Below are 57205 nucleotides of genomic sequence, written 5' to 3'. Positions count from 1 at the left end.
GGCCGCTGCTGGTGCCGCTGTTCATCAGCACCGCCAGCCTGTCCTGCGTGCTGCCCAACGCCACCGCCTGCGCCATGGCGGGGCAGGGCGCCCACGCCGGCAGCGCCTCGGCCCTGATCGGCTCGCTGCAGTTCACCGTGGCGGCGGTGGCCTCGGGGCTGGTGGGCGCGCTGCACGACGGCAGCGCCAGGCCCATGGCTCTGGTCATCGCCGTGTGCGGGGTGATCACGCTGCTCCTGGCGCTGTTCAGCGCGAGCCATGCCAAGCGCCAGTCGCTGGAGTTCTGAAAGAGCGCCTGGTCAGGGTCGTTTAGTCAGGGACGCCTGGTCGAGAGCGGGCAGCTGCCGCTCAACCGGCCGTTCGCACCTCGGGGGCCGTGCGCCAGGGCAGCGGGTGCGGCGCGCGGAGCCGCTTCTGCAGCACGCTGACGAAATCGCGCGCCTCGCTCTCGCTGCGGAAGCTCACGCCCTGCTGGTCCAGACACACCTGCCAGCGGGCACCTTCGGCGGTCATCACCTGACGAATCAGGATGTTCATCGCAGGTCTCCACGAAAAGGGTGAAGCTGCAGTGTAGACCTGCGGTTTCGCTTTTCCCTGACCTGGATCAAGCGCCCGACTGATGGTCGATGCGCGTCCGAGCCGTTCCGGCGCGGGCACAGGCTGCCCTCTTTCCTCTCGGAAAACCGATACCGGCTGGGCATTTTTTCCGCCCGCTGGAGCCTTTCTTCCTCTCCGGCAAAGGAGTTGTCCGTTCAGACAAAATTGCCCGAAGACCGCCCCTGTCAGGATGCGAAGGCTAGGAGTGCCATAAGCACAGCCACGCCCGCACAACTATATAAAGCCAGGGGAAACTGCCAATGATCCGTCCAACCCTAAAACCGCCGTCCCGTTCCTGGGCGGAGTGCTCAAGGGGGAGGGCGCTGCAGCTCTCCCTGGCGGCCTGTCTCGTCGCCGGCCTGCTCGGCGCGGGCCACGCGGGCGCCGTGGGGAGCCGCAGCCTGTATCCGCAGGGCTACCTGTCCGGAGAGTCTGGTTACGATGCGGTGCTCAGTGCCAACGCCGGACGCGCCCTGATGAATTTCTCGGGCAATACGTACGGCGGCGTCATTCGCGCACGCACCTTCATCTACGTCTACGCCCAGGCGGGCGAGCGCATCCTGCTGGGGCGCGACAGTAACGGCACCGCCACCGTCTACACGCCGGATACCGACTTCGGACCCAAGGGCAACGAGGCACCTACCGGCGGCACCGCCACCAACTGCGCGATTTCCTCCGGTACCGGGCGGATCAACACCCGCGCGGCCGAGCTGGCCGGTCCCGGCACGGCGGCGGGCGTGACCACGGGCAGCCAGTACGTACCATGCGTCTATCAGGTCACCCAGAGCGGTATCCACGGTGTACTGATGGAGGCGGGCGGCACCCAGCTCGACCGCTGGGAGGTCACGGTACGCGCCAGCGACACCAGCACGGCCGACCTGCCGGGCCGCGTCTTCACCTATGCCTTCGCGGCCCAGACCCTCGGCAACAACAACGATCCGAGCACCGGCACGCCGCGCCGGCTGTACTCGACCTTCCACTACGTCACCCAGGACGGCTACCGCTACCGGCAGCAGATGAAGGGCCTCGACCCCAACGCCTTCGCCATCTATGCCAATGCCCGCGGCTTCCTCGATGCGGACGAGCCGCTCTACAAGAACGTGCGCGGCAGCAACGACTATCTCGCCAGCATCGATGCCGGTGTGACGCTGGAGGCACCCGCCTACCCGATCTTCTTCGAGGACATTTCCGGCACCCAGGCGGACGACACGCTGACGGAGCTGGGTATCCCGCTGGTGCCGCCGGAGCCGATGATCGACAACGTCGCCTTCAGCTATCCGCCGGGCGGCACCTCGCACAGCTACGTGGGCCGCGGCGGCGTCATCAGCTTCGACGCCACCGACGTGATGAGCTACCAGATCGTGATCAGCGCGGGCGGCGACTACGACGTGGCCAACCCGCTGAACCGCGTGCTCGAAGGCTCGGCCGTGGCGGGGCGCAACGAAGTGCTGTGGGACGGCCTGGCCAACAACGGCTCGCCGGTGCCGGCCAACGCCGGCGGCACCCCGTACAACTTCCAGGTGGTCGGCCGCAACGGCGAGGCGCACTTCCCGCTGCTGGACGCGGAGAAGAACTTCAACGGCGGCCCCGTCATCACCCAGCTCAACGGCCTGGGTAGCGGCAGTACCACCATCTATTACGACGATCGCGCCTACAAGACCCGCGCCGGGGTGGAGGTTGGCACCATCGCCACCGACGGCACGCCCGAGCACCTGTGTGGCGGCACGCTGAGCAGCCGCCATGTCACCACGCCCGTCGAGGCGCTGAACGGTGTCGACAGTGCCTCCACCGCCGGCTTCGGCACCACCTCGAACGGTGCGCCGCGCTATCCCCGCTACTGGGGGGGAAACGGCTCGAACGGCAGCAGCACCTGCAGCCTCACGACCGAATTCGCCGACAAGCTGGGCCTGGACCTCTGGGTATTGCAGAAGTCCGATCCCGAGCAGCCGTCCATGGGCATCCTGATCTACTCCAGCGCCGACGTGACCACTCGCGTGTCCGCGCCGAGCAGCGTCGCGCCGGGGGCGACCGTGGTCGCGCAGATCGAGTTCGGCAACGTCGGCTCCTCCACGGCCACCGGCGTGAGCTACGGCGCCAACCTGCCGACCGGCCTCTCGGGCGTCAGCTGCTCCGGCGCCACCTGCAGCTACAACCCGGCCACCGGCGCAGTGACCATCTCCGGCCTGCCGCCCACCCTGACCTCCGGCCAGTGGGTGCCGCCGGTGACGCTCAGCTACACCGCGCCGGCCTCCGGCAGCACGCTGCTGCAATCCTCCATCGCGACCACCAGCCCGCAGGAGCCCAACCCGGGCCACGCACCCGATAGCGCCAGCGCGCCCACCGCAGCCGGTGGCGGCGCCAGCGTCGCCGACGTGATGGCCAGCGTCTCCGCGCCCGTCCAGGCGGTGGCCGGGCAGACGGTGAGCGTGCCGGTGAGCTTCCGCAACTTCGGTCCGCTGGATGCCGTCGATGTCGCCTACGTGGTGCAGCTGCCCGCCGGGACTGCCGGCGTGAGCTGCGGTGCCCCGGCGACCTGCGGCACGCCCGACGCCTCCGGGCAGATGGTGGTGACCTTCCCGTCCGGCACCACGCTGGTCGCGGGGCAGGAGCAGTCCTTCGTGCTGACCTACACCGCACCTTCCGTGGGCAGCACCGTGCCGGTCTCGGCCCGGGTCACGACCACCACGGACGAGGGCGGCAGCACCGCCAACAACAACGCCAGCGGCATGACCACGGTGATCGATTCCGGCTCCGCCCTGGCGGACGTGACCGTCAGCATCTCGCCGCCGGCCAGCGCCGTCGCCGGGCAGACGGTGAGCGTGCCGGTGGTGTTCGAGAACAAGGGCCCGAACGAGGCCAACGGCGTGAGCTACACGGTGAGCATCCCGCCCGGCCTGACCGACGTCACCTGTGCGCCGGCGGCCTGTTCGGCATCCGGAGGCACCATCACCTGGACCGGCCCGGCGACCCTGGGCAACGGCCAGCGCTTCAACGCCAGCTTCAGCTACACGGCGCCGTCCACCGGCCCGGTGAACCACACCGCGACCATCGGCACCTCCTCCTCGGAGAGCAATGCCGGCAACAACACGGCCGCGGCGTCCACCAGCATCACCGCGCCGGACATGCGCGTCGACCTCGGCGGCCTCACGCCGCCGGCAGAGGGCGTGCCCTACAACGGCAGCTTCACTTGCAGCAACATCGGCTCGTCGCCCGCGGTGGACAACACCCTCTGCTCGGTGACCGGATTGCCGCCCAGCCTCAGCCAGGGTGCCTGCACCCTCGCGCCCGGCGGCGCGCCGTGGAATGCCGGCGACGCGGTACCTGTGGGCGGCGTGGTGACCTGCGCGGTGACCGGCACCCCGGGCGCACCCAGCGGCCCGACCACGGTGACCGGCACCACCGACACCGATGACGATGCCGACACGAGCAACAACCAGGCGACCGTCAGTCTCACCGTGCGCTCGACGGCGGCGGCCCCGACCCTGTCGGGCTGGGCGCTGATCCTGCTGTCGGGCCTGCTCGCCCTCATCGGCCATCGCACCCGTCGTCAGGGTGGCGGCCTGGCCCGCTGAAGCCCTGTGAAAACGCCGCGGGGATTTCCCCGCGGCGCACGATTCGATCCCCGTCCGGTTCGCCGGCGGGGATTTTTTATAGCTACGTGTTGCATGTGGCCACAGGAACCAAGTTCGCGCAGCAGCAGAAAAGAACTATCAGGCAACTCGGAGCTCGAGTCCCCGTCAGGAGGCCGAGTGGAGGTGTTGCGCAGGGGGACGAGCCGCAGGGACGCGGCGAGAGAACTGGGCGTCCCCGCTTGAAGGGCCATGGATGGCCCTTGCAAGCCGGCCCCCGGAGCGGCACCGGAAGGAGGGAACCCCGCCGTAGGCGGGGCCGGATGCCGGGGTGGCCTTCTCTTTGGTTACTTTCTCTTGGCCAAACAAGAGAAAGTGACTCGCCCGGGAGGGCGAAGCCAGAGGTGTCGGAACACTCGGTAAGCGGTTGAACGATAGTCCGCCCCGGATTTCATCCGGGCTACAACCGAATCATCGAAGTTGCCGGTCCAAGGTGCGCACGGCGCACCCTACGAAGCTGCCGACAATCTGCCTCAGAAACCCTCAAGCACGATTTTGCCACGAGCCTTGCCGCTCTCCAGCAGGGCGTGGGCGCGGCGCAGGTTGGCGGCGTTGATGGTGCCGAAATGCTCGCCCAGGGTGGTCTTCAGCACGCCGTCGTCGATCAACTGGCTGACCCGGTTGAGCAGGCGGTGCTGCTCGATCATGTCGGCGGTCTGGAACAGCGAGCGGGTGTACATGAACTCCCAGTGCAGCGACAGGCTCTTGCGCTTGAGCTTGACCACGTCCAGCTGGGCCGGGTCGTCGATCAGCGCCAGGCGGCCCTGGGGCGCCAGGGCCTCGACCAGCTGGTCCAGATGCTGGTCGGTGTGGGTCAGGCTGGCGACCAGGTCGACCTGCTCGATGCCGAGCGCCTTGAGCTGCGGCACCAGCGGCTGGCTGTGGTCGATCACATGGTGGGCGCCGAGCTGCTGCACCCAGTCGCGGGTCTCGTCGCGCGAGGCGGTGCCGATCACGGTAAGGCCGGTCAGTTGGCGGGCCAGCTGCACCAGCACCGAGCCGACGCCGCCGGCGGCGCCCGTCACCAGCAGGGCCTGGCCGTCGTCGCCCTTGCCCTCGCGCACGCCCAGGCGCTCGAACAGCAGCTCCCAGGCGGTGACCGCGGTCAGCGGCAGCGCGGCGGCGCGGGCGAAGTCCAGCGAGCCGGGCATGCGCCCGACTATGCGCTCGTCCACCACGTGCAGCTCGCTGTTGGCGCCGGCGCGGTCGATGGCGCCGGCATAGAACACCTGGTCGCCCGGGCGGAACTGCCTGACTTCGGCGCCCACCTCGACCACCACGCCGGCCACGTCCCAACCCAGCACCTTGGGCTGGCCGGCCTCCGGCGTGACCCGCTGGCGGATCTTGGTATCGACCGGGTTGACCGAGATGGCGCGCACCTCCACTAGCAGGTCGCGCGGGCCGGGCTGCGGCGCCGGCAGGTCGATATCGACCAGAGCCTCGGCGTGGTCGGCGGGCAGGGACTGGTAATAGGCGATGGCTTTCATGCGGCAGTTCCTCGAAAGGGGCGTGGCGAAAGGGAGAAGTTCCAGCTTAGCCGGTGCGGTCGGGCTGGCATTGCCGGCATGTTCGTTTATCGGGCTGGAGAGAAAAACAGGCATGCCATAGAGTCTCTTTCAAATTTTCTTTGAAAATGGAGCCGCCATGCTGCGCTTCGACGACCTCGCTCTGTTCGTCCGCACCGCCGAACTCGGCAGCCTCTCCGCCGCCGCCCGCGAGCGGGACTGCTCGCCGGCGCTGGCCAGCGCCGCCCTCAAGCGCCTGGAAGCGGAGCTGCAGGTGCGCCTGCTGTTGCGCTCCACCCGCAGCCTGCGCCTGACCGCCGAGGGCGAGCAGTACCTGGCCCACGCCCGCGCCGCCCTGGCCAGCCTGGAGAGCGGTCGCCAGCAGCTGGCCGGTGCGCGGGCGGAGATCAGCGGGGTGATGCAGATCACCGCGCCCTCCGACTTCGGCCGCAACGCGCTGCTGCCCTGGCTCGACCGCTTCCAGGCCGAGCGCCCGCACCTGAGCCTGCGGCTGCTGCTCAGCGACCGCAACGCCGACCTGTTCCGCCAGCCGGTGGACATCGCCCTGCGCTACGGCGAGCCGGAGGACTCCAGCCTGGTGGCCCTGCCGGTGGCGGCGGACAACCGCCGGGTGCTGTGCGCCGCGCCGGACTACTTCGCCCGCCACGGCCGGCCGCGCCACCCGGATGAACTGCGACGGCACAACTGCCTGCTGTACATGATCGGCGGCCGGGTCCACGACCGCTGGAGCCTGGGCGACGGCAGGCGCGGCCTGGCCGTGACCGTCTCCGGCGACCGGGTCAGCGACGACGCCGACGTGGTGCGGCGCTGGGCCGTGGCAGGCAGGGGGCTGGTGTACAAGTCCTGGCTGGACGTGGCGAACGACGTGCAGACCGGGCGGCTGGAGGTGGCGCTGGGCGACTGGCCCGGCGAGCCGACGCCGCTCAACCTGATCTGCGCCCACCGCGACCAGCTCAGCGGGCCGGTGCGCCTGCTGCGCGAGTTCCTCCAGGCGCGCTGCGCCGAGCTGCTGGCGCGGGCGCCGTGGCGCTGAACCGGGTCAGGCGCGGGCGGGCGGGGTGAGGCCGCAGCCCTTGAGGATGATCCGTTCCAGGGCGGACGCGGCTTCCTCGAAGTCCGCCTTCTTCAGGCTGTTCTTGCCGGTGAACATGCAGATCTGGCTGGTGAAGTCGGCGTAGTGCTGGGTGCTGGACCAGAGCAGGAAGATCAGGTGCACCGGGTCCACCGGGTCCATCTTGCCCGCATCGATCCAGGCCTGGAACACCGCGGCGCGCTGGCGGAACCACTCGCGGTAGTCCTGGTTGTAGTGGGCCGTCAGGGTCTGCCCGCCGCCGATCACTTCCATCGCGAAGATGCGCGAGGCCAGCGGTTGGGTGCGGGAGAACTCGACCTTGGAGCGGATGTAGCTGCTGAGCGCCTGGGCCGGGTCGTCGTCCACCGTCAGGCCGTTGAAGGCGGCGTCCCACTGGTCGAGGATGTTGTTCAGTACGGCGATGTAGAGCCCCTGCTTGCTGCTGAAGTAATAGTGCAGGTTGGCCTTGGGCAACCCCACCGCCTGGGCGATGCTGTTCATGCTGGTGCCTTTGTAGCCATGGCGGGCGAACTCCACCTCGGCGGCGGCGATGATGGCTTTTTCGTTCTTCTGGCGGATGCGACCGGCGGGTTTGCCGGCGCCGGGAGCAGGAGAGGCTGCTGGCATCGAGAGGGGTCCGTACTGATGATCGGTTTTGTCTGTGAACAGATAACCCACGGCGGGTCACGAAACAACCCTTGCGCGTCAAAAACGTGTGCCATTCAGACGAAGAAGACAGGGTGATCAAAAATGACCCAAGAAAGCGTCAGAAAATCGTCTTGACAAGTCTGTGCCGCTTCGCTGGAAAAATGGCGCAAGCCCTAGTGGCACGGGGCTTTCGCGTCCGGTCGGCCGTATTCGGACCGACTGGTCCGGTGTCGTTCTCAGAGGGTCTTCGCCAGCGCCTCGAGGAAGGTCTCCAGCACCAGTTGCGGGCGGCGCCCCTTGCGCGTCACCGAGGCCAGGGTCAGGTCGTAGAAGCGGCTGGCCGGCTTGAGCACCCGCAGGCGGCCCTGCTGCACCCATTGCTGGGCATAGTGGTCCGGCAGGTAGCCGATGTAACGGCCGGTGAGGATGAGGAAGGCCATGCCCTCGCGATCCGAGGCGCTGGCGGTGCAGCTCAGCACCTGGTACTGGACCTGGATCTCCGGCGGCAGGCGGAAGGTCGGGGCGATGGCGTCCTGGGCGTTGAGGCGGCTGTCGGCGAGCTGGCTGTCGTCCGCGTAGAACAGCGGGTGGCCGACGGCGCAGTAGAGCTGCGAGCGCTCGCCGTACAGCGGCTGGTATTCCAGGCCGGAGAGGGCGTGGCTCTGCGGCACCACGCCGACGTGCAGGCTGCCGTCGAGCACGCCCTGTTCCACCTCGGAAGGCGGCGTCATGCGGATCTGGATGCGCACCTCCGGCCCCAGCTCCTTGAGCCGGGCCAGGGCGTGGGTGATGCGCATGTGCGGCACGGTGACGAGGTTGTCGGTGAGGCCGATGTGCAGCTCGCCGCGCAGCTCGCGGTGCAGGCCGTTGACGTTGTTGCGGAAGCTCTCCAGCGCGCCGAACAGTTGCAGCGACGACTGGTACACCTCGCGTCCTTCCTCGGTCAGGGCAAAGCCGGCGCGGCCGCGTTGGCACAGGCGCAGGCCCAGGCGTTGCTCCAGGTCGCTCATCTGCTGGCTGATCGCCGAACGACCGATGCCCAGCACGCTCTCGGCGGCGGAGAAGCCGCCGCATTCCACCACGCTGCGGAACAGGCGCAACAGGCGGATCTCAAAATCGCTGACCTGGGCCAGGGGATCGGAACGGCGGCTGCTCATTGTTTAGTAGTCGCTTAACTTAAAGTACGAAGATTTGGATTTTCGTGACTTTATGCCCGTGGCACCTTGCCTGGCAACAAAGACCACAGTGCCTCTCTGGAGAGCCACCATGAACATGCCGCAGACCGCCACCCCGTCCCTGGCCAGCCAGCTCAAGCTGGATGCCCACTGGATGCCGTTTTCCGCCAACCGCCAGTTCAAGCGCGACCCGCGCATCATCGTCGGGGCCGAAGGCAACATCCTGATCGACGACCAGGGCCGCCGCGTGTTCGACAGCCTCTCCGGCCTTTGGACCTGCGGTGCCGGCCACTCGCGCCGGGAAATCCAGGAGGCGGTGTCCCGGCAGCTCGGCACCCTCGACTACTCACCGGGCTTCCAGTACGGCCACCCGCTGTCGTTCCAGCTGGCCGAGAAGATCGCCGACCTGATGCCGGGCGAACTGAACCACGTGTTCTTCACCGGTTCCGGCTCCGAATGCGCCGACACCGCGGTGAAGATGGCCAAGGCCTATTGGCGCCTCAAGGGCCAGCCGACCAAGACCCGCTTCATCGGCCGCGCCCGTGGCTATCACGGCGTCAACATCGCCGGCACCGCCCTCGGCGGCATCGGCGGCAACCGCAAGATGTACGGCCAGCTGATGGACGCCGACCACCTGCCGCATACCCTGCAGCCGGGCATGGCGTTCACCCGTGGCATGGCCGAGACCGGCGGCGTCGAGCTGGCCAACGAACTGCTCAAGCTGATCGAGCTGCACGACGCCTCCAACATCGCCGCCGTGATCGTCGAGCCGCTGTCCGGCTCGGCCGGCGCGCTGATCCCGCCGAAGGGCTACCTGGAGCGCCTGCGCGAAATCTGCACCCAGCACAACATCCTGCTGATCTTCGACGAAGTGATCACCGGCTTCGGCCGCCTGGGCAAGTGGAGCGGCGCGGAATACTTCGGCGTCACCCCGGACATCATCAACGCCGCCAAGCAGATCACCAACGGTGCCATCCCGCTGGGCGCGGTGATCGCCTCGAAGGAAATCTACGACACCTTCATGAACCAGCCGGCGGCCGAACACATGATCGAGTTCACCCACGGCTACACCTACTCCGCCCACCCGGTCGCCTGCGCCGCCGGCCTGGCCACCCTGGAACTGCTGGAGAAGGACAACCTGATCCAGCAGGCCGCCGAGCTGGCGCCGCACTTCGAGAACGCGCTGCACGGCCTGAAGGGCACCAAGCATGTGGTCGACATCCGCAACTGCGGCCTGGTCGGCGCCCTGCAGATCGCCCCGCGCGACGGTGACGCGGTGATCCGCCCGTTCGAGGCCGGCCTGGCCCTGTGGAAAGCCGGCTTCTACGTGCGCTTCGGCGGCGACACCCTGCAGTTCGGGCCGACCTTCAACACCCGCCCGGAAGAGCTGGACCGCCTGTTCAACGCCGTGGGCGACACCCTGAACACGATCAGCTGACCGACGCCCCCCTCTCCCTCTGGGAGAGGGCCGGGGGTGAGGGACCGCCAGGCCACACCGAGCCGTGCATGGCACCCTCACCCTAGCCCTCTCCCAGAGGGAGAGGGGACCCGACCGCATTCACATCGAGAGAGCACTTCATGAGCACCATCGCCCACCTGATCAACGGCGACATCGTCCTGAGCGGCCAGCGCACCGTGCCGGTCTACAACCCCTCCATCGGCGAGGCCGTGCGCCAGGTCGAACTGGCCGACCGCGGCACCATCCAGGCCGCCATCGACGCCGCCAAGGCCGCCTTCCCCGCCTGGCGCAACACTCCGCCGGCCAAGCGCGCCCAGGTGATGTTCCGCTTCAAGCAACTGCTGGAAGCCAACAAGGACAGGATCGCCGCGCTGATCAGCGAAGAGCACGGCAAGACCCTGGAAGACGCCGTGGGCGAACTGCAGCGCGGCATCGAGAACGTCGAGTACGCCTGCGGCGCGCCGGAACTGCTCAAGGGCGAGTTCAACCGCAACGCCGGCCCGAACATCGACAGCTGGAGCGACTTCCAGCCGCTGGGCGTGGTCGCCGGCATCACCCCGTTCAACTTCCCGGCCATGGTGCCGCTGTGGATGTACCCGCTGGCCATCGCCTGCGGCAACTGCTTCATCCTCAAGCCCTCCGAGCGTGACCCCAGCTCCACCCTGCTGATCGCCCAGCTGCTGCACGAAGCCGGTCTGCCCAGGGGCGTGCTGAACGTGATCAACGGCGACAAGGAAGCGGTGGATGCCCTGATCGAGGCGCCTGAAGTGAAGGCCATCAGCTTCGTCGGCTCCACCCCGATCGCCGAATACATCTATACCGAGGCCAACAAGCGCGGCAAGCGCGTTCAGGCCCTGGGCGGCGCCAAGAACCACGCTGTGGTGCTGCCGGACGCCGACCTCGACAACACCGTCAACGCCCTGATGGGCGCTGCCTACGGCTCCTGCGGCGAGCGCTGCATGGCCATCTCCGTGGTAGTGGCGGTGGGTGACCAGGTGGCCGACAAGCTGGTCGAGAAACTGGTGCCGAAGATCGCCGCCCTGAAGATCGGCGCCGGCACCTCCTGCGGCCTGGACATGGGCCCGCTGGTCACCGGCGCGGCGCGCGACAAGGTCAAGGGCTACATCGACAGCGGCGTCGAGCAGGGCGCCAGGCTGGTGGTGGACGGCCGTGGCCTGGTGGTGCCGGGCAACGAGGCCGGCTTCTTCGTCGGCGGCACCCTGTTCGACGCCGTCACCCCGGAGATGACCATCTACAAGGAAGAGATCTTCGGCCCGGTGCTGTGCATCGTCCGCGTCGGCAGCCTGGAAGAGGCCATGCAGCTGATCAACGACCACGAATACGGCAACGGCACCTGCATCTTCACCCGCGACGGCGAAGCCGCGCGCCTGTTCTGCGACGAGATCGAAGTCGGCATGGTCGGCGTCAACGTGCCCCTGCCGGTGCCGGTGGCCTACCACAGCTTCGGCGGCTGGAAGCGCTCCCTGTTCGGCGACCTCCACGCCTATGGCCCGGACGGCGTGCGCTTCTACACCAAGCGCAAGACCATCACCCAGCGCTGGCCCCAGCGCGCCAGCCACGAGGCGGCGCAGTTCGCCTTCCCCAGCAACGGCTGATACGCAGCAGAAAGGCCGGTCGAGAGACCGGCCTTTTTGGGCTATGTCCCCGTTAGTTGTTGCATGTCCTGTGGGAGCGGATTTATCCGCGAATTTCGCGGCCAATCGGAATGCCGCCCAGCCGCGCCCACAAGAGCAGCACCAACATGTAACGAGTACATAGCTTTTTGTCTGGCGCGGCGAGTAGGGCGGGTGAAACCCGCGTCGTCGGCTGCGCGGGTTGCACCCGCCCTACCCATATCTCCTCAACCTCACGTCACATCCCCGCCCTCGACGCATTTCGCTCCGTCCTGACTTGCAACGAAAGTACGTCGACCCCCGGCTGAATTTCCCGGAGCGCTTTCCCTATACTCAGGCTTTATGGCCCATGGCCACTGCCAGAGCCTCGCGCGGCTCGCCGGAGGGATGACGAGCAATGTCCTGGATTCGCTGTCTGCTGTGCCTGTCGCTGTGGCTGGTCTGCGGCTCGTCGTCGTTCGCCGCGCCTGTCCTGTTGCAGGAGGACAGCAGCGGGCTCGGCCTGAACGAGCGGGTCGAGCTGCTGGAGGATGTCGGCGGGCAGCTGGGCATCGACGATCTGCAACGGCCCGAGGTGCAGGCGCGTTTCCAGCCGGCCGACGGGCGGGCCAGTGCCGGGCGCAGCCCCAACCCGTGGTGGCTGCGCATCACCCTGCAGCGTGGCGCGGAGGCGCCCGCGCGCTGGTGGCTGGAGCTGGGCGGCATGCTGGTGCTCGATGCGCGTCTGTACCTGCCGGACGGCGAGGGCGGGTGGACAGAGCGCGCCAGCGGCGAGCGGGTGCCGTTCAGCGAGGGGCGCGACTACCCCTACCGGCGCGGCCTGTTCCAGTTGCCGGCGCTGGGCGAGCAGCCGCTGACCCTGTACGTGCGCAGCTACGACCCCGCGGGCAACCTGTTTCCGCTGCGCATCTGGCAGCTCGGCGACCTGCAGCAGGTCAGCAGCGAGGAGAACTTCGCCTACGGCCTGATCTACGGCGTGGTGCTGGCGCTGCTGCTGTACAACCTGTTCATCCTCTTCAGCCTGCGCGACCGCGCCTACCTCTGGTACGTGCTGACCACGGGCTGCTCCCTGCTGATGATGCTGGCCATGTCCGGCCACGCCCAGCAGTACCTCTGGCCGGGCATCGCCACACCGGTGTGGCTGGACCGGATGACGATGCCGTCGCTGTGGAGCGTGCTGCTGATGCGCTTCACCATCGCCCTGTTGTCCCGCCCCGGCGGCTCGCCCTGGCCGGCGCGGGTGCTCAACGGGGTGTGCGTGCTGTACGGCGTCGCCATCCTGATCAACGCCTTGGGCATGCGCCGCGAGGCGTCGCTGATGATCGCCCTGCTGCCGGTGCTGACCATGCCGATCGCGCTGGGTTGGGCGGCCCTGCGCAGCTGGCAGGGTTTCGTGCCGGCGCGCCTCTACCTGATCGGCTACGGCTTCGTGCTGGTCAGTGCAGTGATTCTGCTGCTGCGCGCCGGCGGGGTGATCCCGCCGCTGCCGCTGATCGGCTACTTCTTTCCCCTGTCGGTCTCGCTGGAGGCCATCTTGTTTTCCTTCGCTCTGGCCTACCGCATCCAGATGCTGCGCCAGGAGAAGGCGGCCGCACTGCGCCTGGTCGACCGCGAGAAGAGCGCGCGCCTGGCGCAGATACAGCGCAGCGCCGACGAACTGCAGAGCGCGGTGGCGCTGCGCACCGCCGAACTGGCCGAGGCCAACCAGCAGCTGCAGCACGCGGCTTTCCACGACTCGCTGACCGAGCTGCCGAACCGCCGCTACCTGTTGGAGCGGCTGGACGCGGCGATGGCCGACAGCCTGCGCCGGGGCGAGTCGCTGGCGCTGCTGCTGCTCGACCTCGACCTGTTCAAGCCGATCAACGACCAGTACGGCCACGACGCCGGCGACTTCGTCCTGCGTACCCTGGCCCAGCGCCTGCAGGCGCAGCTGCGGCGGGGCGACTTCGCCGCGCGCCTGGGCGGCGACGAGTTCGCCGTGCTGGTGACCGGGCCCGGCGTGAGGACGGAGCTGGCGCAAGTGGTGGCGCGGCTGCTGCAGGCGCTGAACCAGCCGGTGGAGTACGACGGGGTGGCGTTGAACATCGGCGTGAGCATCGGCTCGGCGCGCTTCCCCGACGACGCCGACCAACTGACCGAGCTGTACAAGGCGGCGGACACGGCGCTGTACCAGGCCAAGCAGCGCGGGCGCGGCACCTTCGTGATGGCGCGGGAGGAAGCCTCCGGCCCGGCATAGCGCCGTAGGGTGCGCCGTGCGCACCGGTGGCCATGCACGGGCTTGCCGGTGCGCACGGCGCACCCTACGAGAGCGGCCATTGCACCGAGCCATCGCTGGTGATGAAAAAGCCCCGCATGAGCGGGGCTTTTTCGTTACCAGCGATGGCCGTGGTGATGGCGACGGGGTTCGCGCCAGTGCCTGTAGCGTGGTGGCGGGGGAGCGGGCACGTAGTACACCGGGCCGGGGCTGTAGTAGACCGGGCGTGGCTCGTAATAGACGGGGCGGGGTTCGTAGTAGACCACCCGGGGCGGTGGCGGCGCCCGGTAGACCGGGGCGGGCGCGTAGCCGCGGTCCGATCTCTGGCTGGCCAGCACGCCGCCGATGATGGCTCCGACCGCGACGCCCGCGGCCACGTCGCCGCGATCCGCCGCATGGGCCTGTTGCTCGCCGGCGAAGGCCAGGCTGGCGATCAGGCCGGTGATGATTGGGATACGCGAAAGCATGGTCGAGACTCCTATGGGGAACCGGTTCTCCGGTCAATGTCTTCGACTGTGCCCCGTGCGGGCCATTGCGCGGGGCAGTGTAAATCCTGTGTAAAACGAGACGGCGACAATGTCGGTCACGATGGATTGGCCCGCCGGAGGCATGGCTCACGGTGTGCCGGTGGGTTTTGCGCTTTACTGCTTGCCGAGAGGCGTGCGAAGGCGCGGGAGCGAGGCCGACGGATGAACGCGATGGTTGTCAGGTGGGGCGGGCTTGCCGTGGTGCTGATGGCGCTGGGGCTGGCCGGCTGTGCCGGGCGCCTGTCCCACGAGAGCATCGTCAGCAAGCGCAGCGAGCCGCGGGCCGGCGAGTTCCTGCAGAGCGACGTGGACCGCATGGCCACGCTGGCGATGCGCGACAACCTCAACAGCCTGTACCAGCTGATGAGCAAGCTGTACCAGCGCAACCCGCAGGAGTGGCGCAAGACCGGCCTGGCCAGCCGCGCCGAGGCGGAGCGGGCGATCCACCAGGCCATCGAGCAAAACCAGCCGCTGCCCCAGCTCGGCGGGCGGCGCGATATCGCGGCGCTGAGTTATTCGCTGGGGGCCGATTTCCAGGGCGACCGGGTCGGCGCCTTCATCTACGCCCTCGGCAGCATGCTGGTGACGGCCCACGGCGGGCGCACCGAGTTCTACCTGACCGACTCGTTCGACGCCCGTTTCATCCACAACGCCGCGCGCAACATCGAGAAGGCGGCGTGGATGCTGGCCCAGCGCCGGGACGCCAGCGGCCGCCCGCTGCTGCTGTCCAACGAGGGCAGCAACCTCAGCTACGCGGTGGAGTTCGGCAAGATGACGGCGCGCCTGGACCTGCTCACCCACGTGCTGGAGGAGCGCTATCGCCGGCTCGGGGTGAATTACGCGCAGAGCCTGCTGTTCCTCAACTTCCTGCCGGTGCAGTGACGCCTCAGCGCTCCCAGCGGCGCAGAACCTTCTCCAGCTCGCCGCTGGCCCGCGCTTTGTCCAGTGCCGCGGCGAAGCGCCGGGCGCGTTCGTCGCCCTTGGTGAAGGCCACGTAGCGCGGCATCTCCACCAGTGGCCTGGGCAGCAGGCGCACGTGTTTCTGGGCGCGCTGTTCCTGGACGAAGTAGAGCAGCTGGGTGCGATCGCCGACGATGATGTCGATGCGCCCGGCCAGCAGCATGGAGACCAGCTGGCGCGGGTTCTGCGCGCTGGTGTCGCGGGCCAGGTCGGCCCTGTCGAAGGCCGACTCGTAGGCGTAGCCGCGCACCTGGCCGATGACGAAGGGGGAGAAGTCGTCCAGGGTCTGCCAGTCTTGGATGCTGGTCTTGGCGGTGGTCATGAACACGGTCGAGCCGGTGCGGATCGGGCCGACCAGTTCGTACTGGGCCATGCGCTCCGGCGTGCCGGCGAACTGGAAGGCCATCTCGGTCTCGCCCCGTTCGAGCATGCGCTTGACCCGTTCCCAGGGGTACAGGCGCAGGCTGTAGGCGATGCCGGCCTGCTGCAGCACCGCCCCGATCAGGTCCACGTCGATGCCACGCGGGGTGTCGTCGTCCTGGGTGACGAAGCTGTAGGGAGCGAACTGTTCGTCGCCGATCACCCGCCAGGTCTCGGCGTGGAGCAGGGGGCTGAGGAGGAGCAGAAGAACGAGCGACAGGCTGCGCATGGTGTCCTCCCGGGCAGGGACGGGCGCCTGGCGCGCCCGTTCATTTCAGCCTAGTGCCTGCGGGAGGATTGCGCGTGGCGATCCGGCGTTGCACCGGATCGGGCATCAGACCTTGCGCACGAACTCCGACTTCAGCTTCATCGCGCCGATGCCGTCGATCTTGCAGTCGATGTCGTGGTCGCCGTCGCACAGGCGGATGTTCTTGACCTTGGTGCCGACCTTCACGACCAGGGACGAGCCCTTGACCTTGAGGTCCTTGATCACGGTGATGGTGTCGCCGTCCTGCAGCAGGTTGCCGACCGAGTCCTTGATCACGCGCTCGTCGCCCGCCTCCGGCGCGGCGTCGGCCGACCACTCGTGGGCGCACTCCGGGCAGACCAGCTGGCTGCCGTCCTCGTAGGTGTATTCGGAGTTGCACTGGGGGCAGGGCGGCAGGGTGCTCATGGCGGTACCTCGGTCGGAGCGGAAAAGCCGCATATTGTATAGGGTTTTGCCCGCCCTGTGGCGATTGGTCGAACCGATGCAGCCGCCGCGCCGTCCCACCTTGCAGGAAGAATGCTCGAACACGGGAGAAAGGGGCATGGCATTCATCGATCTGCGTGGCGTTTCCTGGTGGACCCTGGTGCGCGGCACCGTGACCGACTTCATCGACGACGAACTGCCCGTCTATGCGTCGGCGCTGGCCTTCCAGCTGTTCTTCTCGCTGTTTCCCTTCCTGCTGTTCCTCATCGCCCTGATCGGCGTGCTGGATGCCCAGCCGATCTTCGACTGGCTGCACCAGCAGGCCGAACTGGTGCTGCCGCAGGATGCCCTGGGGCTGGTCGACCCGGTCATCACCCAGTTGCAGACCCAGCAGCCGGGGCTGTTCTCCATTGGTATCCTGCTGGCGCTGTGGACCGCCTCGGCGGCGGTGCGCTCGACCATGGCGGCGATGAACCGCGCCTATGGCGTGGAGGACGGCCGCCCGGCCTGGAAGCTGGTGCCGCTGTCGCTGCTCTACACCGTGGGCGTCGCCATCGCGCTGCTGACGGCGGCGGCGCTGATGGTGGTCGGGCCGCAGGCGATGAACTGGCTGGCCACCCAGATCGGCCTGGAGGAGACCGTGGTGGTGCTCTGGGCCTGGCTGCGCTGGCCGCTGGCGGTGCTCATGCTGATCCTGGTGGTGGCCGCCGTGTACTACCTGGCGCCGGACGTGAAGCAGGAGTTCCGCTTCATCACCCCCGGCTCGATCCTGGCGGTGGTGGTGTGGATCGCCGCCTCGCTGGGCTTCGGCTACTACGCGCAGAACTTCGCCAACTACAACGCCACCTACGGCAGCATCGGCGCGATCATCGTGTTCCTGCTGTACCTGTACATCTCCTCGGCGGTGCTGCTGTTCGGCGCCGAGATGAACGCGGTGATCGAGCACCACGCCAACGAGGGCAAGGACCCGGGCGAGAAGGAGGCCGGCTGAGGCCGGCTACCACAGCGCGCCCAGCTGGCGCTCCAGCCGCTCGCGGTGGTCGGGGTGGGCGATGTCGAGCATGCAGCGCATGCGCTGGCGCAGGCTCTTGCCGCGCAGGTCGGCGACGCCGTACTCGGTGACGATCAGCCCCGCGTCGCCGCGCGGCACGGTGGCCGGCCCGCTCAGGCTGGCGACGATGCGGCTGGCGCCGCCCGCCGTGGACGGCAGGGCGACGATGGGCAGGCCGCCCTTCGAGCGGTGCGCGCCGCGCAGGAAGTCCAGCGCCCCGCCCAGCGCGCCGACGTAGTTGCCGGCCGCCACTTCCGAGTTGATCTGCCCGCCGAGGTCCACTTCGATGGCCGAGTTGATGGCCACCAGGCGTTCCTGGCGGGCGAGCACGTCCGGGTCGTGGGTGTAGGCGGTGGAGCGCAGCATGATCGCCGGGTTGTCGTGGGCGAAGTCGTGCAGCAGGCGGCTGCCGAGCAGCACGCCACCGACGCTCAGGCCACGGTCCAGGCTCTTGCGTGCATTGGTGATGGCGCCGCTGCGCATCAGCTGGGCGACGCCGTCGCCGATGCTGCCGGAGTGCACGCCCAGGTCGCGGTGGTCGGCCAGCGCGCCGAGCACCGCGTCGGGAATTGCGCCGATGCCCACCTGCAGGGTGGCGCCGTCCTCGACCAGCCCGGCGATGTGCCAGGCGATCTGCGCGTCGACCTCGCGGATGCGGCTGGGCGGGTTCTCCAGCGGCGGCCGGTCGGTGTGCAGGATGGCGTCGATATCGTCCGCGCCCAGGGTGCGCTCGCCCTGGACGCGCGGCGCCTGCCGGTTGACCTCGGCGATCACCACCCGCGCGGTGTCCAGCGCCGGCAGCAGGTACTCGTGGGCCAGGCTCAGGCTGTAGCGGCCGTCGGCGTCGGCGGGGGCGAGCTGGAGCAGCAGCACGTCGATGCGCAGGGCGCCGCTGCCGATCAGCGCCGGCAGCTGCGAGTAGTGGCAGGGCAGGATGTCGAGCGCGCCGGCCCTGGCCAGCTCGCGATTGGCGCCGGCACCGCAGTAGGCGAGGAAGTCCACGCAGTCGGCGTGCTCGGGCCGGCAGGTGTCGCTGTTGGCGATGCCCAGCATCACCCGGAAGCGACCGATGCGTTGCCGCTGGGCCATCAGCGCCTGGGTCAGCGGCAGCGGCTCGGCGTTGGCCTGGCCCCACAGCACCGTGTCTCCCGGGCGGATCAGGGTGGACAGGTCGAGGTTGTCGGTCTGCAGCGGCGTGGCCATGGCGAACTCGCGGCGAAGGCGCGGCCGGCGGATAACCGGCCACGGCGGGGGAATGGGGGAGGTGGCGGCGACCGGCTGGCCGCCGCCCGGGGTCAGACGATGGACGACGGGTGCTTGGCCAGCGGCGTGACCTGGATGGTCATGAAGGGGAACAGCGGCAGGCTGGACAGCAGGGCGTGCAGCTCGTCGTTGCTCTCGACATCGAACACGCTGATGTTCGAGTACTGGCCCACCACGCGCCACAGGTGCGGCCACTTGCCGGCCTGTTGCAGCTCGATGGCGCGGGCCTTCTCCGCGGCCTTGATGGCCTCGATCTCGTCCTGCGGAATGTCGCGCGGAATGTTCACATCCATCTTTACGCAATACAGCATGGGGTTCTCCCGTTCAGGTCAGATCTTGCTCTGGCTCAGTTCGCCGGTGAAGGGTTCGTCGCTGTCGCCGAGGACCTTGGCGTCCACGTCTTCCAGGCGCACGCCACGGGTCTCCGGCAGCAGCAGGACGGCGGTGATCGACAGGGCGTAGGCCACCAGGCAGAAGGTGCCGATGGAGTTGGCCAGGCCGATGCGCTCGGACAGCACGCCGACGCCGGCGATGGACAGCGCGCCGAGGGACTTGCCCAGGTTGTAGGAGAAGCCCATGCAGGTGGTGCGCACGTGGGTCGGGAACAGTTCGCTGAGGAACGGGCCGAGCACCGCGAAGATGCCGGTGGCGAAGGCGCCGACCGGGAAGGCCATGAGCAGCAGCAGGGTGGTGCTCATCGGCACCAGCATGTAGATCACGGTGAAGATCCAGGCGCCGACGCTGAACAGCAGCAGCGCCGGGCGGCGGCCGTAGCGGTCGGCCAGCCAGGAGGTGATGACGAAGCCGGCGAAGGCTCCCGCGCACATCACCAGCATGGTGAAGATCACCGGGCCGGGCTTGAGGCCGCGCTCGCTGACCATCAGGGTCGGCAGCCAGGCCATGATGGTGTAGGCGGCGGCCTGCAGGCCGGTCACCAGCATCGCGCCGAGCAGGGTCAGTCGCACCACGCCGGGGCGGAAGGCAGAGAGGATCGAGGCCTTCTCCTGCACCTTGGCGGTGGCCTGCTTGTAGATTTCCGGGTCCTTGACGTGACGGCGGATGAACAGCACGAAGCCGGCCGGGATCACGCCGACCCAGAACGCCACGCGCCAGGCGATTTCCTGCGGCAGCCAGGCCAGCAGGGCGGTCATCACCACGGCCGCCAGGGCCCAGCCGAAGGCGAAGCCGCTCTGCACGAAGCCGAGCGCCTTGCCGCGGTGCTGCGGACGGATCACCTCGGCCATCAGCGCAGCGCCAACCGCCCACTCGCCGCCGAAGCCGAGGCCCTGCAGGGTGCGCACGACCAGCATCTGCTCGTAGGAGGTGGTGAAGCCTGCCAGCGCGCCGAAGAAGGTGAACCAGCAGATGGTGAAGATCAGGATGCGCACGCGGCCGTAGCGGTCGGCGAGGATGCCGGCGATCCAGCCGCCGAGGGAGGCGGAGAGCAGCGCCGCGGTGCCGAGCACGCCGGCCTCGCCCTTGGAGATCTGCCAGATCGCCATCAGCGCCGGCAGCAGGAAGCTGAACATCTGCGCGTCGTAGGTATCCAGCGCCCAGCCGGAGAAGCAGGCCCAGAAAGTCTTGCGCTCCCGGGAGGAGCCGGTTTTGTACCATTCGAACATGTTGACCGTCCTTCTTGTTATTGGATGTCGGCTCATGGCGCAGGGCAACCATGACGTCGGTGTCGGGCCCGGCCGGGGCCGGGCGTTCTGGCTGAAACAGCCGTTGCGGCGAGCGCCTCCTGGCACGGGTCCGCGGTGTTCTTCGCACGTTCCGGAGCATGCGGCAGATCGCGCCGGCCGCCCATTTGCGATTACGAAAGCCTGTCTTTCGGCTGCCCTAAGTGGCGGCGCGGGTCAGGCGTCGCGCGGCGCGACCAGGATGTCCTGGGCCATGCTGGCGACCAGCAGGCCGTCGCGCCGGTAGATGTGGGTCATCGCCAGGCCGCGCCCCGAGAGGCTGCGCACGGCGTCGTTGACGAACAGCAACCAGTCGTTGGCGTTCAGTTCCAGGCTGTGGAACCAGAGCGTGTGGTTGAGGTTGCTGATGTAGTAGTGCTGCCACAGTTCGAGCATGCCCAGCGGCGGCGCCAGGCTGCCGTTGAGCCAGCAGTCGGACATGTAGGCCAGGGCGGCGTGATGCAGGCAGCCCTCGCCGACCAGCGGCTGGCTGAGGCGCACCCAGTAGGCGATCCGGCGCTGCTCGGCCGGGCGCTCGAAGTAGCCCTCCGGGTGGATCGGCCGTACGTCCAGCACCGGCCGCGCGGAGAAGCGCAGCTGCACCGCCTCGCTGTGCTGCGGGTAGCGCGCCGCCAGTTCGCGCAGGGTCGGCAGGCTCTCCGGGTCGGGCGCCGGGTGCTCCAGCCGGTGCGGCTGGCCGGGGTGGGCCTGGGCCAGCTGGAACGAAGCGTTGGCGCTGAACACCAGGCCGGTGCCCTGCACCCCGTACAGGTGGCGGGTGGAGAAGCGCCGGCCCTCCTGCAGGGTTTCCACGCTGTACTCGATGCCGTCCTGCGGGCGGGCGCCCTGCAGGAAGGTCATCTGCAGCATGCTCGGGCTGCGCTGCGGCGCGGTCTGCGCCGCCGCCCACAGGGCCTGGCCGAGCAGCTGGCCGGCGTACACCCGGCCGTTGGCGTTGGTGTCGCAGACTTCGCTGCGGTAGCCGTTCTGGCCGTTGTGTTCGAGCGACAGCAGCTCGGCGAGGTCGCGCTGGTCCCAGGCGCGGGCGTTGGCGCCGCTGGCCATGTCAGCGCCTCATTCCGCGGGGCTCAGCGCCGTCAGCGCGCTGCGGCCGGGTTCCCGCGAGGGCTGCTCCAGGGCGGAGAAGTCCAGCGCCACCGAGGTGACATCCTGCAGCGCGGAGGCGTCGATGTCGCCGACCAGCTCGATGACCTTCACCCCGTCGGCGGTGATCTCCAGCGTCGCCAGGTCGGTGTACACCCGGCTGACGCAGCCGAGCCCGGTCAGAGGGTAGCTGCAGCGCGGCATCACCTTGCTGCGGCCCTGCTTGTCGAGGTGCTCCATCATCACATAGATGCGCTTGGCGCCGATGGCCAGGTCCATCGCCCCGCCGACCGCGGGAATCGCGTCCGGCGCGCCGGTGTGCCAGTTGGCCAGGTCGCCCGCGGCGGAGACCTGGAAGGCGCCGAGCACGCAGATGTCCAGGTGGCCGCCGCGCATCATGCCGAACGAGTCGGCGTGGTGGAAGAAGGCGGCGCCGGGGGCCAGTTTGATCGGCTCCTTGCCGGCGTTGATCATGTCCCAGTCCTCCTCGCCGGCCGGCGCGCCGGTCCAGCGGCCGAGCACGCCGTTCTCGCTGTGCAGGAAGATGTCCTTGTCCGCCGGCAGGTGGTTGGCCACCATGGTCGGCAGGCCGATGCCCAGGTTGACGTAGGCGCCCTCGGGAATGTCGCGGGCCACCCGGGCGGCCATGGCGTTGCGTGTCTGTTTGTCCATCTCGGCCTACCCCGCCTGCTGCTGAAGGAATGCCGGCGCGGCGCGCCGGACGATGCGCTGGACGAAGATGCCCGGCGTGACCACCTGCTCCGGGTCCAGCTCGCCCAGCTCGCAGATGCGCCCGACCGAGGCGATGGTGGTGCGCGCGGCCATGGCCATCACCGGGCTGAAGTTGCGCGCGGTCTTGCGGTACACCAGGTTGCCCCAGCGATCGCCGGCCTCGGCGTTGATCAGCGCGTAGTCGACGTGGATCGGCGATTCGAGCACGTAGTGGCGGCCGTCGATCTCGCGGGTCTCCTTGCCCTCGGCCAGCAGCGTGCCGTAGCCGGTGGGGGTGAAGAAGCCGCCGATGCCGCAGCCGGCGGCGCGCAGGCGCTCGGCCAGGTTGCCCTGGGGGATGATCTCCAGCTCCAGCTTGCCGGCGCGGTACAGCTCCTCGAACACGTACGAGCCGCTCATCCGCGGGTAGGAGCAGAGGATGCGCCGCACCTGGCCGGCCTTGAGCAGCGCGGCCAGGCCGGTGTCGCCCTGGCCGGCGTTGTTGCTGACCAGGGTCAGGTCGCGGGCGCCCTGGGCGATCAGCGCCTCGATCAGGTCTTCGGGCATGCCGGCGCCGCCGAAGCCGCCGACGGCGATGGTGGCGCCGTCGGGGATGTCGGCCAGCGCGTCGGCGGCGCTGGGGGAAAGCTTGTCGATCATGCGGTTGTCCTTTCTCTTCTTGTGGCGTCGGGGACCGCGCCGACGGGCATCGGCCCGCGTCGCAGGGCCGCTGGAAGCGGCTTCCCCCGCATGAAAATCAGCTTGCCAGCGCGCCCCGGGGTCGACAATTTCAGTCTGCGGAAGGGCCGCTTAACCGCCGGTTAAGGTGCCGCGCGCAGGGCGGCGCGGGGGCTCAGACGCCGGCCACGCCGACGGTCATGCCGCCGCAGACGTACAGCGCCTGGCCGGTGACGAAGCCGCTGCGCGCGTCGAGGAAGAACGAGGCGGCCTGGGCGATGTCCTCGGGCACGCCGAGGCGCTTGACCGGCACCGAGTCGATGATCGCCTGCGTGCGCGGGCTGTCCGCCGGGTTGGCGCGCTCGAATAGCTCGGTACGGATCGGCCCCGGGCCGATGGCGTTGGCGGTGATGCCGAAGCGCCCAAGCTCCAGCGCCCACACCCGGGTCATGCCGATCAGCCCGGCCTTGGTCGCGGCGTAGGCGCTGCGCAGCTCCTTGCCCAGGGCGGCGCGCGAGGACATGTTGAGGATGCGCCCGAAGCCGGCCTCCTTCATGCCCGGCAGCAGCGCCTGCATGCACTGCAGCGAGCAGCGCAGGTTGAGCGCCCAGACCCGCTCCAGCTCCTCGAAGCTTTGCTCCTCGGCGCTGGCCGGACAGACCATGCCGACGTTGTTGACCAGGCGGGTGATCGGTCCCTCGGCCAGCGCCGCTTCGAGGGCGGCAGCGGTGGCGGCGGTGTCGCTCAGGTCGGCGATCAGGCCGTCGCCGACGCGGTCGATGATGACCGGCTCGAAGCCGTCCTGGCGGCAGCGTTCGGCGATGGCAGCGCCGATGCCGGAGGCACCGCCGGTGATCAGTACACGTTGTTTGGACACGGGTATTTCCTCGACTTCAGACAGTGGCGACGGGGTTCAGCGGCGCGCCCACGGCGCCCGGCAGGCGCAGCGGCGGCGCGGTGAGCAGGAAGCGGTTGCGGCCGTGGGCGCGCAGCCAGTTGGCCAGTGGCGTGAGGTGCCACAGCTCGCCCAGGTGCACGCCGAGCTTGAACAGGCAGTGGTGGTGCAGCGGCATCACCGAGCAGCAACTGCCCGGCTCGCCGGAGGGGAAGATTTCCACCGAGTAGTTGTCGGCGGCGATGGCCACCAGGTCGCTGTCGGTGATCCAGTTGAGCAGGCGCTGGTCGTTGCCGTCGAGCACCGCGGCGAGGCGTTCCAGCGCCTGCGGGTCGGGGTTCTTGTTCATCCCCAGCAGCGCCTCGGCGTAGCCGGTGTGCAGGCAGACGATGTCGCCCGGCTCGACCTCCACCCGGTCGGCTTCCAGCACGCGCATCAACTGGTCGTAGCCGACGTGGGTGCGGCCCAGGCCGAAGTGGTGGTGCAGGTCGATCATCACCCCGCGCCCCTGCACGCAGGTCTCGGCCATGCGCTCGATGCCCAGGGCGTGGGCGCAGGAGGTGCTGTGCAGCTTGATCGCCCCGGCGATGCCGCAGTCGGCCAGGTCGTCCGGACCCTCGACATCGCCGCCGGCGGTGAAGCCGTTGTAGTACAGCGGCTCGGCGATGCCGTCGCCGTCGGCGTCGAACAGCGCGCCGACGTGGGACAGCGCGTCCCACTGGGTCGAGTACTGCAGGTGGAGGATCGCCAGGTCGTCGCTGAGCACGTCCGGGCGGCCTTGCTCGATGCGCTCGTAGGCGTAGTTCATGTTGACCCCGCCCTTGCGCAGCAGCGGGCGCAGGATCGGCGGCAGGCGGTTGACGTTCATCGCGTTGCCGCCGGGGTAGTCCAGCGGCAGGCTGAGGCAGAAGGCCAGGCCCTCGCGGACCTCGGCGATGCCCTGGCGGACCTTTTCCGGGGTCAGCAGGTTGAGCCGGCCGATCTGGTCGTCGGGGCCGAAGTCGCCCCAGTTGGAGCCGTCGGGACGGCGCTTCCAGCGTTGTGCAGCCATGGGAGATTCCTTGGTTTCGGATGCGGGGACGCGGGGAGCACAAGGCTCCCAGACCTGCCCGGGGCGGACAATTTCGCTCTGCGAAAGTCCCGCTTAAGCGAGGCTTAAGCCTGCAGGGCGGGGGTGTCCGGGGTGCGGTACCAGTCGATCAGGCTGTCGGCGAAGTCGCGGGCGAAGGTCGACAGGCCGTCGAAGTCCTGGGCGCAGAGCTGGAAGGTGCGCACGGCCCAGGGGTCGAGCAGCTTGCAGGAGCCGAGGTTCTGCCGGCCCTTGAGGCGCTCGTAGCCGGCCTGGGGGACGATGGCGATGCCGGCGCCGGCCTCGACCATGCGGAAGATGGCGTCGGAGCTGGCGACCTGCACGCGGATGTTCCACGGGATGTGCAGCGCCGAGGCGGCGCGGTTGAGGAACACGTGCAGGGCGCTGCCTTCCAGCAGGGAGACGAACTCGTAGGCCAGGGCGTCCTTGAAGTACACCTCCTCCTGCCGGAGGATCGGGTGGTCCTGGGGGGCGATGATCATCAGCCGGCTGTAGACGAACGGCACGCTCTGCAGGCCATCGGTGACCACGCTGCCGGAGACGATGCCGAGGTCGGCGCTGCCCTCGCGGATGGCGCGGACGATGTCGTCGCTGAGCCGCTCGCGCATGTCGATGTGCACGTCCGGGTGGCTGCGCAGGTACTCGCCGACCACCGGCGGCAGGTATTCGGTGATGGCCGTGGTGTTGGCCAGCAGGCGCAGCTGGCCCTTGAGGCCCTCGGTGAACTGCTGCAGGTCGCCGGTCAGCAGCTCCAGCTGGGAGAGGATCACCCGCGCGTGCTGCAGGTAGGTCTTGCCGGCGTTGGTCAGCGTCACGCCCTGGGGCGAGCGCTCCAGCAGGCGCATGCCGAGGTTGTCCTCGAGGTTCTTGATGCGGTTGCTGGTGGCGGGCACCGAGAGAAAGGAGCGTTCGGCGCCGCGCGTCAGGCTGCTGGTTTCCGCGATGTTGATGAACAAGCGGAAATCGGTGATATCGAAATGCATCGCCATGGTCGAGTACGTCCTGCCAAGTGATGGTTCACGGTACTGGCTGGTAGCGCCCCTGCCTAGGCGACGTTCGTCGGCGGGGGCGTCGCGCCTGTGCTACCAGGCCGAGGGCTCGAAGCGGAAGCCGTTGCCCTCGCGGCGGATGAAGCCGCAGTGCGGCTCGCCGAAGTGCACCGGCATGATCAGCGCCTCGCTGTCGGCCGCGCGGTTGAGGAACTCCAGGCGCGTCCTGCGGGCGGTGTCTTCCCAGATGCAGTAGCCGGAGTTGATGTCGGGGCGCACGATCTGCACCGGGCTGTGCAGGATGTCGCCGCAGAAGATGCCTTCCTCGCCGTTGGAGCGCACGCGGAAGGTCACCTGGCCCGGGCTGTGCCCCGGCGCGGCCTCCACCACCAGGCAGTCGGCGATCTCCTGGCCGGGCTGCGCCATCCGCGCCAGACCGGCGTCGACGATCGGCATCACGCTGTCGAAGAACGAGTCGCCGAACACGTCGATCACCCCGGCTTCCCTGTTCTTGCCCTGGGCGCAGAAGTCGAAGTCGTCCTTGGGCAGGTAGTAGGTGGCGTTGGGGAAGGTGGGCACCCAGCGGCCGTCCTGCCAGGTGGTGTTCCAGCCGACGTGGTCCGAGTGCAGGTGGGTGATGACCACATGGGTGACCTTCTCCGGCGGCGCGCCGGCGGCGATCATCCACTCGCGCACCAGGGTGTTGAGCATGTTCATCCGCGGGATGCCGGCGCGCGGCTTGAAGTTGCCGACGCCGGTGTCGACCACCACGATGTTGCTGCCGACGTGGACGATCCAGAACTGGATGGTGACGATCAGCTTGTTCATGTGCGGCACCCAGTGGTTGGGCGCCATCAGCCCGCGATGCTCCTCGAGCACGCCGGCGTCCATGGCGGGGAACAGGAAGGCCGGGTCGTGGGTGGGGCCGGCGTATTCGAGGATACGGGTGACCTTGATATCTCCGATCATGCGTGACTGCATCATGGTGGTGTTCCTCATCTTGTTCTTGTGATGGCCGGCGGCCGTGGCTGCCCGGCGTGATTCGTCGTTGCGCGCGGGTCAGGCGGCGTGGCCGCTGGCGGGCACGCGGTGTTCCGAGCGGGCCATGAAGGCCCGGTAGATCTCGGCGCCGCTGCGGTCTTCCAGCACGTAGCCGCACAGCATTGCCAGCACCAGCGCCGGGCTCTGCAGCGGCATGAAGTGACCGGAGGCTACATGCAGCGCCTCGATGTGCGCCGAGAAACCGGCCAGGCGGTCGATCTCCGCCGGCGGGCGCAGGCCGTCGTAGCTGCCGGCGACCAGCAGGGTGCGCGGCGGCAGGCGCGGCAGGTCGCGTTCCAGGTCCAGCCCGGCGAGCATGGCGAAGGTGGCGGCGAAGCCCTCGGGATCGGCCGCCAGCCAGCGCAGGCGGAAGCGCTCGAAGACCGCAGCGTCGCTGCGCAGCGGCTCCGGCCAGGTGCGCTCCAGCAGCGCCGGGACCAGCTCGCGCAGGCCCTCCTGGCGCAGCGCGGCGGCCCGCGCGCGGGTCGCCTCGCGCGCCGCCTCCGCCACGCCGCAGGCCGGCGCCATGCCGATCAGGTGGCTGCTGCGCCCGGGATGGCAGGCGGCGAAGCGGATGGCGATGGCCGCGCCCACCGCGACCCCGGCCAGCGCCACCGGGCCGGCGATGTTTAGCGCGTCGAGCAGGGCGGCAAGGTCGGCGACGTGGGTGTCGATGTGCAGGTCGCCCAGCACCTTCTCCGACAGGCCGGCGCCGCGAGTGTCGTAGCGCAGCGCCTGGACGTCCGCCGGCAGCGCGGCGAACAGGCCGTCCCAGCTTTCCAGGGCGCCGCCCATCTCGTGGATCAGCACCAGGGTGGCGCGCGGCCGCTGCACGCGGCGCAGCTGGTAGCGCAGGACGCAGCCGTTGACCTCGATCCAGTTCATCGTGCCGCCCTCACACCCGCTCGAACAGCGCGGCCATGCCCTGGCCGCCGCCGATGCACATGGTTTCCAGGCCGAAGCGGGCGTCGCGGCGGCGCATCTCGTGGAGCAGGGTGGTCATGATGCGGATGCCGGTGGCGCCGATGGGGTGGCCCAGGGAGATGCCCGAGCCGTTGACGTTGACCCGCTCGATATCGTCCATGTTCCAGGCGCGCAGCACGGCCAAGGCCTGCACGGCGAAGGCCTCGTTGACCTCGATCAGGTCCATCTCGTCCAGGCGCCGGCCGGTGCGTTCGAGCAGGCGGGCCACCGCCGGCACCGGGCCGATGCCCATGCGCGACGGCTCGCAGCCCGCCGCCGCCCAGTCGACCAGGCGCGCCAGCGGCTGCAGGTTGTAGCGCCTGGCGTACTCCGGCGAGACCACCAGGCAGGCGGCCGCGGCGTCGTTCTGCTGGCTGGAATTGCCGGCGGTGCACACGCCCTCGGGCAGCAGCGCGCGCAGGCCTCCCAGGCTCTCCACGCTGGCGTCGGCGCGGATGCCTTCGTCCATCGCCACGCTGGTGCTGGCGCCGCGCTTGCCCGGCACCTCCAGGGCCACCACCTCGTCGGCGAAGCGCCCGTCGCGCCAGGCCGCCGCGGCGTTCTGGTGGCTGCGCACGGCGAAGCGGTCGGCCTCGTCGCGGCCGATGGCGTAGTCGCGGGCCAGGTTCTCGGCGGTTTCCGGCATGCCGGAGATGTGGCCGAAGCGCTCCACCGGCTGCGAGCGCTCGCGGCCGCGCTCCAGGCGGTCGTGGAACCTGACGCTGCCGGCGCGCGCGCCCCAGCGCATGTCGGTGCTGTAGTACTCGATGTTGCTCATGCTCTCCACGCCGACCACCAGCACCGCCTGGGCGTGGCCCGTCTGCACGTGCATGGCGGCGTCGGCCAGGGCCTGCAGGCCGGAGCCGCAGCGGCGGTCCAGGGTGTAGCCCGGCACCTCGATCGGCAGGCCGGCGGCCAGCGCGGCGTAGCGGCCCATGCACGGCGCCTCGCTGGAGGCGTAGGACTGCGCCACGATCACCTCGTCGAGCGAGGCCGGCGGCACGTCCAGGCGCGCCATCAGGGTCTGGATCAGCGTGGCGGCCAGCCGGTCGGCGGTCAGCGGGGCGAGGGCCCCGCCGAACTTGCCGATGGGCGTGCGCAGGGGCGAAACGATCAGCGCGTCTTTCATGCAGCGAAACCTTCTGTGGCGAACGGGGCCCAGCATGGGCAACTCGCCGGGGGCCAGCAATTTCGCATCGCGAAAGCCGGTGTTTCGTGTTGCTTAAGCGCCGCCGCCCGGCGCCGGCCGCCGCGCATGTTTGCCTTCGCCGAACGGCCACTTAAGGAAAACCCAATACCTGCGTCGCGGGTCGCCTGAGCATGCTTGCCCGCACCGGTACTGCCCGGAAGCCAACAAAAACAATCGAGACGGATACCCAACGATGCATAACAGCTCGCTCGCCCAGTTCTGCGCACTGCTCGCGCTGCCGCCGATCCTGGCGCTGCCGACGCAGGCCAGCGCGGACTTCATCGAAGACGCCACGGTCAACCTGGCCATGCGCAACTTCTACTTCAACCGCGACTTCCGCCAGGACGGCGCCGCCCAGTCCAAGCGCGAGGAATGGGCGCAGGGCTTCATGTTCAACGCCAGGTCCGGCTACACCGAGGGCACGGTCGGCTTCGGCCTCGACCTGTACGCCGCGCTGGGCGTGAAGCTGGACTCGTCTGGCGCGCGCGCCGGCACCGGCCTGCTGCCGAACGCCTACGGCGACTCCGGCCCGGACACCTACAGCGACCTCTCCGGCGTGGCCAAGATGAAGATCTCCCGGACCGAGCTGAAGGCCGGCGGCTTCATGCCCAAGTCGCCGGTGCTGCTGTCGAGCGATGCGCGCCTGCTGCCGCCGATCTTCAACGGCGTGACCCTGACCTCCAGCGACATCGACAACCTGGCGCTCGACATGGGGCGCTTCAGCAAGGTCAACTTCCGCAACTCCAGCGGCAACCACGACGACATCCTCGCCGGCAACTACGGCGTGGCCGGCGACCACTTCGACTACTTCGGCGCCATCTACAGCTTCAGCCCCCGGCTCAACGCCTCCTACTGGCGGGCCGAGCTGGAGGACGTCTACCAGCAGAACTACTTCGGCCTGCAGGCCAGCAGCGAGCCCATGGGCGGCTGGGTGCTGGGTGCCAACCTGGGCTACTTCGACTCGTCCGAGCAGGGCGCGGCGCGCGGCGGCGACATCGACAACGGCCTGACCTCGGTGCTGCTCTCGGCCAACCACGGCGCGCACACCTTCCGCCTCGGCTACCAGGACAACCGCGGCGACAGCCCCTTCCCGTACCTGCAGGACGCCGACGCCAACGTCGCCAACGTGGTGCAGATCCTCGACTTCACCCGCGCCGAGGAACGCTCCTGGCAGGTGCGCTACGACATCGACTTCGCCCCGTTCGGCGTGCCCGGCCTGACCTTCTTCGCCCGCTACCTGCGTGGCGACGGCTACGAGATCGCCGGCGAGAGCGGCAAGGAATGGGAGCGCAACCTGGACCTGAGCTACGTGGTGCAGGACGGCCCGCTGAAGAACCTAGGCATCCGCTGGCGCAACGCCATGGTCCGCTCCGACGGAGCCGGCGAACTGGACGAGAACCGTCTGATCCTGTCCTACACCATCCCCCTGAAATGATCGCCCGCCGGCCTCCACGAAAGGCCGGCATGCCTGTGGCCCCATCCGCAGGCCGAACGCCCGACCCTCACGAGGGGCCGGGCGTTTTTTTGCCGTAGGGCGCGCCGTGCGCACCGCGTGCGTTTTTGTAGGAGCGAGCTTGCTTGCGAAGCTCTTTACGGGCCTGGTTCGCGAGCAAGCTCGCTCCTACAGTCGTGGTTCGGATGAAAGCGTTGCTTTCACTCCAACGCCCAAGAAACTTCTAGGCAACTCGGAGCCTGAGTCCCCGTCAGGAGGCCGAGTGGAGGTGTTGCGCAGGGGGGATGAGCCGCAGGGATGCGGCGAAAGGCATAACGGGCCATGGATGGCCCGTGTATGCCGGCCCCCGGAGCGGCACCGGAGGGAGGGAACCCCGCCGCAGGCGGGGCCGGATGCCGGGGTGGCCTTCTCTTTGGTTACTTTCTCTTGGCCACACGAGAGAAAGTGACTCGCCCGGGAGGGCGAAACCTAAAGCGTCAGAACACTCAGCAATCGGCCGGAAACCCAGGCATCGGACCAACACCGCTCCCGGATTTCATCCGGGCTACGAGCTCCCGTCCCCAAGGTGCGCGCGGCGCACCCTACGCAGTCCTGTCAGGGCTCGATCTCGCCCAGGCGAATGGCGATCCGCAGCGCCTCGGCCGTGGTGGACGCCCCTAATTTGCCGCGCACGCGCCGCAGATGATTCTCCACCGTTCGCTCGGAAAGCCCCAGGATCAGCGCGGCATCGGCCTGCCGCTTGCCGGCGGCGATCCAGCGCATCACCTCGCGCTCGCGTGCCGTCAGGCGCAGTGCCGAGGCTTCCTGTGGCATTGCGGCGAACGACAGCGCCCGGTGCAGCGCCGCCTGCCCGACCAGGGTGAGCGCCAGGCGCGCGGCGGTCGTGCTGTCGATGGCGCGGCCGCCGAAACTCATTGCCCCGAGCAGGCCGTGGAGGCCGAAGATGGGCACCTGCAGGCCGTGGATGCCCAGCCCTCGGGGGCTGTTCACCACGCGGTAGGTTTCCTCGCCGGGGGCGCCGCGCTTGGTCCAGAAGAACGGCCGGTCGTTCTCCAGGATGTGATGGTTGACCGGGCAGCGCTGCAGGTAGGACCGGGCGTCCACCGTCGCGCCATCGCCGAACCAGTCCCCTTCGACCCAGTAGAGGCGGTCGATCAGCTCCTCCCCGGAGGTGCTGGCCGAATAGAGCACGAAGCGGTCGTAGCCCAGCGGCGCGGCGAACGCCCGCACCGCGTCGGCCAGCGCGGCTAGGCTGTCGCTGCGCTCGATCGCCGTCACGGCGCGGGCCAGGGCGTCCAGGCTCATCCGCCGCGGGCCGCTTCGTCCAGCAGCGCCCGCGCGGCCAGCTTGCCCAGCGCGTTGGAGGCGAACGGGCTGTCGCCGGTGATCACCTTGCGGTCCTGGTGGGTGGCCCCAGTGACGTCGCTGTTGAGCAGGGTCACGCCCTGGGCCTGCAGCCGCTCGCCGAAGAACCAGGTCAGCCCGCCCGGCATGTAGCCGATCTCCGGCGTCTTGCGGTCCATGGCGTCGGGGAAGGCGCAGATCGAGTAGCCCGCGAACGGCGACGCCTGGCCGAAGGCGCCAGCGGCGAGGAAGGCGGCCGGGCCGTGGCACAGCGAGATGACGTGGCGGTCGTTGGCCATCGCCCAGTTCAGCACCCGGGCCACCGCCTCGCTCTGCGGCAGGCCGATCAGCGCGCCATGCCCGCCCGGGATGAACACGCCGATGTAGTCGGCGCCGGCCTCCAGCGCATCGGCGATCTCGTCCAGCTTCCGGGGCTCGAGGAACTGCGGCAGGTATTTGCGGTGCAGGTCGGTGATCGCCGTCTCCTCGCCGGGCATGGCCCACAGCTCGAACTTGACCGGGTTGCCGGACAGGGTGGCGACGTCGAAGTCGAAGCCGGCCTGGTGCAGGTGGTGCATCGGCACCAGCGTCTCGACCGGGTGGTTGCCGGTGGAGAACAGCTTGCCGGTGTCGGTGGGCAGGTAGCGCTCGTCCGCGGCGATCATCAGGATCTTGCGTGTGCCCTGATAGGCGTCGGGGTAGTGGTCGCCGTCGAGGGGCGTCCTGGGGCTGGTGAATTCGCCGAGGGAATGGGGCGACGGGAAGAAGGCGTTGTGTTCGGCCGGGTCCGGGGTGGGCTGCTTGCTGTTCGCGGTGTCGGTCATGCCATGCACTCCTGTGTGTGGTGCCGTTCATGCTGGCGCATCGGGGTTGGACCTCGAAGAGGGGAAATCCCTCAATCTGGCGCATCGCACCCCTGGGTAGGGTGCGCCGTGCGCACCGAAGGCTTCGCGAGCAAGCTCGCTCCTACGGAAGCTATTCAAGGTAGACCAGGCCGCGCAGCGACAGGAAACAGCCATCGGGCAACTCGGAGTCGAGGTTCCCGCCAGTCGTAGCCCGGATGGAATCCGGGGAAGGTGCCGGCCCATCCCGGATTTCATCCGGGCTACGGAACTGCTCCTGGGTTATTCCCCTTCGGGCCAGCGCAAGCGCTGTTCAGCGATACAGCTGCTGTCCCGCCTGCGCGGGAATGACGGTTCCGGGAGCAACTCTACCCCCACCTCGTCATCCCCGCGCAGGCGGGGACCCAGACGGGGCAAGGCACTACAGTATCTAACGGGGACATAGCCAAAAAAATGCCCGGCCGGGGCCGGGCGGAGCAAAGCGGCAAAGCGTTATCGGTCAGCCGGCGCGTTCCAGCAGCCGGCGGGCTCGGGCGATGACCGGGGCGTCGATCATCTGGCCGTCGAGCTGGTAGGCGCCGCCGGCGCCCGCGCCCGCGAGCACCCGTCGCGCCCAGTCCAGCTCAGCCTCGCTCGGGGCCAAGGCGGCATGCACGACTGCGACCTGGCTCGGATGGATGCAGAGCATGCCGGCGAAGCCCATGTCGCCGGCGTCGCGGGCGAAGCGGGCGAGACCTTCCACATCGTCGATGTCCGGGAACACGGTGTCCAGCGGCGGCGCCAGGTCGGCCAGGCGGGACTGCAGCAGCAGGGCGAAGCGCGCCTGGTCGAGCAGGCGTCCGGCGGCCGGGGTGCCGGCGGCCAGGCCCAAGTCCAGGCCCAGGTCGAGCCCGCCGAAGGTCAGCCGCTCGACTCCCGCGACGGTGGCGATCGCAGGCAGTTCGGCGAGCCCACGCGCGCTTTCCACGATCGGCATCACCGGCTTGCCGAGGGCGGCGACCCGCGCCACCTGCTCGGCGCTCTCGGCCTTGGGCAGCAGCACGCCGAGCACGCCCGGGTGGCGGCAGAGTTCGAGGTCGGCGGCGTGCTGGGCGTGGCCGGCCATGTTCACCCGCACCCACACGCGGGCGCCGGCCTCGGCGTCGAGGTAGGCGCGCAGGTGGTCGCGGGCGTCGGCCTTGAGCGCTTCCTCGACGGCATCCTCGAAGTCGACGATGACCGCGTCGGCGCCGCTGGCCAGGGCCTTGGCGAAGCGCTCGGGGCGGCTGCCGGGGACGAACAGCGCGCTGCGCAGCGGGGCGCCCATCAGAACGACCGCGGCAGGTCGAGCAGGTGCTCGGCCACGTAGGACATGATCAGGTTGGTGGAGATCGGCGCCACCTGGTACAGCCGCGTCTCGCGGAACTTGCGCTCGACGTCGTATTCGCAGGCGAAGCCGAAGCCGCCGTGGGTCTGCATGCAGGCGTTGGCCGCGGCCCAGGAGGCCTCGGCGGCGAGGTACTTGGCCATGTTGGCGGCGGCGCCGGCGTTGAGCCCGGCGTCGTATTCCTCGCAGGCGCGCCAGCGCATCAGATCGGCGGCCTCCACCTCGATGTGAGCCTTGGCGATGGGGAACTGCACGCCCTGGTTCTGGCCGATGGGGCGGCCGAACACGCTGCGGTCGCGGGCGTAGGCGCTGGCCTTCTCGATGAACCAGCGGCCGTCGCCGATGCACTCGGCGGCGATCAGGGTGCGCTCGGCGTTGAGGCCGTCGAGGATGTAGCGGAAGCCCTTGCCTTCCTCGCCGATCAGGCTGTCGGCGGGGATTTCCAGGTTGTCGAAGAACAGTTCGTTGGTCTCGTGGTTGACCATGTTGGCGATGGGCTGCACGGTCAGGCCGTTGCCGATGGCCTCGCGCAGGTCGACCAGGAAGATCGACATGCCGTCGACCTTGCGCTGCACCTCGGCCAGCGGCGTGGTGCGCGCCAGCAGGATCATCAGGTCGGAGTGCTGGACCCGCGAGATCCACACCTTCTGGCCGTTGACCACGTACTTGTCGCCACGGCGCACGGCGGTGGTCTTGATCTTGGTGGTGTCGGTGCCGGTGGTCGGCTCGGTCACGGCCATGGACTGCAGGCGCAGCTCGCCGCTGGCCAGCTTCGGCAGGTAGTAGCGCTTCTGCGCCTCGGTGCCGTTCCGCAGCAGGGTGAACATGTTGTACATCTGCCCGTGCACGGTGCCGGAGTTGCCGCCGCAGCGGTTGACTTCCTCGAGGATCACCGAGGCCTCGGCCAGGCCCAGGCCCGAGCCGCCGTATTCCTCGGGGATCATCGCCGACAGCCAGCCGGCGTCGGTCAGGGCCTTGACGAAGGCCTCGGGGAAGCCGCGTTCCTCGTCGATCCTGCGCCAGTACTCGGCGGGGAACTCGGCGCAGAGGGCGCGCACGCCGTCGCGGATGGCATTCAATTCTTCACTGTTGCGGTCGATCATGGGGCTTCCTCGGAAACGGGCGCCTGCTCCGGGGCAGGCGGTTTTTCATGGGGTCAGTCGAACTGCACGTCGGCCTGTTGGCACAGGCCGCTGGCGTTGCTCGCCCAGAGCCGGGCGTGGCCCGGTTCGGCGTGCTGGCCGCCGACCTGGAAGGCGTCGGGGGCGATCAGCGGGCGCACGCCGCGGAAGGCGAAGCGGCGCAGGCGTGCCAGCGGGTTGGCGCGGACGAACGCGGCCAGGCTCAGGGTGGCGGTCAGCGGGCCGTGCACCACCAGGCCGGGGTAGCCCTCGGTGGCGGTCACGTAGGGCCAGTCGAAGTGGATGCGGTGGGCGTTGAAGGTCACGGCGGAGTAGCGGAACAGCAGCACCGGGTCGGGCACCACGGCTTCCTGCCAGTCCGCCTCGGGCAGCGGTTCGCCGGCGCCCAGCTTGGGCGGGGTCGGCTCGCGGTAGACGATGTCCTGTTCCTCGCGGATGCACGGCACGCCGTCCTGCGCGTATTCGTGGCGCAGGGTGACGAACAGCAGCGAGCCGCTGCGCCCGTGCTTTTCCTCGATGCGCTCGATGGTGGTGGTGCGGCAGGCCTCGCCGCCGACCCGCAGCGGTTCGAGGAACTCCAGCCGGCCGCCGGCCCACATGCGGTTGCGGCCGTGGGCCGGCGGCATGAAGCCGCCCAGCGCGGGGTGGCCGTCCGGGCCCAGGCCGGCGCAGGCGACCGGCTCGTTGAAGAAGCACCAGTGCCACAGCCACGGCAGTTCCTCGCCGTGGGCCGGGGCCTGGGTGTCGAAGGTCGCCGCGATGCGGCTGACCAGGTTGCGGCTCAACTGGTCGTGCACCTGCTGGGTACGTCCCAGCCACTGCGCCGGATCGAAATCTGCCATGCCTTGCATCCCGTTCATGTCGTGGCGGCATGATGCAGGGGTGGCCGGAGGGCGAGGAATTCGCTTTTGCGGAAGCCCGCCTCAAGCCCACGCTAATACGCAGGCGCGCGGGAGCGAGGGGCGTTTCTTAATGATGAACGGTCTTTCATTCTGCAACGCCGCTGGCCGGCGCTGCTCGGGTGCCTGGAAATAGTCCTGCTTTTTCAAGGGGATAGCGGCGCGGAATTTCTGGCACCCATATTGCCTGAGCAGTCGTACCCGAAACGCGCCGTGCCCGTCGAGGCATGGCTGGCAACGAGGAGACAGCATGTCCAGCCGCATAAAAATAATAATCCCCATCCCGATGGACGCCGAGGCAGCGGCCAATCGCTCCAGCCAGCTGCCCGCCCACCTGATCCTGCCGGGCTTCGAGCCGGAGTTCGTGCCGGTGGCCAAGGGCGCGTCCCTGGCCGACAGCGCCTACGACGTGCTGCTGATGGACTTCTCCGTGGTCCAGGCCGGCATCCGCGCCCAGGAGGAGGGCTACAGCGCGGTGTGCATCGACACCGTCAGCGACTCCGGCCTGGCCGCCCTGCGCTCGCGGCTGGACATCCCGGTGGTCGCGCCGGGCATGTCGGCCTTCCACATGGCCTGCATGCTGGGCAAGAAGTTCAGCGTCATCACCATGTGGGACCAGTGGTTCGCCCTGTACGAGAAGACCCTCACCGAATACCGCCTGTGGGACCGGGTCGCCTCGCTGCGCTCGATCAACACCCGGCCGGACCTCAAGGAGCTGCTGGCCGGCAAGGAGGACGTGGTGTTCGCCAAGCTGGAGGCCGAGGCGCGCCGGGCGATGGAGGAGGACGGCGCCGACGTCATCGTGCTCGGCTCGACCACCATGCATCAGTCCCACGCCTACCTGGCCGAGCGCCTGCCGATCCCGGTGATCAACCCGGGGCTGGTGTCCTACAAACTCTGCGAGCTGATGCTCGGCCTGGGCCTCAAGCACAGCCGCAAGGCTTACCCGGCACCGGAAAACCCCAACGACGCCGCCTACCACGGCTTCGCCCTCTGACAACAAGAAAACGGGAGACCACCATGTCGCGACTCAACCGGCAGCAGCTGATCGAGCTGGCCACCCAGAAATACTTCGGCAACGTCGACAGCAAGAACATGGAGCCGGTGCTCGACTGCTGCCACGAAGACGTCGAGTTCACCATCCAGACCGACAACCTCACCCACAGCGGCCATGTCGGCGTGCGCAAGATGTTCGACAACCTGTTCTCCGGCTTCGAGGAAATCTGGCACGGCGACTTCGAGACCGCGGCCGACGAGGAGACGCAGACGGTCTGCGCGCGCTTCAACGTCTACCTCAAGGACCACCAGGGCAACGAGACCCGCCTGCGCAACTGCAACTTCTGGTACGTGGAGGACGGCCGCTTCCGCCGTGTGTTCGTCTTCATGAGCGGCGAGAACGTCCTGCGCTGAGGGCGCCGCCGCAGTGATACGCCTGGCCGCTCCGCACGGAGCGGCCCATCCCACAAGAACAATAAGGATGAGGAACGATGACCCAGCCCAAGCAGCCGGGGGAGCTTCGCTATCCCTCGATTTTCTCCCCGCTCCGGATCGGCAACATCACGGTGCGCAACCGCCTGATGCAGACCGCCCACGCCAAGGGCTTCGCCTCGGCCGACGGCCTGACCAACGACCGTGACATCCACTACCAGGCCGAGCGCGCCAAGGGCGGCATCGGCCTGATCGTCACCGGCGCCCGCCACGTCCACCCGCAGTCCACCGGGCCGAACCGCTCCCTGGCCCGCGGCAACCGCGAGGAGATGATCGAGCGCGACGCCGAGATGGTGAACGCGGTGCACGCCTTCGGCAGCCGCATCGTCGCCCAGCTGATCCACTTCGGCCCCCAGGGCCGCAGCGGCGCGCTGGACGACTACCGCCTGCTGATGGGGCCGTCGACCATGAAGTCGCCGGCCTACAACGAGTGGGCCAGGGAGATGACCAAGGCTGAGATGGACGAGGTCTCCGAGCATTTCGCCCTGGCCGCGCGCAACGCCCAGGCGGCCGGCTTCGACGGCGTCGAGCTGCACTACTCGCACGGCTACCTGCACCAGCAGTTCCTCTCCTTCGTCTACAACAAGCGCACCGACGAGTACGGCGGCAGCCTGGACAACATCGTGCGCTTCCCCATCGAGACCATGCAGCGGGTGCGCGAGGCGGTGGGGCCGGACTTCGTGGTCGGCATCCGCGTCTCGCTGGACGAATGCACGGTCGAGGGCATGCACGCCGACACGGCGATCCTGATGACCCGCAAGATGGTCGAGACCGGCCTGATCGACTACGTCAGCGCCACCGCCGGCACCTACGCCGCCCACGCCGACCAGATCCCGCCGGGCGACTACCCGGAGAACTGGCTGGTGGAGGACGGCGCCCGCCTGCGCGCCGCGCTGCGCGAGGTCAGCGACATCCCGGTGTTCATCGTCGGCCACATCGTCGACCCGGAAAAAGCCGAGTCGCTGGTCGCCAGCGGCGCCACCGACATGGTGGCGATGACCCGCACGCAGATCGCCGACCCCGAGTTCTGCAACAAGCTGCTGCAGGGCCGCGAGGACGAGATCAGCCACTGCATCCGCTGCAACCAGGCGTGCATCGCCCGGCTGATGGCCGGCAACGCCATCTCCTGCGTGGTCAACCCGGCGGCCGGGCGCGAGCAGCGCTTCGGCCTGCACACCCTGCGGGCGGCCGAGCGGCCGGCCGACTGGCTGGTGGTCGGCGGCGGCCCGGCCGGCATGAAGGCCGCGCTGACCCTGCGCCAGCGTGGCCACCGGGTGACCCTGGTGGAGCGCGGCGAGCACCTTGGCGGGCAGACCCTGCTGGCCGCGCAGCTGCCGCGCCGGCACAAGTTCGGCTTCATCGCCCGCGATCTCGAAAGCCAGCTGCGCAAGGCCGGCGTGGACATCCGCCTGAACACCGCGCTGGATGCCGAGGCCATCGTCGCCTGGGGTGCCGACGGGGTGATCCTGGCCACCGGCTCGACGCCGCTGAAGACCGCCTTCACCTCGACCCGCCCGGCCGTGGACCGGGTGCCCGGCACCGAGCAGGACAACGTGCTCAGCGTTGTCGAGGTGCTGCAGGCACCGGAGCGGGTCGGCAAGCGCGTAGTGCTGTTCGACGAGGACGGCGGTCGCTACGCCCTGGGCACCGCGGAATTCCTTCTCGACCGTGGCCACGAGGTGCATCTGGTCAGCCGCTTCACCGCCCTGGCGCCCAACCTGGCGCTGACCCTGGACCTGCCGGTGAACTACCGCCACGTGTTCGCCAAGGGCCTGCGCTACACCATCAACAGCTGGGTGCGGCGCATCGACGGCAGCCGCGCGCAACTGCTCAACCTGTTCACCGACCAGGACAGCGAGGTGCTGGAGGCCGACAGCTTCGTCATCGCCGCCGGCCACCAGCCCAACGACGGGCTGTACCGCCAGCTGGAAGGGCGCATCGCGCGCCTGTACTGCATCGGCGACGCGCGCCTGCAGCGCCCCCTGCAGGACAGCATCTACGAAGGCATGCTGGCTGGTCGCGAGCAGCTCGACGATCCGGCGCGCTTCATCGAGCAGGGCGCGCTGGAAGGCTTCGGCGCCGACTGGCGTACGGCCATGGGCGCGCCTGTGGCTTGAGCGGCGGTGCGCGCGGCGCACCCTACGCACGCCAGCAGAGTTGCAACGGCAGAGCGTCGGCTCTGCGCGACATAACGACATTTCGGGCCGGCACCGCCGGACCCGGGGAGAATCCCGATGACCGTCGAACGCTACCCGCACCTGTTCTCGCCGCTGAAGATCGGCAACGTCACGGTGCGCAACCGCATCATGCAGTCGGCCCACGCCATGGCCTTCAACTCGCCGGAAGGGCTGACCAACAACCGTGACATCCACTACCACGCCGCCCGCGCCAAGGGCGGCATCGGCCTGATGATCACCGGCAACCGGCTGATCCACCCGACCTCCAACACCTTCTGCCGTGGCTACTCCTACGGCTACCGGCCGGAGATGGTCGAGCGCGACAAGGCGCTGACCGACGTGGTACACGGCTTCGGCTCGCACATCTTCGCCCAGCTCAACCACTTCGGCGTGATGGGCGAGACCCACGCGATGGACGACTACCGGGTGCTCTGGTCGTCGTCCAACATCAAGTCGCCGGTGTTCGGCGAAATGGCCAAGGCCATGGAACGCTCGGACATGGACGAGATCGTCGAGGGCTGGGTACGTTCAGCCGAGTACTCCAAGCTGGCCGGCTTCGACGGCGTGGAGGTACACCTGGCGCACAGCTACCTGCTGCACCAGTTCATCTCGCCGCTGTTCAACAAGCGCGACGACGAGTACGGCGGCAGCTTCGAAAACCGCATGCGCTTCCCGCTGGAAGTGATCCGCGCGGTGCGCGAGCGGGTCGGCCGCGACATGGTGGTCGGCATCCGTCTGTCGATGGACGAGATGGTCCCCGGCGGCATGGAGATCGCCGACTGGATCGAGGTCGCGCAGACCATCGAGGCCACCGGCGACATCGACTACATCATGGCCACCGCCGGGGTCTACCAGTCGGCGACCTACATCATGCCGCCCTACGACGTGCCCGACGGCTGGCTGGCCGACCCGGTGGCGCGGCTGAAACAGGCGGTCGGGTTGCCGGTGTTCTGCGTCTCCGGCATCGGCAGCGCCGGCGAGGCCGAGGCCATCCTGGCCCGCGGCGGCGCCGACATGGTGGCGATGACCCGCGCGCAGATCGCCGACCCGGAATTCGCCAACAAGACCGCCGCCGGCCGCGAGGACGAGATCTACCACTGCCTGCGCTGCAACCAGGGCTGCGTCTCGCGGCTGTTCCACGGCACCTCGATGACCTGCCAGATCAACCCGGCCACCGGCCGCGAGGAAGTGTTCGGCCCGCAGACCCTGGAACTGGCGCCGGTCAGCCGGCACTGGGTGGTGGTCGGCGGCGGCCCGGCCGGGATGAAGGCCGCCGAGGGCCTGGCCAAACGCGGACACAAGGTCACCCTGCTGGAGAAGGGCGCGGAGCTGGGCGGCCAGGTCAACCACATCGTACGCCTGCCGCGCCGCGACTCCTTCGCCTGGATCACCGAGGACCTCAAGGTGCACATGACCAAGCACGGCGTGCAGGTGCGGCTGAACTGCGAGGCCAGCGTCGACACGGTGAAGGCGCTGAACCCCGACGGCGTGATCGTCGCCACCGGCTCGCTGCCGGACCGCAGCGGCTATTCCGACATCAACCCGCTGGTCGACCGGGTGCCGGGGCTGGACGCCGACCACGTGTTCACCGCCCTGGACGTGCTGGCCCACCCGGAGAAGGTCGGCCACCGCGTGCTGGTGCTGGACGAGGAGGGCAACCGCTACTCGGCGGGGATCACCGAACTGCTGGTGGAGAACGGCCACGAAGTGCACGTGCTGACCCGCTGGAACGCGCTGTTCCACCGCCTGGGCACCACCCTGGACCAGCCGGTGGTGTACGCCAACCTGTTCAGCCGCGGGCTGACCTACACCCTCAACGCCTGGGTCAGCCAGGTGCGCGGCGGCGAGGTGGACGTGTTCAACCTCTACAGCGGCGACGAAGAGACGCTCAGCGGTTTCGACAGCATCGTCCTGGCGGTCCGCCACCTGCCACAGGACGCGCTGTACCACGCGCTCAAGGCCGATCTGCCGAACGTACACCGGGTCGGCGACGCGGTGGTGCCGCGCAAGACCGACCACGCAATCTTCGAGGGCTTCCTGGCCGGGCGGGAGATCTTCGACAACTGGAAGCGCTACATCGAGCCGGGGTCGATCGAGGGATTCGACGGGCCGATGGCGTTACAACGTTTTCTCTGAATGCTCCGAGGGAAAGACTTGCCGGCACTTTGTGCCGGCTTTTTTTTGAGCGGCTTTTGGGGCCGCTTCGCTACGGCATGGCTTGGTAGGGTGCGCTGTGCGCACCGGGGGGATGTGCGAGCTTGCCGGTGCTCGTAGCCCGGATGAAATCCGGGTTTGGGTTTCCAGCTCATTGTCGAGCGTACTGACGGTTCTGGTTTCGCCTCCCGGCGAGTCACCTTTCCCAATCGCGCCTGCCCGGCCGGGACAACAGTCACCCCAAACGCTGCCCGCCATCCGGCCCTTCGCTGCACGAAGGGTTTCCACTCCATCTCAGGCCGGGGATGCCTATCGGGCCTTTACTTCAAGTGGGCGGAGCGAAAGACTTGAGCCAGTTGTAAGGCGCTTCTAACTGCTCTTGGCTCGTATTTATACCTCAGGGCTGCTGTTTATTTTGCATTTCTTGATGCCCTCCATTCATCAAGCTCTTGTTCAACAGTTTTTAGGGTTTCTACATCATCTACCCACGGGGTTATCCAGTGTCGTTTCAAGTGGTCGACATTGTACGAATAGAGAATATTCTTGCTTTCAAGAATAGAGGTCATTTTCTCTCTATCTCTTTTGTCCTCGAAGTTATATGACCGAGGTGGTCCTTTGCTGGGCTGGCTAATAGCAAGTGAGATTAATGCGGCTGAGGCAAATCCAAGAAGGTAGGCGGTGGCATACTTTTTCATGCATATACCTAGCGTTTGATTGAGGAGCGGGTTTTTGCCCATCTCATTGAGCGTGCGAGCAATTTGGACTAGATGTTAGGCTAGTTCACAGATTCGGAGGTCTTAATTCTTCGTGATCGTGAATGCCTTGAGGGTAAAGCCTGTTGAAAATGAAAGAGCTGCTGTTAGGTGGAGCCACATAAGCTGATTAAAGGAAAGCAAGGGCTCTATTTCAGACAGAACTTTGCCGTTCTCGTCGAATGAAATGCTACCGCTAAAAAACGTGGTTGAAAAAATTGCTAGTGTAGAAGTTACGGACGCTATAAAAATCAAGGCATCTGCTGGGGAGCGCGTTTTAAATACAATTTTTCCCGATGCGATGCTCGATATTAGGAACAGCCCAAAAAGGTAATAGAATGTGTGGTTGAGAAAATCAGACATTTTTATAAGCCTAGCGTTGGAGTTAAGGCGCGCGCTCCATTTGAGCGACTTGTTAGGTGCATGTAGCGGGTAGGCACCAATAAATCAAGAGTGAAAAGAACGGAAGCTTATTTTTCTATGGGTGCCTGTATCAGAACCACCCATTCTGAAAAAGAGGATGCTGGCCAGTTGTTATCTGTTTTTGGGTTTTCAACAGCATAGGGGCGAGACTTACCACCATGCCAATTGAACCACTCGCAGCATCCATCCACAGGCCCGCAAAATAAGGGGGCATCAAAATCCTTAATTATGAACTCTGTATCAAGCGGAAAATCTGTTTCTTTGGGAAGTGCCACCATATCTCTTTGCACCTAACGCCATAGTTAAGCCGTGCCGCGAAGCGGCGTCGGCTTGAATGAATTTTTAGGCTGTGGGCCGATTGGCCTGCCACCCCTTGATTGCGGCCAATGATGCCGACTCCAAGAGCGGATCGCCACAACGCGTGGAATATTTGCTAGGGCTGTGCTGTATGGAGCGAGCCAGGTCATCAGTGGCCTTGTGTCCTTGCACATAAATCCTGGCGATCTCGTCTGGTCTAAGACGGAGTACGGCAGAAAAGCTGGCAAAGGACTGGCTGCAATTTACGTCGAGCACGTATCCAGAGCTGTCTCGCAGCAGGAACCACGCATGAGGCTCATGATCTATGACAACCATTAATGTTGCCCCCTCTGCCTAACGATTAAGCAAAGGGGCCGGCTTTAGCCGGTCCCAGCGAACGAAGTGAGCGGTAGTTGAGCACATTATTATACGATTACTCATTATCGCAGCTAAGCCACATTCCTATTTTGTTTTTATCTATGGCACAAAGAAAGCTATCTTTGCTGTTATTGGTTACGGGGCGCCAGCCTGAATTTGTAAAATTACTGAAGAAGCTAGGCTCGAAAAATTCAGCCAAAAATGAAGCTAACAATTTTTCAATTTCATTTTCAGATAGCCGCCTATTACTACCATAAGCTATAGCTTCCGTCGTCATTCGCATGAACAGATCGCTAAATTCATTTGAATGCAGAGAGTTTAGCCCGCCTTCTGGGTAACGGACTTGCTCCGTAGAGCCAAGCCAAGGATAGAAGTTGAATTCACTGTCTCTGCTGAGACAAGCCTGGATGGCTTCCAGTCCAGCAAGTCCAGAATTATTATAAATTAAGATATATCCCAAGTAACAATCGTTCCAAATGTATTGATGCTTGGCGAAATTTACTTCAATGCTCATTTTGATGCTTCGTATAACGTTTGGTTAAGGGGCGGGCTTTAGTCCGTCCCAGAGCGCGGCGACGGTTTGAACCAGTTGTTAGCCATATGGATCATAGACTGTGTCATCTTCCTTAAGTGCTAATTGTCTATATTTTTCTCTTAGCACGGTGCTTTTTTCAAACCCAAACTCGCCTTCATTATGGAATCGGGCGATTGTCATATAAGCGTCAGCGGAACCAGCTAGTGCTGCATCATGCAAGAGTTTTAAGCCGGCTTCCGTAGATTTTTGAAAAGCCTCGCTTCCCCATATTAATTCGCATGCATGTATCCACATGCAGTGAAAACTTCCTTTCTCGGCGAGCTCTTTAAATATGAGGGATGCACGCTTTTTATCTTGAGAAATTCCATGTTCACCTAAGTCGTAAAATACGCCCACTTGATACCTGGCTTTGAGATCTCCAAGCGCCGCAGCTTTGAACATGCCTTCAACATATCTACGGTCGCACTCTGCCTCGGATATACCAGTCTCGAAAAAGCTAGAGCTAATTCGAATTGCTGCTGGAATGTTTTTCTCTACAAGAGGCGGTAATATTTTTTTCAGAAGATCGAAGTTTCCTTCTTCAAAAGCTCTTTCTGCTAACTCAATTTCACTGTGGCGGTTGCTCATTGAGAATGCCTAGCTGTTATTAGGCGACATTGCTGTCGCATAACATCCGAGAAAATGTCGGATAACGTTCCTTGTCCTAAGCCAAGCTTTTGATTCCCCTGACAATCAGCGAAGCAAGCGCGGCTTGAAGGTGGGTGAAAAGGGACACTCGACAAGACCGTGGCACCAAGCGGTACCGTCAGGACAGAAAGCTACGAGGGCAGAGGGGAGCATGTCTAGCGAGACTGTCGATGACTTGTCGAAATCAATACGCTGGATAGCTACGTACTGGGAGGGGGCAAGGCTGTGAGGCTTCCGATTGAGCGGGTTTGCGACACAATGGAATGGCAGAAATGGGGGCATTCCCTCCACGCCGCTTCGAGGGTCGGTGTACAAGGGCTATCCATGGCCCTTTATCGCGGTGGCGCCCAGCCCTTTCGTCGTATCCCTGCGGCTCGTCACTCTGCGCAACGATTCCACTCACTCTCCTGAAGGGGCGTTTGGTGCTGCCTGACAGATCGCATAAAGCAACTGGTTCGGTGGTTGTAGGGTGCGCTGTGCGCACCGCCCTCGGAGTCATCGGTGCGCACGGCGCACCCTACGCGGGCCGCTTGGTTTTTGTGGGAGCGAGCTTGCTCGCGAAGGAGGCCCGCAAAGAGTTTCGCGAGCAGAGCTCGCTCCTACAGGTAGCCCGGATGCAATCCGGGGAAAGGTGTCGATCCATCCCGGATTTCATCCGGGCTACATGAAAGCGTTGCTTTAATTCATCTGCCAACACTTCCAGGCGGTTCGGAGCCCGAGTTCCCGTCAGGAGGCCGAGTGGAGGTGTCGCGCAGGGGGCGGCGAGCCGCAGGGATGCGGCGAGAGAACCAGGCGTTCCCGCTTGAAGGGCCAGGGGTGGCTCATGTATGCCTTGCCCCGGAGTGGCACCGGAGGGGCGAACTCCGCCGCAGGCTGGGCTGGATGCCGGGGTGTGCTTTCTATTGCTTGCTTTTCTTTGCGCCGTGCGGCGGTCCGCAAACAAAGCAACGAAGCGAAGCGGAGTAACAGCCGCAGGCTGGCCCGAAGGGTGAGCGAAGCGAATCAAAGTGACTCGCCCAGGAGGGCGAAACCAAAAACCTTCAAGCCGCTCGGCAATCAGCCCGGCACCAAAACCATCAACCCCCGCTCGACAATCCCGCCATCACCCCGGATGCAAAGTGAAATCCCCATTTCACTCTGCAATGAAAGCCATCCCCAGGCTTTCCATTTCTGATTTTTCATCAATAAAAAATCATTTATAAACAATGACTTATTTAAATATACAGACCTTGGCAAGGTCGTTGCTATCGAGGAGGTGTGGCTAACCAATAAATACAAGAGAAAGACCATGAGCAAACCGCTAGAGGGGATTTCCATCCTCGATCTGACGCACATGCTGTCCGGCCCCTACGCCGGCATGATCCTGGCCGATCTCGGCGCGCAGACGATCAAGGTCGAGCCGCTGGCCGGGGAAGGTACCCGCGCCCTGCTGGCCCAGGACCCGCGCCATTCCTACAAGGGTATGGGCGCCTACTTCCTCACCCTCAACCGTAACAAGCAGAGCGTCTGCATCGATCTCAAGAGCGAGCACGGCCTGCAGGTCTTCTATGACCTGGTACGCAAGGCCGACGTGGTGCTGGACAACTTCAGCGCCGGCGTGCCGCAGAAGCTGAAGATCGACTTCGAGCACCTGCGCCAGGTCAACCCGCGGATCATCACCTGCTCGGTCTCCGGCTTCGGCCAGGATGGCCCCAGCTACCTGCGCCCGGCCTTCGACCAGGTGGTGCAGGCCATCGGCGGTGGCATGTCGATCACTGGCCTCGATGCCGAGACGCCGATCCGCGCCGGCATCCCGATCGGCGACCTGGGCGGCGGCATGTTCGCCGTGATGGGCGTGCTCGCCGCGCTGCAGGCGCGCAACAGCAAGGGCCACGGCCAGCACGTCGACATCAGCATGCTCGACTGCCAGATCAGCATGCTCAATTACATGGCCACCATGCACTTCCTCAGCGGCGAGAACCCGGCGCCGCTGGGCAACGGCCACTTCGTCCACGTGCCCTACAACACCTACCCCACCGCCGACGGCTTCGTGGTCATCGCGGTGATCTTCGACAGCTTCTGGGACAACCTGGTGGGGCTGCTCGACGTCGAGGCGCTGCGCGATCCCAAGTACAAGACCCAGCCCGGCCGGCTGGCCGACAAGGCGCTGATCGACGGCATCCTCGGCGATGTGCTGCGCAGCAACACCACCGACCACTGGGTCGAGCGGCTGACCGCCGTGCGCGTGCCCTGCGGCCCGGTCAACCGCTTCAGCGAGGCGCTGGCCGACCCGCAGGTGCGCCACCGCAAGATGGTGGTGGATATCCCCCACCCGCTGGGCGGCAGCGTCGAGGCGCCGGGCAACCCGATCAAGCTCAGCGTCGACGACAGCGACAGCTACAGCCCGCCGCCGCTGCTCGGCGAGCACACCGACGAGGTGCTGGCTTGGCTGCTCGGCTACGACAGCGAGCGCATCGCCGAGTTGAAGCGGCTGAAGGTGGTGGGCTGAGCATGAACGACTACGTCAAGGTCAACGAAGTCGGCCCGCGCGATGGGCTGCAGAGCCAGGGCAAGACCCTCGCCATCGACGAACGCCTGAGGATGATCGAGGTGCTGGTCGCCTGCGGCATCCCGGCCATCGAAGCCGGCAGTTTCGTCTCGCCCAAGGCGGTGCCGCAGATGGCCGGCACCGGCGAGCTGTTCGCCCGCCTGCCGCTGCGCGAGCAGGTCGACTACTCGGCGCTGGTGCCCAACCTGCGCGGCTACGAACTGGCCCGCGAGGCTGGCGTCGGTTCGATCGCGGTGGTGCTGTCGGCGACCGAAACCATGAACCAGCGCAACATCAACATGAGCCTGGCGCAGACCGTCGAGGTGTGCGCCGGGCTGATGGCCCGCGCCCGCGCCGACGGCCTGGAGGCGCGCGCCTACGTGGCGGTGGCCTTCGAGTGCCCGTTCGAGGGCCTCACCCCGCCGGCCGTGGTGCAGGAGCTGACGCGGCGCATGCTCGACGCCGGCGCCGGCAAGGTGATCGTCGCCGACACCATCGGCGCGGCCAACCCGGCGGCGGTGCAGCGGGTGCTCGAACCGCTGGACGACCTCTGCGCGGCCGGCGCGCTGTCCTGCCACTTCCACGATACCCGCGGCATGGCCCTGGCCAACGTGCTGGCGGCGCTGCAGTGCGGCGTGCGCGAGTTCGACAGCTCCATCGGCGGCCTCGGCGGCTGCCCGTTCTCCCCCGGCGCCACCGGCAACCTGGCCACCGAGGACTTGGTGCTGATGCTCGACGCCATGGGCTACCGCACCGGCATCGACCCGCTGGCACTGGTGCCGGCGGTGCGCGCGGTGCAGGCGCTGACCGGCGGCAGCCTGGGCGGTCACGCCTTCCGCTGGCTGGAGCGGCAATGGAACAAGCGCGAGGAGGTGGCCCATGCTTGAGTTCTTCGGAGCCTGGCTGGCGCGTCTGGCGCCCTGGATGGTGATCGGCAGCCTGGCCTACGCGGCGGTGTTCATCAAACCGAGCGTGAACCCGGTGCCGCTCGACCAGCCGCTGATCGAGCACCGCGACGCCTTCTTCGACGGCGCGGCCTACGCCGACCACCTGTGGATCGTCGGCCAGAACGGCGCCCTGCTGAGCAGCGGCGACGGCGGCCGCAGCTGGCAGCGCGAGGAGCTGCCGCAGCGCGACAACCTGCAATCGGTGGCGGTATCGCCGGCCGGGCAGAAGGTGGTGGTGGGCAACCGCGGCCAGCTCTGGACGCGCAGCCTGGAGGGCGAATGGCAGCACCGCCAGCTGCCGGTCTCCGAGCTGGCCGGCAAGCTGCAGAGCGTGCGTTTCCTCGACGGTCACTTCTGGGCCGTGGGCGAGATGGGCGCGCTGTTCCGCGGCAGCGCCGACGCCGCCGACTGGCAGGCGTTGGGCGTGGGCGAGGACATCAACTTCAACGGCATCGGCGCCGGCGCGGACGGCGATCTGTGGATCGCCGCCGAGTTCGGCCGCCTGCTGCGCAGCCGCGACCACGGTCGCACCTGGGACAGCCTGGAGCTGGGCGACGAGAGCCTGCGCGCGGTGCATTTCGCCGGGCGCACCGGCGTCGCGGTGGGCAACCGCGGCCAGGCCTTCGTCAGCCGCGACGGCGGCGACAGCTGGCAGCCAATCGAGCGCTTCACCAGCGAGCACCTGTTCGACGTGGTCGAGCGCGACGGCCTGTGGGTGACCACCGGCGCCCGCGGCGCGCTGTTCCGCAGCCGCTCGCCGGCCGGCAGCTGGCAGGCCTGGAGCCCCGAGGGCCTGGACCTGAGCTACCACAACCGCCTGCTGGCGACCGCCGAGGGCGTGGTCCTGATCGGCCAGCAGCTCGGCCTGCTGCGCGACGACGCGCTGCACATCTGGCCCGGAGAACAAGAACAATGACCCTGAATCACCTGATGACCCGAACCGCGCGCCTCAGCGCCTGGGCGATCCGCCACCGCGTGCTGGTGCTGGTGGTGGTCGGCCTGCTCACCCTGGGCTTCGCCGCCACCCTGGCCGGCCTCGACATCCGCACCCGCTTCAGCGACATGGTTCCCCACGACCATCCCTACGTGAAGGTGCACCAGAAGTACCAGGACAGCTTCGCCGCCAGCAACCGGGTGACCATCCTGGTCAAGGCGAAGGAGGGCGACATCTTCCGCCAGGAAATCCTCGGCGAGGTGCGCCGCATCACCTACGACCTGCAGCAGGTCGAGGGCGTCAACCCGATGCAGATCACCTCGCTGGCGTCGAAGAAGCTCAAGCGGGTGAACGCCTCCAGCGAGGGCATCGAGACCCGCCCGCTGATGTGGCCCGACCTGCCCAAGGACGCGCAGCAGATGCGCGAGCTGCGCCAGGCGGTGCTGAACAACCCGCTGGTGTACGGCCTGTTCGTCGACCGCGAGCTGTCCTCGGCGCTGATCCAGGTGGACTTCTACGACCATCTGGTGGACTACGCCAAGATCTTCCCGCAGATCCAGGCCATCCTCGACGCCTCGCCGGTGGCCGACCAGGTCAGCCTGCACATGGTCGGCGAGCCGATCCTGTACGGCTGGGTCGCCCACTACCTGGACGAGACCGTGGGCCTGGCGATCCTCTCGCTGGCGGCCATGCTGGTGCTGCTGTTCGTGTTCAGCCGCACCTGGCGCGGCACCCTGCTGCCGCTGATCGCGGGCGTGGTGTCGGCGATCTGGGCGCTGGGCATCGGCACCCTGCTGGGCTACAACTTCGACCCGCTGGTGATCGTGGTGGCCTTCATCATCACCGCGCGGGCCTTCTCCCACTCGGTGCAGATGATCACCCGCTTCGACGACCTGGTGCAGGGCGAGGTGCTGGACGCGCGCAAGGCCGCCGAGCAGACCATGCGCGAGCTGTTCCGGCCGAGCATGCTGGGCCTCTACGCGGACGCCGGCGCGATCCTCTGCGTGATGCTCACGCCGATCCCGCTGCTGCACAAGGTGGCCATCGTCGGCGCGCTGTGGGTCATGAGCATCGCGGTGTCGGCGGTGTTCGTCACCCCGGCGCTGCTGTCCTACATCCGCCGGCCCCAGGGCCACGTGCACCCGCTCAACCTCGACGGCTTCATGCGCGCGATCCTTTCCGGCGCCAAGTGGATGGTGCGCAGCCGCGCCCGCTACTGGGTGGCGCCGGTGACCCTGGTGGCGCTGGCCGGCTTCATGTTCGAGGCGACCCGGATCAACGTCGGCGACGCCAGCGACGGCTCGCCGATCCTCTGGGCGGACTCGCCGTTCAACCGCGACAGCGCGCTGATCAACCAGCTCTACCCGGGCTCCGAGCAGATGTTCGTGGTGCTCGAAGGCGAGGAGCTGGACGCCATGAAGCGCCCCGAGGTGCTCGACTGGATGCTGCGCTTCTCGCGCTACATGGAGCGCCAGCCGGAGATCGGCGGCACGGTGTCGCTGGCCGACATCGTCATCGACATCCGCCGCAACCTGTACGAGGGCAACCCGCGCTACGGCGAGCTGGGCGCCACGCGCATGGAGAACGGCGAGCTGATCAGCTTCTACATGCAGGGCGCCGACCCGGACGACCTCACCCAGTTCGCCGACGTGCAGTTCCACAACGCCGCCGTGACGCTGTTCTTCCGCGACCACAAGGGCGACACCCTGCGCAAGGCGACCCACTACGCCAACCAGTTCATCGCCGACAACCCCATCGAGGGCGTCGAGGTGAAGCTGTTCGGCGGCGTGCTGGGGATCATCGCGGCGGTCAACGAGATTCTCCTGGCCGACCAGATCGAGGCCACCGCGCTGGCCTTCCTGGTGGTGGTGATCTGCTGCCTGTGCGTCTACCGCTCTTCGGTCAGCGGCATCTTCTTCATCATCCCGGTGCTGATCTCCAACGTCGTCACCTTCGCCTTCATGGCCTGGCAGGGCATCGGCATGAGCATCAGCACCCTGCCGGTGGTGGCCCTGGGCATCGGCCTGGGGGTGGATTACGCCTTCTACATCGTCGACTCGATGAAGGAATACCTGGAGAAGCACCCCGACGCCGACCCGCTCGACGCCGTGCTGCAGTCCCTCGGGTCGGCCGGCCGCGGCGTGCTGCTGACCGCCTTCACCCTTTCCGCCGGAGTGTTGTTCTGGTCCTTCTCCTCCCTGCGCTTCCAGGCGGAGATGGGAATGCTGATCGGCCTGTGGCTGGCCGTCTCGGCGCTGACCTCGCTCTTCGTCATGCCTTCGCTTGCGCTGGTGTTCAAGCCGAAATTCATCTTTGGACACGGCCATCCGAAAGAGGCCCGCGAAAGCGGGCACCCCCACCAACCTGAAGCAATCGGGAACTGAAAATGAGCGCATATAACAAGATGAAATCGAGCGCCATGCGGACTCCTCTGGCTTGCGCCGTTCTGGCGGCGAGCGTCGGAGCGCATGATCTGGCGAGGGCAGAGGGCGGCCTGTTCGAGGACTGGGAGGTCAGCGGCTACGCCCGCCAGCACCTGTCCTGGAACCTGGAGAATCCCTACCTGATGGACACCCGCGATCCGGACGGGCTGGTGGGCGCGGGCCGGCGCGGCGACTACAAGTACGACCTGTCGATGGCCCGCACCATCCTCAAGGTCAACCTGTTCAAGGACTTCGGCGGCTCGCAGTTCAACATCTCCGGGCGGGTGGCCCGCGAGGTGGAGACCAACTACCTCAAGGACCTGCAGCAGGCGATGGACAACAACGCCGCGTCCGACCTGTTCAGCAACCGCCGCAAGTCGCGTGTCGACCTGATGGACGACGTCTACAACTCCGAGGAAATCCGCGAGTTCTGGTGGCAGACCGACGTCACCCCGACCACCACCCTCAAGCTCGGCAAGCAGCAGGTGGTGTGGGGCGAGACCGACTTCTTCCAGTCCCTCGACGTGATCCACGGCTACGACAACCGCATCCGCTCGTTCCTCGAACCGGAGAACGAGGACGTGCGCAAGCCGCTGTGGATGGTCAACCTGGTGCAGCGCTTCGACAGCGTCGACGGCAGCCTGCAGATGCTGCTCATCCCCGGCAAGCTAAACCGCGCCCGCGACCGTGGCAACAGCTTCGACCTGGAAGGCGGGCGCTGGGCCAACAACCCGAACAAGGGCATCACCTTCGAGTCGGCCACCTTCGGCGCGGACGTGCCCTACAACTTCGATCACAAGGAGGCCGACATGGACGACCTGTCCTACGGCCTGCGCTGGAAGGGCATGGCCGGCGAGTGGGAGTACTCGCTGGGCTGGTTCCACGGCCCGTCCACCAACCCGGTGATCAATTCCAATCCGAACAACCCGCTGGGCGTCGGCGACGCCGCCAGCGGCCGCTCCTTCGTCGGCGCCTACAAGGGCGACTACCGCTCCGACCCGGACTCCACCGTGGGCGAGCTGATCTTCCCCTTCGTCGACGTGTTCGGGGTGACCGCCAACCGCTACGTGGAATCCATCGACGCGGTGTTCTCCACCGAGCTGTCGTACATCCCCAACGCGCCCTACAACGTCGGCGTGCAGGCCGGCGAGGCGGGCGGCTGCGCGTTCTTCCCGGGCTTCTGCGGGATCATCGAGAAGGACGTGGTCAAGACCATGCTGCGCCTGGACAAGCAGCTCAATCTGCAGAACTACCTGGGCACCAGCCGGCCGTCGTTCTTCTCGGCGCAGCTGTTCAACACCTGGATCACCAACTTCGACCGCGACGACGAGGTGGTCAACTCCGCCGGCTTCAGCGGCCGCACCAAGGAGCACTCGACCATCGCCACGGCGATCCTCGCGACCAACTACGACAACGACCGCATCAACCCCAGCCTGGCCCTGGGCACCGACCTCAGCTACGGCGGCAGCTTCGTCATCCCCAGCGTCGAGTTCGCCTACGGCAACCACTGGCGGGTCCGCGCCGAGGCCGACATCTTCTTCGATGACAAGCATCAGAAGCGGGCGCTGCAAGGGTTCAACAACACCAACCTGTTCGGCTACTTCACGGGCAACGACCAGCTGTCGCTGCGCGTGACCTACCAGTTCTGATGGAGGAGACAACAACAATGAAAACGACTCTGAACCGGATCGCCGCCGTCCTGGCGCTCGGCCTCGCGGGCAGCCTCGCGGCCCAGGCCGCCGACCTCAAGCCGGGCGACGTGATCGACAAGGGCAACCTCGCCCAGCGCCTGGGCGACAGCTTCGAGGGCAAGTCCATCGACAGCCTGCTGACCGAGCGCATGCGCCTGCTGATCGAGAAGGAGGGCCTGAGCCTCACCCTCAAGGCCTCCGAGCCGGTCAAGCTGGGCCGCGACTACCTGGCCGCCACCGAGGCCAACGCCGGCAAGGCGGTGTACAACCGCGACACCCGCCTGGTGGAAGGCTGGGTCGCCGGGATTCCCTTCCCCAACGTCAGCGAGGACGACCCGGACGCGGCGGCCAAGCTGATCTGGAACCACCACTACGCGCAGCCGACCAAGAACCTGCAGGACTACCCCAACTTCGGCTACCTGTTCCTCAACGACAAGGTCGGCCTGGAGCGGCGCCAGCAATGGGCCTTCAAGCGCTACTACCTGAAGGGCCGCCTCGGCACCGAGCAGGTGGTCGAGGGCGATGGCAGCATCCTCACCAAGACCCTGCTGTACGCGACCTACCCCAACGACATCCGCGGCCTGGGCCTGTTCACCGTGCGCTACGACTCGCCCAAGCTGGAGGATTCCTGGGCCTACGTGAAGTCGGTGCGGCGCACCCGCCGCCTGTCCGGCGGCACCTGGATGGACCCGATCGGCGGCACCGACCAGCTCAGCGACGACATCGAGATCTTCAACGCCCACCCGACCTGGTACCCGGAGTACAAGCTGCTCGGCAAGCGCTGGATCCTGGCGGTGGCCAACTCCACCGGCGAGACCTGGAACCAGAAGGCCTCCGGCAACGCCGAGTTCCCGGTGATCGACCTAGACAACTGGCCGCACTGGAACCCGAAGGACCAGTGGGAGCCGCGCGAGGTCTGGGTGGTCGAGGCGACCACGCCGCCGGAGCATCCCTACAGCAAGAAGGTGATGTACATGGACACCCAGTTCCCCCGCTTCTACCAGGCCGAGGCCTATGATCGGAAGGGCCAGTTCTGGAAGTGGATGAACTACCACCTGAAGACCATCGCCACCGAGGACGGCGACGTCGGCATCGTTTCCGCCGCCGGCTTCACCATCGACTACCAGCGCCGCCACGGCACCGCGTTCGTGCTCGGCGGGCCGCGCCTGAACACCCCGGGCGTGACCGGGGAGGACATCAACCTGCGCGAGCTGGAGAAGGCCGCGCGCTGACCGGGAGCCCGGCCGCGGGGTGCGCACGGCGCACCCCGCGGTGGCGGGTAGCGAACCAGGCCGGGCGTGTCCGGCGCTGGATGCACAACAAGAAGAGTGCTGGAGGCAACATGAGTTTTCGTTTGGGCGCGGACGTGGGCGGTACCTTCACCGACCTGCTCCTGATCAATGATGCAACCGGCGAGAGTTTCACCGCGAAGGTCCCCTCGACCCCGCACAATCCCTCGATCGGAGTGCTCAACGGCATCGACAGGCTGTGCCGCATCTCCGGCATCGCGCCGGGCGAGATCCGCTCGGTGATGCACGGCACCACGGTGGCCACCAACGCCATCCTGACTCGCCGCGGCGCCAGGGTCGGGCTGGTCACGACCAAGGGCTACAAGCAGGTGCTGCACATCGCCCGTTCCTTCGTGCCGGGCGGGCTCGGCGGCTGGGTGACCTTCAACAAGGGCGAGCTGCTGGCGCCGCTGGAGTGGACGGTGGAGGCCGACGAGCGCATCGACGCCCAGGGCCGGGTGGTGCGCCCGCTCGACCGCGAGGCCATGGTCGGCCAGTTGCAGTACCTGAAGGAGGCCGGCATCGAGGCGCTGACCATCAGCCTGGTCAACGCCTACGCCAGCGACCTGCACGAGTGCGAGGTGCTGGAACTGGCGCATCAGGTGCTGCCGGGCATTCCCGTGTCGCTGTCTTCCGAGGTGGTGCCGGAGATGCAGGAGTACGAGCGCACCGAGACCACGGTGGTCAACAGCTACGTGCGGCCCGAGGTGGCCAACTACCTGGAACACCTGCAGGGAGAACTGTCGCGGCGCCTGAGCCCGGAGGTGAAGCTGTCCATCCTGCGTTCCGACGGCGGCCTGGCCACCAGCCAGTCGGCCGCCAGCACGCCGGTCAACCTGCTGCTGTCCGGCCCGGCCGGCGGCGTCGCCGGGGCGATCTGGTTCTGCTCGCGCGGCGGCTTCAGCAAGGTGCTGACCTTCGACGTCGGCGGCACCTCCACCGACGTGGCGCTGATCGACGACAACCAGGCGCGCATCCGCCGCGAGACCCGGGTCGGCGATGTGGCCGTGCGCGCGCCCTCGGTGGACGTGCGCACCGTCGGCGCCGGCGGCGGCTCCATCGCCAGCGTGCCGGAACTGACCCGCGCCCTGCGCGTGGGCCCGGAGAGCGCCGGCGCGGTGCCGGGGCCGGCGGCCTACGACCGTGGCGGCGACCAGGCCACCGTCACCGACGCCAACGTGGTGCTCGGCTACCTGCCGGCCGAGCAGAAGCTCGGCGGCGACTTCCAGGTGCGCAAGGACCTGGCCACCGAGGCCGTGCAGAAGGTCGCCGACGCCATGGGCGTGTCGCTGCACGAGGCCGCCGAGGGCATCGTGCGCATCGCCAACGAACACATGTTCGGCGCCCTGCGCCTGATCAGCGTCGAGCAGGGCTACGACCCGCGCGACTTCGCCCTGTGCGGCTTCGGCGGCGCCGGCCCGCTGCACGCCAACGCCCTGGGCATCCTGATGAACGCCTGGCCGGTGATCGTGCCGCCGGGGCCGGGCGTGCTGTGCGCCTACGGCGACGCCACCACGCGGGTAAAGGACGAGGCCTCGCGCTCGCTGGTGCGGCGCGTCGCCGACCTCGACGCCGAGGAAGTCATGCGCATCCTCCAGCAGCTCGGCGACAGCGTGCGCGCCTCGCTGGCGGCGCAGGACATCCCCGCCGAGGCGCAGCAGCTGACCTGGCAGGCCGACGTGCGCTACCAGGGCCAGGCCCTGCTGCTGACCCTCGACTTCGAGCCCGAGGCGCTGCGCGAGCAGGGCCTGGAGGTGATCACCCGGGCCTTCGACGCGGAGCACGAGCAGCTGTTCACCTTCGCCCTCAGCGAGGACCACGAGCTGGTCAACCTGCGCGCCATCGCCCGCGCGCCGCGCCCGGAGATCGGCGAACGCGCCTTCGACGCCGGCAGCGGCCGCCTGGAGGACGCGGCGGTCGGCACGACGAGCATCCACTACAGCGGCCAGGACCACGCGGCGACCCTCTACGAGCGTGCTCGGCTGGCGCCGGGGCACCTGGTGCCGGGGCCGGCCATCGTCATGGAGATGGACTCCACCACCGTGGTTTTCCCGGGCCATGAAGCCGCCGTCGACCCCGTCGGCAACCTATTGATCCGTCCGCAGGGCCATCAGGAGTAAGCGAAATGGTTGCGCGCATCAAACAGAACAACGACACGCCGTTCCAGCGCGTCGAGGTCGACAGCATCACCATCGACATCGTCGAGAACGCG

General features: G+C 67.3%; 49 protein-coding genes (2 of these 49 cut by a window edge). 21 read left to right on the top strand and 28 right to left on the bottom strand.

Features of this window, described 5'->3' with window-relative positions; genetic code table 11:
- Positions 1-287 carry the 3' end of a multidrug effflux MFS transporter gene (locus tag N5D30_RS03995; protein WP_279907767.1) on the top strand. The gene continues 901 nt to the left of window position 1, outside the view, so the window shows 287 of its 1188 coding nt (coding positions 902-1188); its start codon lies off the left edge, out of view; its stop codon occupies positions 285-287.
- 61 nt (positions 288-348) lie between these two features.
- On the opposite strand, the gene N5D30_RS03990 is transcribed toward N5D30_RS03995, so the two are convergent.
- On the bottom strand, positions 349-537 hold the full coding sequence (locus N5D30_RS03990; protein WP_279907766.1) for a hypothetical protein: 189 nt from the start codon (positions 535-537) through the stop codon (positions 349-351).
- A gap of 320 nt (positions 538-857) precedes the next feature.
- On the opposite strand from N5D30_RS03990, the gene N5D30_RS03985 reads away from it, so the two are divergent.
- Positions 858-4169, top strand: coding sequence for an IPTL-CTERM sorting domain-containing protein (locus N5D30_RS03985; RefSeq protein ID WP_279907765.1), 3312 nt, complete (start codon positions 858-860; stop codon positions 4167-4169).
- A 530-nt stretch (positions 4170-4699) separates the two neighbouring features.
- Here N5D30_RS03985 and N5D30_RS03980 read toward each other — a convergent pair.
- Entirely contained in the window at positions 4700-5713 is a 1014-nt protein-coding gene (locus N5D30_RS03980) for a zinc-binding alcohol dehydrogenase family protein (RefSeq protein WP_279907764.1), read from the bottom strand.
- Positions 5714-5870: 157 nt separating this feature from the next.
- On the opposite strand from N5D30_RS03980, the gene N5D30_RS03975 reads away from it, so the two are divergent.
- Positions 5871-6785 (top strand): LysR family transcriptional regulator, encoded by a 915-nt coding sequence (locus N5D30_RS03975; RefSeq protein ID WP_279907763.1) that lies wholly within the window; start codon positions 5871-5873, stop codon positions 6783-6785.
- Positions 6786-6791: 6 nt separating this feature from the next.
- Here the strand turns inward: N5D30_RS03975 and N5D30_RS03970 are convergent, their stop codons facing one another.
- Both N5D30_RS03970 and N5D30_RS03965 read right to left on the bottom strand, forming a co-directional pair.
- Positions 6792-7451, bottom strand: a complete 660-nt coding sequence (locus N5D30_RS03970) for a TetR/AcrR family transcriptional regulator (RefSeq protein ID WP_279907762.1) — start codon at positions 7449-7451, stop codon at positions 6792-6794.
- 257 nt (positions 7452-7708) lie between these two features.
- Positions 7709-8629 carry a LysR family transcriptional regulator gene (locus tag N5D30_RS03965; RefSeq protein ID WP_279907761.1) on the bottom strand — a complete coding sequence of 307 codons (921 nt, stop codon included), beginning with the start codon at positions 8627-8629 and terminating at the stop codon, positions 7709-7711.
- Between the two features lie 109 nt (positions 8630-8738).
- On the opposite strand from N5D30_RS03965, the gene N5D30_RS03960 reads away from it, so the two are divergent.
- From N5D30_RS03960 to N5D30_RS03950, 3 genes are all read left to right on the top strand, one after another.
- Positions 8739-10085: an aspartate aminotransferase family protein gene (locus N5D30_RS03960; RefSeq protein WP_279907760.1), complete on the top strand. Its 1347-nt coding sequence runs from the start codon at positions 8739-8741 to the stop codon at positions 10083-10085.
- A gap of 140 nt (positions 10086-10225) precedes the next feature.
- The gene (locus N5D30_RS03955; protein ID WP_220811734.1) at positions 10226-11722 is read left to right on the top strand and encodes a CoA-acylating methylmalonate-semialdehyde dehydrogenase; all 1497 of its coding nucleotides are present in this window, start codon (positions 10226-10228) and stop codon (positions 11720-11722) included.
- A 415-nt stretch (positions 11723-12137) separates the two neighbouring features.
- A complete protein-coding gene (locus N5D30_RS03950) occupies positions 12138-13976 on the top strand; it encodes a sensor domain-containing diguanylate cyclase (RefSeq protein WP_279907759.1) in 1839 nt (612 codons plus the stop codon).
- A gap of 134 nt (positions 13977-14110) precedes the next feature.
- Here N5D30_RS03950 and N5D30_RS03945 read toward each other — a convergent pair whose 3' ends face one another.
- A complete protein-coding gene (locus N5D30_RS03945) occupies positions 14111-14461 on the bottom strand; it encodes a hypothetical protein (RefSeq protein ID WP_279907758.1) in 351 nt (116 codons plus the stop codon).
- Between the two features lie 222 nt (positions 14462-14683).
- Here N5D30_RS03945 and N5D30_RS03940 point away from each other — a divergent pair, with 222 nt between their 5' ends.
- Entirely contained in the window at positions 14684-15403 is a 720-nt protein-coding gene (locus N5D30_RS03940; protein ID WP_279907757.1) for a hypothetical protein, read from the top strand.
- Positions 15404-15407: 4 nt separating this feature from the next.
- Here N5D30_RS03940 and N5D30_RS03935 read toward each other — a convergent pair whose 3' ends face one another.
- Entirely contained in the window at positions 15408-16130 is a 723-nt protein-coding gene (locus tag N5D30_RS03935) for a transporter substrate-binding domain-containing protein (protein WP_279907756.1), read from the bottom strand.
- A gap of 105 nt (positions 16131-16235) precedes the next feature.
- Positions 16236-16574, bottom strand: coding sequence for a zinc ribbon domain-containing protein YjdM (locus N5D30_RS03930; RefSeq protein WP_220811742.1), 339 nt, complete (start codon positions 16572-16574; stop codon positions 16236-16238).
- Positions 16575-16710: 136 nt separating this feature from the next.
- Between N5D30_RS03930 and N5D30_RS03925 the strand changes: the two genes are divergently transcribed.
- On the top strand, positions 16711-17583 hold the full coding sequence (locus N5D30_RS03925) for a YihY/virulence factor BrkB family protein (RefSeq protein ID WP_279907755.1): 873 nt from the start codon (positions 16711-16713) through the stop codon (positions 17581-17583).
- A gap of 6 nt (positions 17584-17589) precedes the next feature.
- Here N5D30_RS03925 and N5D30_RS03920 read toward each other — a convergent pair whose 3' ends face one another.
- The 12 genes from N5D30_RS03920 to N5D30_RS03865 form a co-directional block, all read right to left on the bottom strand.
- On the bottom strand, positions 17590-18846 hold the full coding sequence (locus N5D30_RS03920) for an acetyl-CoA hydrolase/transferase C-terminal domain-containing protein (protein WP_279907753.1): 1257 nt from the start codon (positions 18844-18846) through the stop codon (positions 17590-17592).
- Positions 18847-18938: 92 nt separating this feature from the next.
- Positions 18939-19217 carry a muconolactone Delta-isomerase gene (catC, locus tag N5D30_RS03915; RefSeq protein WP_220811748.1) on the bottom strand — a complete coding sequence of 93 codons (279 nt, stop codon included), beginning with the start codon at positions 19215-19217 and terminating at the stop codon, positions 18939-18941.
- An 18-nt stretch (positions 19218-19235) separates the two neighbouring features.
- Entirely contained in the window at positions 19236-20528 is a 1293-nt protein-coding gene (locus tag N5D30_RS03910) for an MFS transporter (protein WP_220811750.1), read from the bottom strand.
- Positions 20529-20762: 234 nt separating this feature from the next.
- A complete protein-coding gene (locus N5D30_RS03905) occupies positions 20763-21650 on the bottom strand; it encodes an acyl-CoA thioesterase domain-containing protein (RefSeq protein WP_279905230.1) in 888 nt (295 codons plus the stop codon).
- A gap of 9 nt (positions 21651-21659) precedes the next feature.
- On the bottom strand, positions 21660-22361 hold the full coding sequence (locus N5D30_RS03900) for a 3-oxoacid CoA-transferase subunit B (protein WP_279907752.1): 702 nt from the start codon (positions 22359-22361) through the stop codon (positions 21660-21662).
- Between the two features lie 6 nt (positions 22362-22367).
- A complete protein-coding gene (locus tag N5D30_RS03895; protein ID WP_279905228.1) occupies positions 22368-23060 on the bottom strand; it encodes a 3-oxoacid CoA-transferase subunit A in 693 nt (230 codons plus the stop codon).
- Positions 23061-23253: 193 nt separating this feature from the next.
- Positions 23254-23955 carry an SDR family oxidoreductase gene (locus N5D30_RS03890; protein WP_279907751.1) on the bottom strand — a complete coding sequence of 234 codons (702 nt, stop codon included), beginning with the start codon at positions 23953-23955 and terminating at the stop codon, positions 23254-23256.
- A 16-nt stretch (positions 23956-23971) separates the two neighbouring features.
- Positions 23972-25024 (bottom strand): cyclase family protein, encoded by a 1053-nt coding sequence (locus N5D30_RS03885; protein ID WP_279907750.1) that lies wholly within the window; start codon positions 25022-25024, stop codon positions 23972-23974.
- 104 nt (positions 25025-25128) lie between these two features.
- Entirely contained in the window at positions 25129-26052 is a 924-nt protein-coding gene (locus N5D30_RS03880; RefSeq protein ID WP_220811760.1) for a LysR substrate-binding domain-containing protein, read from the bottom strand.
- Positions 26053-26145: 93 nt separating this feature from the next.
- Positions 26146-27036 carry an MBL fold metallo-hydrolase gene (locus N5D30_RS03875; protein WP_279907749.1) on the bottom strand — a complete coding sequence of 297 codons (891 nt, stop codon included), beginning with the start codon at positions 27034-27036 and terminating at the stop codon, positions 26146-26148.
- A 75-nt stretch (positions 27037-27111) separates the two neighbouring features.
- Complete coding sequence (locus N5D30_RS03870; protein WP_279907747.1) at positions 27112-27978, bottom strand: alpha/beta hydrolase; 867 nt, start codon at positions 27976-27978, stop codon at positions 27112-27114.
- A gap of 10 nt (positions 27979-27988) precedes the next feature.
- Positions 27989-29185 (bottom strand): acetyl-CoA C-acetyltransferase, encoded by a 1197-nt coding sequence (locus N5D30_RS03865; RefSeq protein ID WP_279907746.1) that lies wholly within the window; start codon positions 29183-29185, stop codon positions 27989-27991.
- Positions 29186-29438: 253 nt separating this feature from the next.
- On the opposite strand from N5D30_RS03865, the gene N5D30_RS03860 reads away from it, so the two are divergent.
- Positions 29439-30680 (top strand): OprD family porin, encoded by a 1242-nt coding sequence (locus tag N5D30_RS03860; RefSeq protein ID WP_279907745.1) that lies wholly within the window; start codon positions 29439-29441, stop codon positions 30678-30680.
- A 612-nt stretch (positions 30681-31292) separates the two neighbouring features.
- On the opposite strand, the gene N5D30_RS03855 is transcribed toward N5D30_RS03860, so the two are convergent.
- The 5 genes from N5D30_RS03855 to N5D30_RS03835 form a co-directional block, all read right to left on the bottom strand.
- A complete protein-coding gene (locus N5D30_RS03855) occupies positions 31293-32003 on the bottom strand; it encodes a PA1136 family autoinducer-binding transcriptional regulator (protein WP_279907744.1) in 711 nt (236 codons plus the stop codon).
- A complete protein-coding gene (gene hchA / locus N5D30_RS03850; protein ID WP_279907743.1) occupies positions 32000-32866 on the bottom strand; it encodes a glyoxalase III HchA in 867 nt (288 codons plus the stop codon). The genes N5D30_RS03855 and hchA overlap by 4 nt, the downstream gene beginning before the upstream one ends.
- A gap of 517 nt (positions 32867-33383) precedes the next feature.
- Positions 33384-34193, bottom strand: a complete 810-nt coding sequence (locus N5D30_RS03845) for a CoA ester lyase (protein WP_279907830.1) — start codon at positions 34191-34193, stop codon at positions 33384-33386.
- Positions 34190-35350 (bottom strand): acyl-CoA/acyl-ACP dehydrogenase, encoded by a 1161-nt coding sequence (locus N5D30_RS03840; RefSeq protein WP_279907829.1) that lies wholly within the window; start codon positions 35348-35350, stop codon positions 34190-34192. The genes N5D30_RS03845 and N5D30_RS03840 overlap by 4 nt, the downstream gene beginning before the upstream one ends.
- A 56-nt stretch (positions 35351-35406) precedes the next feature.
- On the bottom strand, positions 35407-36234 hold the full coding sequence (locus tag N5D30_RS03835) for a MaoC family dehydratase N-terminal domain-containing protein (RefSeq protein ID WP_279907742.1): 828 nt from the start codon (positions 36232-36234) through the stop codon (positions 35407-35409).
- A gap of 307 nt (positions 36235-36541) precedes the next feature.
- Between N5D30_RS03835 and N5D30_RS03830 the strand changes: the two genes are divergently transcribed.
- From N5D30_RS03830 to N5D30_RS03815, 4 genes are all read left to right on the top strand, one after another.
- Positions 36542-37288, top strand: coding sequence for an aspartate/glutamate racemase family protein (locus tag N5D30_RS03830; RefSeq protein WP_220811775.1), 747 nt, complete (start codon positions 36542-36544; stop codon positions 37286-37288).
- A 23-nt stretch (positions 37289-37311) separates the two neighbouring features.
- A complete protein-coding gene (locus N5D30_RS03825; RefSeq protein ID WP_279907740.1) occupies positions 37312-37701 on the top strand; it encodes a nuclear transport factor 2 family protein in 390 nt (129 codons plus the stop codon).
- Between the two features lie 77 nt (positions 37702-37778).
- Positions 37779-39896 carry an FAD-dependent oxidoreductase gene (locus tag N5D30_RS03820; protein ID WP_279907739.1) on the top strand — a complete coding sequence of 706 codons (2118 nt, stop codon included), beginning with the start codon at positions 37779-37781 and terminating at the stop codon, positions 39894-39896.
- A gap of 117 nt (positions 39897-40013) precedes the next feature.
- Entirely contained in the window at positions 40014-42092 is a 2079-nt protein-coding gene (locus N5D30_RS03815) for an FAD-dependent oxidoreductase (protein WP_279907737.1), read from the top strand.
- Between the two features lie 428 nt (positions 42093-42520).
- On the opposite strand, the gene N5D30_RS03810 is transcribed toward N5D30_RS03815, so the two are convergent.
- The 4 genes from N5D30_RS03810 to N5D30_RS03795 form a co-directional block, all read right to left on the bottom strand.
- Positions 42521-42805, bottom strand: coding sequence for a hypothetical protein (locus N5D30_RS03810; RefSeq protein ID WP_279907736.1), 285 nt, complete (start codon positions 42803-42805; stop codon positions 42521-42523).
- 527 nt (positions 42806-43332) lie between these two features.
- Positions 43333-43563 carry a hypothetical protein gene (locus N5D30_RS03805; RefSeq protein WP_279907734.1) on the bottom strand — a complete coding sequence of 77 codons (231 nt, stop codon included), beginning with the start codon at positions 43561-43563 and terminating at the stop codon, positions 43333-43335.
- Positions 43564-44015: 452 nt separating this feature from the next.
- Positions 44016-44474: a hypothetical protein gene (locus tag N5D30_RS03800; RefSeq protein WP_279907732.1), complete on the bottom strand. Its 459-nt coding sequence runs from the start codon at positions 44472-44474 to the stop codon at positions 44016-44018.
- Between the two features lie 78 nt (positions 44475-44552).
- Entirely contained in the window at positions 44553-45122 is a 570-nt protein-coding gene (locus N5D30_RS03795) for a hypothetical protein (protein ID WP_279907731.1), read from the bottom strand.
- 1348 nt (positions 45123-46470) lie between these two features.
- Here N5D30_RS03795 and N5D30_RS03790 point away from each other — a divergent pair.
- The 8 genes from N5D30_RS03790 to N5D30_RS03755 form a co-directional block, all read left to right on the top strand.
- On the top strand, positions 46471-47670 hold the full coding sequence (locus N5D30_RS03790; protein ID WP_279907730.1) for a CaiB/BaiF CoA-transferase family protein: 1200 nt from the start codon (positions 46471-46473) through the stop codon (positions 47668-47670).
- Between the two features lie 2 nt (positions 47671-47672).
- Positions 47673-48596, top strand: coding sequence for a hydroxymethylglutaryl-CoA lyase (locus tag N5D30_RS03785; RefSeq protein ID WP_279907729.1), 924 nt, complete (start codon positions 47673-47675; stop codon positions 48594-48596).
- On the top strand, positions 48589-49572 hold the full coding sequence (locus N5D30_RS03780; protein WP_279907728.1) for a YCF48-related protein: 984 nt from the start codon (positions 48589-48591) through the stop codon (positions 49570-49572). Before N5D30_RS03785 ends, N5D30_RS03780 begins: the two co-directional genes overlap by 8 nt.
- On the top strand, positions 49569-51974 hold the full coding sequence (locus tag N5D30_RS03775) for an efflux RND transporter permease subunit (RefSeq protein WP_279907727.1): 2406 nt from the start codon (positions 49569-49571) through the stop codon (positions 51972-51974). Before N5D30_RS03780 ends, N5D30_RS03775 begins: the two co-directional genes overlap by 4 nt.
- A gap of 35 nt (positions 51975-52009) precedes the next feature.
- The gene (locus N5D30_RS03770) at positions 52010-53662 is read left to right on the top strand and encodes a DUF1302 family protein (RefSeq protein WP_279907726.1); all 1653 of its coding nucleotides are present in this window, start codon (positions 52010-52012) and stop codon (positions 53660-53662) included.
- A 17-nt stretch (positions 53663-53679) separates the two neighbouring features.
- The gene (locus N5D30_RS03765) at positions 53680-54936 is read left to right on the top strand and encodes a DUF1329 domain-containing protein (protein WP_279905194.1); all 1257 of its coding nucleotides are present in this window, start codon (positions 53680-53682) and stop codon (positions 54934-54936) included.
- A 110-nt stretch (positions 54937-55046) separates the two neighbouring features.
- Complete coding sequence (locus N5D30_RS03760; RefSeq protein WP_279907725.1) at positions 55047-57113, top strand: hydantoinase/oxoprolinase family protein; 2067 nt, start codon at positions 55047-55049, stop codon at positions 57111-57113.
- Positions 57114-57118: 5 nt separating this feature from the next.
- On the top strand, positions 57119-57205 hold the 5' portion of the coding sequence (locus tag N5D30_RS03755; RefSeq protein WP_279907724.1) for a hydantoinase B/oxoprolinase family protein. The gene runs 1767 nt beyond the window's last position; only the first 87 of its 1854 coding nucleotides appear in the window; the start codon lies at positions 57119-57121; its stop codon lies beyond the right edge, outside the window.

Origin of the sequence: Pseudomonas sp. GD03875, from assembly GCF_029840585.1 — a bacterium.
GTDB lineage: Bacteria > Pseudomonadota > Gammaproteobacteria > Pseudomonadales > Pseudomonadaceae > Aquipseudomonas > Aquipseudomonas paralcaligenes.
The sequence above is the reverse complement of the archived record's forward strand: the minus strand, read 5'-3'. Positions and strand labels throughout refer to the sequence as shown.

Bases quoted from the DNA above. Each gene is read 5' to 3' on its own strand.
- N5D30_RS03990 (WP_279907766.1), bottom strand. From the start codon at position 537: ATGAACATCCTGATTCGTCAGGTGATGACCGCCGAAGGTGCCCGCTGG.
- N5D30_RS03985 (WP_279907765.1), top strand. From the start codon at position 858: ATGATCCGTCCAACCCTAAAACCGCCGTCCCGTTCCTGGGCGGAGTGC.
- N5D30_RS03980 (WP_279907764.1), bottom strand. From the start codon at position 5,713: ATGAAAGCCATCGCCTATTACCAGTCCCTGCCCGCCGACCACGCCGAG.
- N5D30_RS03975 (WP_279907763.1), top strand. From the start codon at position 5,871: ATGCTGCGCTTCGACGACCTCGCTCTGTTCGTCCGCACCGCCGAACTC.
- N5D30_RS03970 (WP_279907762.1), bottom strand. From the start codon at position 7,451: ATGCCAGCAGCCTCTCCTGCTCCCGGCGCCGGCAAACCCGCCGGTCGC.
- N5D30_RS03965 (WP_279907761.1), bottom strand. From the start codon at position 8,629: ATGAGCAGCCGCCGTTCCGATCCCCTGGCCCAGGTCAGCGATTTTGAG.
- N5D30_RS03960 (WP_279907760.1), top strand. From the start codon at position 8,739: ATGAACATGCCGCAGACCGCCACCCCGTCCCTGGCCAGCCAGCTCAAG.
- N5D30_RS03955 (WP_220811734.1), top strand. From the start codon at position 10,226: ATGAGCACCATCGCCCACCTGATCAACGGCGACATCGTCCTGAGCGGC.
- N5D30_RS03950 (WP_279907759.1), top strand. From the start codon at position 12,138: ATGTCCTGGATTCGCTGTCTGCTGTGCCTGTCGCTGTGGCTGGTCTGC.
- N5D30_RS03945 (WP_279907758.1), bottom strand. From the start codon at position 14,461: ATGCTTTCGCGTATCCCAATCATCACCGGCCTGATCGCCAGCCTGGCC.
- N5D30_RS03940 (WP_279907757.1), top strand. From the start codon at position 14,684: ATGAACGCGATGGTTGTCAGGTGGGGCGGGCTTGCCGTGGTGCTGATG.
- N5D30_RS03935 (WP_279907756.1), bottom strand. From the start codon at position 16,130: ATGCGCAGCCTGTCGCTCGTTCTTCTGCTCCTCCTCAGCCCCCTGCTC.
- N5D30_RS03930 (WP_220811742.1), bottom strand. From the start codon at position 16,574: ATGAGCACCCTGCCGCCCTGCCCCCAGTGCAACTCCGAATACACCTAC.
- N5D30_RS03925 (WP_279907755.1), top strand. From the start codon at position 16,711: ATGGCATTCATCGATCTGCGTGGCGTTTCCTGGTGGACCCTGGTGCGC.
- N5D30_RS03920 (WP_279907753.1), bottom strand. From the start codon at position 18,846: ATGGCCACGCCGCTGCAGACCGACAACCTCGACCTGTCCACCCTGATC.
- catC (WP_220811748.1), bottom strand. From the start codon at position 19,217: ATGCTGTATTGCGTAAAGATGGATGTGAACATTCCGCGCGACATTCCG.
- N5D30_RS03910 (WP_220811750.1), bottom strand. From the start codon at position 20,528: ATGTTCGAATGGTACAAAACCGGCTCCTCCCGGGAGCGCAAGACTTTC.
- N5D30_RS03905 (WP_279905230.1), bottom strand. From the start codon at position 21,650: ATGGCCAGCGGCGCCAACGCCCGCGCCTGGGACCAGCGCGACCTCGCC.
- N5D30_RS03900 (WP_279907752.1), bottom strand. From the start codon at position 22,361: ATGGACAAACAGACACGCAACGCCATGGCCGCCCGGGTGGCCCGCGAC.
- N5D30_RS03895 (WP_279905228.1), bottom strand. From the start codon at position 23,060: ATGATCGACAAGCTTTCCCCCAGCGCCGCCGACGCGCTGGCCGACATC.
- N5D30_RS03885 (WP_279907750.1), bottom strand. From the start codon at position 25,024: ATGGCTGCACAACGCTGGAAGCGCCGTCCCGACGGCTCCAACTGGGGC.
- N5D30_RS03880 (WP_220811760.1), bottom strand. From the start codon at position 26,052: ATGGCGATGCATTTCGATATCACCGATTTCCGCTTGTTCATCAACATC.
- N5D30_RS03875 (WP_279907749.1), bottom strand. From the start codon at position 27,036: ATGATGCAGTCACGCATGATCGGAGATATCAAGGTCACCCGTATCCTC.
- N5D30_RS03870 (WP_279907747.1), bottom strand. From the start codon at position 27,978: ATGAACTGGATCGAGGTCAACGGCTGCGTCCTGCGCTACCAGCTGCGC.
- N5D30_RS03865 (WP_279907746.1), bottom strand. From the start codon at position 29,185: ATGAAAGACGCGCTGATCGTTTCGCCCCTGCGCACGCCCATCGGCAAG.
- N5D30_RS03860 (WP_279907745.1), top strand. From the start codon at position 29,439: ATGCATAACAGCTCGCTCGCCCAGTTCTGCGCACTGCTCGCGCTGCCG.
- N5D30_RS03855 (WP_279907744.1), bottom strand. From the start codon at position 32,003: ATGAGCCTGGACGCCCTGGCCCGCGCCGTGACGGCGATCGAGCGCAGC.
- hchA (WP_279907743.1), bottom strand. From the start codon at position 32,866: ATGACCGACACCGCGAACAGCAAGCAGCCCACCCCGGACCCGGCCGAA.
- N5D30_RS03835 (WP_279907742.1), bottom strand. From the start codon at position 36,234: ATGGCAGATTTCGATCCGGCGCAGTGGCTGGGACGTACCCAGCAGGTG.
- N5D30_RS03830 (WP_220811775.1), top strand. From the start codon at position 36,542: ATGTCCAGCCGCATAAAAATAATAATCCCCATCCCGATGGACGCCGAG.
- N5D30_RS03825 (WP_279907740.1), top strand. From the start codon at position 37,312: ATGTCGCGACTCAACCGGCAGCAGCTGATCGAGCTGGCCACCCAGAAA.
- N5D30_RS03820 (WP_279907739.1), top strand. From the start codon at position 37,779: ATGACCCAGCCCAAGCAGCCGGGGGAGCTTCGCTATCCCTCGATTTTC.
- N5D30_RS03815 (WP_279907737.1), top strand. From the start codon at position 40,014: ATGACCGTCGAACGCTACCCGCACCTGTTCTCGCCGCTGAAGATCGGC.
- N5D30_RS03810 (WP_279907736.1), bottom strand. From the start codon at position 42,805: ATGAAAAAGTATGCCACCGCCTACCTTCTTGGATTTGCCTCAGCCGCA.
- N5D30_RS03805 (WP_279907734.1), bottom strand. From the start codon at position 43,563: ATGGTGGCACTTCCCAAAGAAACAGATTTTCCGCTTGATACAGAGTTC.
- N5D30_RS03800 (WP_279907732.1), bottom strand. From the start codon at position 44,474: ATGAGCATTGAAGTAAATTTCGCCAAGCATCAATACATTTGGAACGAT.
- N5D30_RS03795 (WP_279907731.1), bottom strand. From the start codon at position 45,122: ATGAGCAACCGCCACAGTGAAATTGAGTTAGCAGAAAGAGCTTTTGAA.
- N5D30_RS03790 (WP_279907730.1), top strand. From the start codon at position 46,471: ATGAGCAAACCGCTAGAGGGGATTTCCATCCTCGATCTGACGCACATG.
- N5D30_RS03785 (WP_279907729.1), top strand. From the start codon at position 47,673: ATGAACGACTACGTCAAGGTCAACGAAGTCGGCCCGCGCGATGGGCTG.
- N5D30_RS03780 (WP_279907728.1), top strand. From the start codon at position 48,589: ATGCTTGAGTTCTTCGGAGCCTGGCTGGCGCGTCTGGCGCCCTGGATG.
- N5D30_RS03775 (WP_279907727.1), top strand. From the start codon at position 49,569: ATGACCCTGAATCACCTGATGACCCGAACCGCGCGCCTCAGCGCCTGG.
- N5D30_RS03770 (WP_279907726.1), top strand. From the start codon at position 52,010: ATGCGGACTCCTCTGGCTTGCGCCGTTCTGGCGGCGAGCGTCGGAGCG.
- N5D30_RS03765 (WP_279905194.1), top strand. From the start codon at position 53,680: ATGAAAACGACTCTGAACCGGATCGCCGCCGTCCTGGCGCTCGGCCTC.
- N5D30_RS03760 (WP_279907725.1), top strand. From the start codon at position 55,047: ATGAGTTTTCGTTTGGGCGCGGACGTGGGCGGTACCTTCACCGACCTG.